Below are 57,230 nucleotides of genomic sequence, written 5' to 3'. Positions count from 1 at the left end.
GTACGCCGAGGCCGCACAGGCCCTCACCGATGCCGGTCTCGAGGTGCACACCTGGGTGGTCCTCGCGCACAACTCCCGGATGGGCGCCGAGCATCCGGGCACCTCGGTGGTCAACGCCTACGGCGACCGCTACCCGTGGGCGCCCTGCATCGCCCAGCCCGCGGTGGGCGAGTACCTGGTCGCTCTGGCGGCGGAGGCGGCGGTGCGGGACGGGGCGCGCGGCACGGAGCTGGAGTCCTGCGGCTGGTACGGCTTCGCGCATCTGCACGCCCACGACAAGATCGCGGGCGTCGGTCTCGGGGACGCGGCGCAGTACCTGATGTCGCTCTGCTTCTGCCCGGCCTGTCGGACCGGGTACGCCGAACACGGCCTGGACGGCGACGAACTGGCGGCGGCCGTACGCCGCGCGCTGGAGCCGGCCTGGTCCGGTTCCGGCTCCCCGGAGGCCGGGCGGGCGGGCATCGAGAAGCTGCTCGGCGCCGACCTCGCCGCCGCCACCCTCCAGTGGCGCGGCCGGGTCGCCCGTACGCTCCAGGAGGCCGCGGTCGCCGCCGTGCGGGCGGCGGCGGAGCCGGGCTTCCAGGTGTTGCTGCACGCCGACCCCGCCCCGTACCGCTGTGGCGCCAACGTCGGTGTCGACCCGGAGCACATCCTGTCCGTGGCGGACGGTGTGGTGCTGCCCTGCACCGGTGGCGACGCGGCGCGCGAGGCCGTACTCGGCCCGTTCGCCGGGCGCGAGGGCGTGCTCGCGGCCAACTTCACCGTGGTCACGGGGATGGGCGGCAGTCCCGCCGCGCTGGAGCGGGACGCCGCGCACGCGGCATCGCTCGGCGCGAACCAACTGCGCCTGTATCACGCCGGGTTGGCCTCCGGCCCGGACCGCGGGGCCGTCGCCGGAGCGCTGTCGCGCCTCGGCCGGTGAAAGGGCCGGGCCGGTGAAGGGACCCGGCCGGTGAGCGGACCGGGCCGGTGAAAGGGATCGGGTCGGTGAGGTGGCCGGGCTGGTGAGGGGGCCGGGCCGGTGGGGGTGTCCGTCAGCCGTCCCCGGGCTCTCGGCTCCGTTCGGGCAGGGGCGGTCCCATCCGCCGGCCCGTGACCAGCAGGACCGCGGTCAGCAGCGCCGCCGCGCCGGTCGCCGGCAGCAGCACCCGGATGTCCACGAGCGCGACCAGCCCCGCGCCGAGCGCCAGCGCCACCGCGTTCGGCGCCATCAACAGCGTGTTGGCGGTCGCGGTGGTACGACCCAGCACGGCGTCCGGGGTCTCCCGCTGCACCGCCGTCATCGCGGCGATCAGCACGCACGGCAGCCCGATCCCGATGGCCGCGCTCGCCGCCAGCGCCACCGCGTCGTACGGCAGCGCCCGCGCCCCCACCGCCACCGCGAACAGTGAGATTCCGGCCGCCGTGAACACCCGCTCGGGCAGCCGCCGCAGCAGCGGCCCGGCCAGCAGCCCGACGGCGACGGATCCGGCGCCCTGCACGGCGTACAGCACCCCCGCGTACGTGGGGGAGTGCCCGAGACCGTCATCGACGACGGCATAGACCGCGGCTCCGTTCAGTCCCGCGCACAGCATCGTCACCGAGCCCGCGAGCACGAGCGGCCGTAGCACCGGCGATCTCCACAACTGCCTCATGCCCGCGGCGAGTTCTCCCCGCTTGTCGGCCGGAGCGGCCGGTACCGGTACCGGTACCGGAGCCGGCAGCAGTGCGTAGACCCCGGCCGCCAGCGCGAACGACACCGCGTCCAGCAGTGCCACCGCGCCGCCCCCGAACCGGGCGTACAGCGCCGCGCCGACCAGCGGCGCCAGCAGCTTCATGCCCTCGTTCGCCATCATCCGCAGTCCGTTGAAATCGCCCAGCAGCCGCGCGTCGACGGCCCCGGCGACCAGCGCCGACTCGGCCGCGTCCATCAGGACGAAACTCGTTCCGTACAGGACGAGCACGGCGAAGAGGATCCAGATCCGCCCCGCCGAATCGACCACGACCAGCGAGGTCAGCAGCGCCGCCATGACGAGGTTCGACCGGACGAGGAGCGGCTTCCTGGGGATCCGGTCGGCGATCGTCCCGAGCGCGGGCCCGACCAGCACCGGCAGCCACATGGTGAAGACGGCGAGCGCCGCCAGACTGTCCGAGCCGGTGAGCGACTTGACCCAGACCCCGGCCGCGAGCCACATCGCGGACGTTCCGAAACCGGAGACGACGACCGCCGTCAGAAACAGCCCCGCCGTACGGTCCCGCAGCACCCGCACCGTCGCCGACCGTGCCATCGCACCCACCACAGCCCTCCTGACCCGTACCTGCGTCACCTGCTCAGGCTGGTCACTGAGGCCACTCGGCGGCATCGGGCGGATGCCCTACTCCGCACCCGGCCGCGCCGGCCGGCCCCACACCGGGTGTAGGGCACATGCCGGATGCCCGCGGAGTTCTTCTGCCAGAAGCGTGGACGAGACGGTCAGGCCCCTTCTGGCTTCATCGCGTCGTACTTCGCACGCCACATAGCCGTACTTCGCACGCCGCGCAGCCGTACTTCGCACGTCATGGAGGAGACCCGGTACGCGAGACGGGAGGGCCCGTCACCCATGTCCTGTGCGGCGCCCACCCCGGTTCCGGCCCGGGGCGCCCGTGCCGGACAGCGCCGTGCGACGCGCCGACGTCGCTCCTTCTCACCCCTTGAGCGCCGCCTTCATCATCTTCTGGGCGATCGGCGCCGCCAGGCCGTTGCCGCTGACTTCCGCGCGGGCCGCGCCCGAGTCCTCGACGACCACCGCCACCGCGACCTCCTTGCCGCTGGACTTGTCCTTCGCGTACGAGGTGAACCAGGCGTACGGGGACTTGCTGTTGCCCACGCCGTTCTGCGCGGTGCCCGTCTTGCCGCCCACTTCGGCGCCGGAGATCCGGGCGTTGGTGCCGGTGCCCTCTTCGACGACGGTCACCATCGCGCTGCGCAACTGCTCGGCGGTCGACTGCGAGACGACCCGCTTCGTGTGCCCGTCCGCGAAGTCCTGCAGCGTGTTGCCCTTGGAGTCCGTCACCTCGGACACCATGTGCGGTGCGGCCAGTTCGCCGCCGTTGGCGAGGGTCGCCGAGACCATGGCGATCTGCAGCGGTGTCGCGGTGACCTCGAACTGGCCGATGCCCGACATCGCCGTGTGCGGCTTGTCCATGCCGGACGGATAGACGCTCTCGGAGGCCCGCACCGGCATGTCGAGCTTCTCGGTGTTGAAGCCGAACTTCTCCGCCATCGCCCTGACCTTGTCCTGGCCGAGGTCGACGGCGACCTTCCCGAAGACGTTGTTGCAGGAGTACTGGAGCGCGGTGCGCAGCGTGGCGTTCTCGCAGGGGGCCGAGGCGCTCTCGTTCTCCAGGTTCGTGGTGGTGCCGGGCAGGGGGTACGGATTGGGGCTGTCCGTGCGCTCGTCGACGGAGCTGTACAGTCCGTCCTCCAGCGCCGCGGCCGCCACCACCAGCTTGAACGTCGAACCGGGTGCCAGCGGCTGCCGCAGCGCGCGGTTGACCAGTGGCTTTTCCTTGTCGTCGAGCAGCTTCTTCCAGGCGTCGCCGTCCGCCGTCCCGCTGATCTTCGACGGGTCGTACGAGGGGGTGGAGACCACGCCCAGGATCTGCCCGGTCTTCGGGTCGATCGCGACCGCCGCACCCTTGTCGTCGCCGAGCGCCTCGTACGCCGCCTTCTGTACATCGGGGTCGATCGTCGTCAGGACGTTGCCGGGGGCCGCCTGCTTGCCCGTCACCACGTCCATCGGGTTCTTCAGCCGGTCGTCGGTGCCGTCCAGCACATGACTGTAGATCCCTTCGAGCTGCGTGGCACCGTACGCCTGCGAGCTGTAGCCGGTGACGGCCGCGTAGAGCTCGCCCTGCGTATAGGTGCGCTTGTACGCGAGGTCGCCGCCCGTCGTCCTCTTCGATCCGGTGACCGGGTTCCCGGCCACGATGATGTCCCCGAGCGGCTGCGCGTACTGCGCGATGGTGTTCCGCCGGTTGTGTTCGTCGTCTGCGAGCGCCTGTGCCTGGTACGCCTGCAGCCAGGTCGCCCGCACCAGCAGGGCGAGGACCAGCAGCAGACAGAAGACCGAGGTGTGCCTGATCGTTTTGTTCATCCCACGGGAGGGACGAGCGGGGCGCGGCGCGGTGTTCCCAGATGTGCCGCTTCTCACCGATTCCTCATGTGCGGCCGGGCGCGGCCGTGGGGGGACGCCCCCGGGTCACCCCGGCAGGGTGAACAGCAGCTCGTCGGTGTCCTCGCCCCGGGCGTGCGAGAACCCGTGGTCCTTGCCGGTGACGGCGAACCCGCACTTCTCCAGCACCCGGCGCGAACCGGCGTTGTCGGCCGCGGCCCGCGCGTGCAGCGGGCGTTCCGGTACGACGTCGAGCAGCGCGCGCAGCGCGGCCGTGGCGAGCCCGCGGCCCCAGTGCGCCCGGTCGATCCAATAGGTGACCTGGCGGCCGCCCGGCGGCCCGTACGCCCCGGTGTTGCCGACCACCACGCCGTCCACGACCACCGTCCGCATCACGATGGACCCGTCGGCCAGGATCCGTCGCCAGTGGGCGTCGAACGCATGCCGGTCGGTGGGGTCCTCGCTGGTGAAGGCGGCCGTCCTGACCGACTCCGGGTCGGACATGAACGCGAAGAACAGGGACAGGTCGCTGTCGCGCACCTCTCGCAGGGAGACCCGCATGTCAGAGCCTCCGGGTGGCCAGCGTGAGGCGGTCGCGCGCGTCGAACAGCGCGTCCTTCACCATCTGCTCGTGCGCGGGCGTGAGCCGGGCGACCGGCACCGAGCAGCTGATGGCGTCGCGCGCGGGGGTGCGGTACGGGACGGCGACCCCGAAGCAGCGCAGCCCTAGGGTGTTCTCCTCGCGGTCCACCGCGTACCCCTGCTCGCGGATGAGGTGCAGCTCCTCGATGAGCTTCTCGCGGTCGGTGATGGTGTGCTCGGTCAGCGCGGGCAGCGTCTGAGGGAGCATCTTGCGGACCTGCTCGTCGCTGTGGGTGGCCAGCAACGCCTTGCCGAGCGAGGTGGAGTGGGCGGGCAGCCGGCGGCCTACGCGGGTGAAGGGGCGCAGATAGTGCTGGGACTGCCGGGTGGCCAGGTACACCACGTTCGTCCCGTCGAGGCGGGCCAGGTGGATGGTCTCCGTCGTGTCGTCGGAGAGCCGGTCCAGGGTCGGACGGGCGGCCGCGACGACCTCGTCGCCGTCGATGTACGAGGTGCCGACCAGCAGGGCCCGTACGCCGATCCCGTACCGCGTGCCCGTCGCGTCGGTCTCCACCCAGCCCAGCTCCACCAGCGTGCGCAGCAGCATGTAGAGGCTGGACTTGGGATAGCCGACGGCCTCCTGCACCGCCGCGAGCGAGTGCATGCCGGGCCGCCCGGCGAAGTATTCGAGCAGTTCCACCGTCCGCACAGCGGACTTGACCTGTGCCCCACCAGACTCGGCAGCCGACATCGTCCTACGCCCCTTCCAACCCACCTGCGAAATCCTGCGGCCCCTTGGAATCGGCGACTCCTTGCCAACACCGAACGCCCGGAAATAGAGTCGCCACATATTCACGTTCAGGAACTCTGTTCAGAATACCGAACAACTTCTGATGTGTGGCAGCGGAGCGGAAGGAATCACGGTGGCAGCAGCACCAGTCTGGAGCGTCGACCCCCGTACCGGGAACCCGCGTGAGCAGGTTGCGGTGGAGGCTACAGCCGAGGAGGTCGACCGTACGGTCCGGGCCGCCCACGCGGTGCGCGCATCGCTCACCGACCGCACCGTGCGCGCCGCGTTCCTGCGTACGGCCGCCGAGCTGCTCACCGAGGCCGGGGAGCACATCATCGAGGCGGCCGACGCGGAGACCGCACTCGGCCCGGCCCGGCTCACCGGTGAACTCGCCCGTACGGCAGCCCAGTTGAGGGCCTTCGCGGAGGTCGTCGACGAGGGCGCCTTCCTCGACATCCACATCGACCACGAGGACGCCACCAGGACCCCGCCCTGGCCCGACCTGCGCCGCTACAAGATCCCGCTCGGCGTCGTCGCCGTCTACGCGGCCAGCAACTTCCCGCTCGCCTTCTCCGTCCCCGGTGGCGACACCGCCAGCGCACTGGCCGCCGGCTGCCCGGTCGTCGTCAAGGCGCACCCCGACCACCCCGCCACCTCCGAACTGTGCGCCTCCGTACTGCGCCGGGCGGCGGCCCGGGTGGGCCTGCCGGAGGACGTGCTGATCCTGGTGCACGGCTTCGACGCGGGCATCGAGCTGATCAAGCATCCGCTCGTCGCCGCCGCCGGCTTCACCGGCTCCGTACGCGGCGGCCGCGCCCTGTTCGACGCGGCGGCAGCCCGCCCCGTGCCCATCCCCTTCCACGGCGAACTGGGCTCCCTGAACCCCGTCGTCGTCACCGAGGCGGCCGCCGCGGAGCGCGGCGAGCAGATCGGCGCGGGGCTCGCGGGCTCCATGACGATGGGATCGGGCCAGTTCTGCACCAAACCCGGCCTCGTCCTGGCCCCGGCCGGCGAGAAGGGCGACCGGCTGCTGAAGTCCCTGACCGACGCGGTCAGCGACACCGAGGCCGGAGTCCTGCTCGACCACCGCATGCGCGACGCCTTCGTCGCGGGTGTACGCGAACGGGCCGGACTCCCCGATGTGGAGGCCCCGGTCACCCCCGGCGCGGGCGGCGACCACACCGTCGCGGCCGGCTTCCTCACCGTACCGGCGCACCTCCTCACCACCGAGGGCCCGCACGACGCGCTCCTGGAGGAGTGCTTCGGGCCGGTCACCGTCGTCGCCCGCTACGCCTCCGAGGACGAGATCACCGCCGTCCTCTCCCGGCTCCCCGGCAACCTCACCGCCACCCTCCAGATCGCCACGGACGGCGCCGACGCCGACGCCCCCGGACTCCTCGCGGCCCTCACCCCGCTGGCCGGCCGGGTCCTCGTCAACGGCTGGCCGACCGGCGTCGCCGTCGCCCCCGCCCAGCACCACGGCGGCCCCTACCCGGCCACCACCTCCACCTCCACCTCGGTCGGCGCCACCGCGATCGAACGCTGGCTGCGCCCGGTCACCTACCAGACGACCCCCGAGGCCCTGCTCCCCCCGGAACTCCGCGAGGACAACCCCCTGAACCTGCCCCGCCGCGTGGACGGCCGACGCGCATGACCCCGCACCTTCCCGAACTCCCCTTTGCGCTGCACCCGTTCGGCCCCGAGGCCGAGTGGACGTACGAGAGCGGCGTACTGACCGGCCGGGCGGGCGCCCGCCAGGACCGCTTCGTACCACCGGGCGGCGAAGCCCTCGACTCCGCGAGCGACGCACCCCGCCTCCTCGGTCCCGCGCCCCGGGGCGACTTCCAGCTGATCGCCCGGGTCCGGGTCGGCTTCGCCGCCGCCTTCGACGCCGGAGTGCTCTACCTCCACGTCGGCGAACGGGAGTGGGCCAAGATCTGCCTGGAACTCTCCCCGGACCTCCCCACCGTCTGCACGGTCGTCACCCGGGGCCACTCCGACGACGTCAACTCCTTCGTCGTGGACGGCGACAGCTGCTGGCTCCGCCTCAGCCGCGCGGGCAACGCGTTCGCCTTCCACGCCTCACCCGACGGCGAGAAGTGGACCTTCGTCCGCGTCTTCGCCCTCGGCGAACCGGAACGGGCGGCCGAGGCGTCGATCGGCTTCCTGGTCCAGTCGCCGACGGGCGAGGGCTGCGAGGCGGCCTTCGACCGGATCGCGTTCCGTACGACGGGAGTCGCCGACCTGCGCGACGGCAGCTGAACCCGGGCGGCACGGTCGGGCCGTGAGACGCGGACCAGCGCCCGGCGCCATGCGGTCGGCGCCGGGCGACCGGTCGTTCAGGCCCCGGCCGCGTACTGGACGAAGCGCGTCCAGCCGGTGGGGCCGAGCGTCAGGTGGGGGAGGGACGCGTCTTTTGAGTCGCGGACGAGGATCGCCTGCTCGGTGATGGATACCTCGACGCACTCGCCGCCCTCGTTGGAGCTGTAGCTGCTCTTGATCCACGAGCTGTCTGCCGGGCTCTGAACGCGGACGTCGGGCTTCATTGGTCTTTCAGCAACCTTTCGATCAGAGCCGAGGACTTGCGTGGGGTGAGTGCCTGGGACCGGATGCATCCATATTGTGCAGCCAGGATACGGACCTCCTCCGGGTCGGTGATCAACCGGCTGATGTTCTGTACCTCAAGGTATCCGACCTGGGGTTTGCGCGTCGGCGTGAGGAGGATGAACGGGCCGCCCAGACCTGCGTGTTCAGAGTTGTCCAAGGGCATGACCTGGAGCTCTACGTTACGCAGTCCACCGAGCCTGATCAGCTCGTTGAGCTGTTCCTTGTGAACGTCCCATTCGCCGATCGGGCGTCGCAGAACGGCTTCCTCGATGACGCAGTTCACCATCGGAGCCGGTCGGTTCGTCAACACCGCCTGCCTTGCCAGGCGCGCCGCCACGCGTTGCTCGATCAGTTCGTCGTCCAGCAATGGCTTGCGCATGGCATACAGGGCGCGAGCATGTGCCTCGGTCTGGAACAGGCCGGGTACCGTGTGGTTGCTGTAGTAGGAAAGCTCGACGGCGTCCGCTTCCAACTTCGCATAGTCCTTGAACCACGCCGGATGCTTCACCCGGGCCCGTGCCTTCGCCCGCGCCACGTCCTCCTTCGTCGCCCGCAGCAGTCCGCCCGCCTCCAGCAGGTCGTCCGCCGCGTCCAGGAAGTCCGGCTGCGGTGTCCTGCGTCCGCGTTCCAGCGAACGGACCAAGTCCTCGCTGTAGCCGAGCCGGTCGCCCAGCTCCCGCTGGGTGAGGCCGGCGCGCTCCCGCAGCAGCCGGGCCTGGCGGCCGATCACCCGGAACAGGTCGGCGGCCTCCTCCGAGTCGTCGTCGCCACCGATCGCACCGTCCAGCTCCATTGCTGCCCGCTTTCGTTCCATGGGCCGACCGCGCGCGCCGTCACGTCACGGCGGACAACCGGTACCGGTCGCCGTACGTATCGGTACGCGCACGCTACGTACCGCTGTCGTTGCTGGTCAGCGTACGGTCACTTGGCCACGCTGAGTGGCGTGACGAGTGAATCCGTAGAGATCGAAACTCCCCAACAGTCGCTTTCCGCACACCAGTTCACACAGCTGTTCAGCGCGACCCGCCGTGGAGCCCGCCTCGCCCGGCTGCTTGCCGTGGAGCAGCTGGTGGCATGGGGCTGGCCGCGCGGCGCCGAGCGCACCGACGCCGCCGCGCTCGTCGTCGCCGAACTGGCGGCGAACGCGGTGACGCACGGGCGGCTGGAGGGGCGGGGCTTCCGGCTCGGGCTGGTCCCCCTTCCGACCGCACGGCTGCGGATCGAGGTCACGGACCCGCGCGGGGAACGCCTCCTGCCCGCCGTGTTGAGAGAGGCCGTCGAGGGAGGCCGGGGGCTGATCATCGTCGATGCTCTCGCGGCGGACTGGGGTGTGCGTCCGTACCCGCCGTCCGGCAAGACGGTCTGGGCAGAGGTCTCCGCGACACCCACGGGCGCCGGGAAGATCTGAGGACGCCGATGATCTGAGGACACCGGGGTGCGCGCGGCCCGTTGCAGGGCGGTGCGTGCCCCGGCGACTTCGCCGGTGTTCGTCGATCAACTCCCGTACGTGTCCTATGTCCGTGTCAGGGCGTACGCTTCGTACACGTCCGGTTTTCGCCAGTGCCGACGGACATCCACGGCCCGCCGATGGGCGTCAGGAGCACGGCTGTTCCGTTGATGATCCGACGATTTTCGGCCTCGGCGACGTGGTGATGGAACGTGGCGGCGGACCGGGGCCGTCGGGCAGGCCGTGGTTTCCAGGAAGGTGACCCGCGAGGCCGCCGCGCGGCCCGTGTACTGCCCATCCGGGGCCGCTCGCCGATCAGTTCCGGCGGAGTGGCGACCGGGTCGGTCGGCTCGGCCACCATGATCTGATACCAGGCATACCAGGCCAACAGTACCGGCATTCAGCGAGATTTTTTTGGCGCACGATGTGCCATCGCGCGACACCGTGTACTACTAGATTGTTGGCCGCACCACGAGACCGACCATGACCTGCCCCTTTTCGTTCACCGGCTGGAAAATTGGCAGCCAGTCCGTACGCATGGAATTCACTGGTGAACGCCGAGTCCGGGCAGGCTGTTCGGTCCCGCACCACCGCGTCCGGCCGGGCTGGCAGTGCTGGACGGTCGCGGCGTTCGCAGTACTTCCTGAACCGATCCGGTTGTCGCGGGACACCCATGAGGCCGGCCGAGAGTATGAGGCACGTTCTGTGAAGGTTCGTACGAGGCGGTCGAGTGCCCTGTTCGCAGGGGGATTGGCAATGGTGCTGCTGGCGGGTTGCGGCTCCGAGGACGAGATCTGGCCGTTCGAGTCCAAGGACAGAATGGTCGTCGGGATGTCCGACGGCATTCTGGCGACGGATCCGGCCGCGGGGTACGACCCGGGGTCCTGGCTGCTGTTCAACAACGTCTTCCAGTCCCTGCTGAGCTTCCCGCCCGGAAGTTCCATCCCGGTGCCGGAGGCCGCCGAGGAGTGCAGTTTCTCGGACGGCGGCAAGACCTACACCTGCACCCTGCGTGGCGGGTTGAAGTTCAGCAATGGCAACAGCCTCACATCGGCGGACGTCAAGTACTCCTTCGACCGGGCTATCAAGATCAACGATCCGGCGGGCCCGGCACCGCTGCTCGCCACCATCTCGTCGATCAAGACTCCGGACGACAAGACCGTCGTCTTCCACCTCAAGGTGCCGGACGCGATATTTCCCAGCAAGATCGCATCGGGCGCCGGTTCCATCGTGGACCGTCACGTCTACCCCGAGGACAGCCTGCTGGAGGGCGGCAAGACGGTCGGCTCCGGCCCCTACAAGCTGGACTCCATCGACAAGTCGAAGGCCGACTTCTCGGTCTACTCCGGCTACCGCGGAAACGCCGAGGTGAAGAACTCCGGCGTGACGCTGCAGCTCTTCCACGGCGACCAGCAGGCCCTCAGGACGTCCCTGGAGAAGGGCAAGGTCGACATCGCCTACCGTGGCCTCACCGCCAAGGCGATAGCCGCCCTGGACGCCTCGCCCACGGCCCAGAAGGACGGCATCGAGGTGGTCCAGGGGAACAGCGCCGAAGTCCAGCACATGGTCTTCAACGTTGCCGACCCCGTGGTCGGCAAGCTCGCCGTGCGCAAGGCCATCGCCTATCTCGTAGACCGCAACTCCCTGGTCAGCCACGTCTACCAGTCCACGGCGGCACCCCTCTACTCGATCGTCCCGGTCGGTATCACCGGCCACGGCACCTCCTTCTTCGACACGTACGGCGACAGCCCGCAGCCGCAACGGGCGAAGGCCGCCCTGCGGGACTCCGGCATCACCGACAAGGTGAAGCTCACCCTCTGGTCCACCCCGAGCCGCTACGGACCCGCCACCGACGACGAACTCCAGACCATCGCCGATCAGTTGAACAAGAGTGGACTCTTCGACGCCAGGATGAAGTCCGTCCCGTTCGACCAGTACGAGAAGGACATCGCCGACGGCAAGTACGGCGTCTACGTCAAGGGCTGGGTGCCGGACTATCCGGACCCCGACAACTTCACCCAGCCGTTCTTCGGCAAGGGCAACGTCCTGTCGAACAACTTCGAGAACAAAGAGATAATCAACCGGATCATCCCGAAGACCTCGTCCATGACCGACCGCGCGGACACCCGGCAGGACTTCATGAAGCTGCAGGACATCGTGGCGAGTCAGCTGCCGCTCCTGCCTCTCTGGCAGGGCAAGCAGTACGCGGTCGCCCACGAGAACGTCCGGGGCCTGCAGAACTGCCTGGACACATCGACCGTCTTCCGGTTCTGGGAACTCAGCACCGCGGAATAGCCGAGCCCGGCGCCGGCCGGCCAGGGACCGGCGCCTCCCCGGCCCGGACACCGTAGACGCCGCGCACCACCCCGCTGCCTTCCGGGCGCGGAGCCTCCTTCGCCTGCACCCGCGCGTGGGCGGTGCGGCACCTCGGCGAACCGCCGCCCCCCACCGACCCCGCCCGCAACGCGGGTGTCTCCGTACAGATGCTCTCGCGGCGCTTCCACGCCGAGACCGGGCTCAGCCCCGTCGAGACCGTCATGGCGCGAACCGGGGCCGCCAGGGCCCAGGGTCCGAACCGGGGCCGCCAGGGTCCCCACCGGGGAATGAGAGAGTCCGCTCGCGCGTTGTGTACGGGAGCGGAGGGTGGCTCCGCGTCGCCTGAGCCGTACATACGGGAACACGGAGAGAAGAAGAGACATGCGCGTCGAGATCTGGAGCGACATCGCCTGCCCCTGGTGCTACATAGGGAAGGCCCGCTTCGAGAAGGGCCTGGCGGGATTCGCCCACCGCGACGAGGTCGAGGTCGTGCACCGGTCCTTCGAGCTCGACCCCGCGTACCCCAAGGGGGACACCGCGCAGGTGATCGACATGCTGGCGCAGAAGTACGGGCGCACCCGTGAAGAGGCGCAGGCCATGGAGGCGAACGTCGCGGCCAACGCGCAGTCCGAAGGGCTCGGCTACCTCGCCGAGGGCCGTGACCACGGCAACACCTTCGACATCCACCGGCTGCTCCACCTGGCCAAGGCCCGCGGCCGCCAGGACGAGCTGCTGAGCCTCGCCTACCGGGCGAACTTCGCCGAGGAGCGCTCCGTCTTCGACGGTGACGTGCTGGTCGAGCTGGCCGTCGAGGCCGGGCTCGACGCCGAAGAGGCGCGCGCCGTCGTCGCCGACCCGGAGGCGTACGCCGACGAGGTGCGGGCCGACGAGCGGGAGGCGTCCGAGCTGGGGGCCAACGCCGTGCCGTTCTTCGTGCTCGACCGGCGGTACGGGATCTCCGGCGGCCAGCCCGCCGAGGTGTTCGCCCAGGCACTCGAACAGGCGTGGAAGGACCGGCCGCTCACCGCGATCGGCGGGGACGCCGCGGCGTGCGACGCCGACGGTGCCTGCGAGGTCCCGCAGAACGGAAGCAACGCCTGAGCCGGCCGGACGGACGCCGCGCCCCCGCGGGGCGACCGTGAAGGCCGAGCCCGCGGCACCGCCGGGCTGTCCCCCTTGACTCTGCGCATGGTTGATTGACCTCGGGTCAAGGGCACCGCAGGCTGGACGCATGGAGACCACTTCGCTCAGCCGTTCGGTGGACGACGAGTTCGCGCCCGAGACCACCTACCTCAACACCTCCACCTGCGGGCTGCTGCCCCGCCGCTCCGTGGAGGCGGTGAAGTCGCTCGTCGAGGCGCTGGCCGCGGGCCGCAGGGCCGGTTCCGGTGACTTCGAAGCGGTGGAAGCGGCCCGGACCGGCTTCGCCCGTCTCGTCGGGATCGACGCCGACCGGGTCGCCACCGGCAGTTCGGTCTCCGTGCACGTCGGACTGATCGCGGCCTCGCTGCCGCCCGGGGCCGAAGTCGTGGCGCCCGAGGGGGAGTTCAGCTCCGTCGTGAGCCCGTTCGCGGTCCGTGGCGATCTCAAGGTGCGCTATGTCCCGCTGGACGGACTGGCCGACGCGGTGCGGCCCGGCACCACGCTCGTCGCCTTCTCGGCCGTGCAGTCCGCCGACGGCCGGGTCGCCGATCTCGACGCGGTACGCGCGGCGGCGTCCGCTCATGGGGCCCGGACGCTGCTCGACGCCTCCCAGGCGGCCGGCTGGCTTCCGCTGGACGCCGGGGCGTACGACTACACCGTCACCGGCGGCTTCAAATTCCTGCTCTGTCCCCGGGGTACGTCGTTCCTCACCGTCACCGAGGAGGCGCAGCGCACCCTTCCGCCCGTCTTCGCGGCGTGGATCGCCTCCGACGACCCCAGCAGCAGTACGTACGGCCCGGTCGAGCGGCTCTCCCCGACCGCCCGCCGCTACGACGAACCGCCCGCCTTCCTCCCGTACCACGGCGCCGAGCACTCCCTCGCGCTGCTGGGCGAGGTCGGTATCGACGCCGTCCACGCCCACGCCACCGGGCTCGCGGCCCGGATGAGGGCGGGGCTGGCCGGGCTGGGGCACGAGGCGGTGCCGGGGGAGTCGGCGATCGTCGCCGTCCCCGGACTCGGCGAGCGGGAGCCGGAGTTGGCGCGGGCCGGGGTGGTGGTCGGGAACCGGGCGGGAAGCCTGCGCGCGACCTTCCACCTGTACAACACGGAGGCCGACGTGGACCGGGTCCTGGACGTGCTCTCCGGCTGAACCCGCGCGGATGCCGGGGGAGAAGGAAGAAGGCCGGGGAAGAAGGCCGGGGAGAAGGAAATGGCTGGGAAGGAAGGCCGGGGGAGGAGGAAGAAAGCCGGGGAAAAGGCCGGGGAAGGTAGAGGGATCAGCGGCGCTCGGGGCAGTCCTCGGTCTCCCGGCTGAGGTTCTCCTCGACCTTGGCGAGCAGCCGGGCCAGCTCCTGACGTTCGGCCGCGTCCAGTCCGGCGAGGGTGTGCTCCTCCAGATTCGTCCAGGCACGCTCGACGTCCGAGTGCAGGGCGCAGCTGTCGTCGGTGGCCTCGACCAGGACGGCCCGGCGGTCGTCGGGGTCGGGGCAGCGGCGGACGTGCCCGGTCTGTTCGAGGCGCTGGAGCATCTTGGTGACGGTGGAGGGATCGAGGTCCATGGCCTTGATCAGCTCGGACTGGCGCACCGCCCCCGTGTCCCAGAGGCACATCATCAGGAACTCCTGGCCGGGGTAGAGCCCGAGCCCCTTGAGCAGCTTGCCCGCCGCGATCCGGTGCAGCCGGGCGATCCGCGAGACGGCGTGGCTGACGGGGCCGCCGCGTGCGGCGCTCGGCAGTCGGGTACAGGCGGGGTCGGCGGTGGGATCGGCCGATCCGGCGACGCCGGTCGATTCGGCGGGACCGGCGGGACTGGCGGGACCGGATGAACCGGACGGGCCGGACGGACCGGCGGGGTCGGCGGGTCCGGCCGGTTCGGTGGAATCGGCTCGTTCGGCCTTCATCGGGTCTCCGTAACGTGTTGATCGGCAGCGCCCCGGCCGGCTGCTCCGACGCCGGCTCCGGCCGCCTTCCGTGAACTTTACCTTGGTCGGCCAAGTAATGGGCTACAGTGAGCGAGTCGCAGATACTTGGTCGACCACATAATTCTCTGGGGGCTTCCATGACCACCGCATTCGACCCGATCGACCTGTCCGGTACCCAGCTCGCCAACCGCATCGCGATGGCTCCGATGACCCGCAGCCGGGCCGGTGAGGGCGGCACCGCCACCGATCTCGTCGTCGAGTACTACGCCCAGCGTGCCTCGGCGGGCCTCATCATCACGGAGGGCATCCAGCCCTCGGTGGTGGGCCAGGGCTACCCCGGCACCCCGGGACTGCACAGCGCGGAGCAGGTCGCGTCCTGGCGCAGGGTCACGGACGCCGTGCACGCGGCGGGCGGCCGGATCTTCGCCCAGCTCATGCACGCGGGCCGGATCGGCCACCCGGTCCTGCTGCCGGACGGGCTCACCCCGGTCAGTGCCTCCCCGGTCAAGCCCGCCGGCCGGCTGTACACCGGCGCGGGACTGGAGGACTTCACCACACCGCGCGAGCTGACCGGCGACGAGGTCCGGCAGACCGTGGCCGACTTCGCGGCGGCCGCCCGCAACGCGGTCGACGCCGGCTTCGACGGGGTCGAGCTGCACGGTGCCAACGGCTACCTCATCCACCAGTTCCTCGCGCCCAACACCAACCTCCGCACGGACGAGTGGGGCGGCTCCGACGAGGGCCGTATCCGGTTCGCCGTCGAGGTGGTCAAGGCCGTCGCCGCCGAGATCGGCGCGGAGCGGACGGGGCTGCGCATTTCTCCGGGAAACGCGTACAACGACATCGCCGAGCCCGCGCCGGAAGCCGTCTACACCGCGCTGGTGCGGGAGATCGAGCCGATCGGCCTCGCCTACCTGCACGTCCTGGAGGCGGTGGAGATCCGCGAACTGACCCTCGCCCTGCGCAAGCAGTTCTCCGGCACCTTCGTCGTCAACGTGCTGACGGACGGGCCGACCGGGCCGGCCGACCACTCGGTGATCGATGACGGGATCGCCGACATCATCTCCTACGGCGCGCTGTTCATCGCCAACCCGGACCTGCCCGCCCGGCTGAAGGCCGGCGGCCCGTTCAACACCCCGGACCCGTCGACCTTCTTCGGCGGGGACGCGAAGGGGTACGTCGACTACCCGGCACTGGACACCGTTTCGTCCTGAAGATCCTGAGGGTCCTGAAGGCCCTGAGGGTCCTGAAGATCCTGAGGGCCGTGAGGGCCGTGAGGGCCGTGAAGACGGTAAGGGCCGTGAGGGCCGTGAAGACGGTAAGGGCCGTGAGGGCCGTGAAGACGGTAAGGACCGCCGGGGTGCGCGACCGGCGGCCGGGCACGACGGCGCTTGCACCGAACGGCGGCACACCGGTTCGGCGGGGAGGACCGACACGGCCGGGCCCTCCCCGCCGGTCCGGGCCGTCCGCACCCGTGCCGCCGTGGCGCCGATCCGGTCCCGCAACCGCCGGATCGGCGTCGGCGCGGTCGCGTGCTCCCGTCCCGAGTGGGCCCCGACCGCACGCACATGCGACCCCACGGTGTTACAAAGGGCACTGTGGTCAATCGTTTCGGCCGATTCCGGAGCGCACAGATTCGGTCACTCGCGGGTAAGTATCCCCGGAGTCTCGCAGGCCAGGTCTTCGCCCTGCAGGTGGCTGTGGTCGCGCTCCTCGTGGCCGCTGCGGTGCTGGCGCTCGTAGTGCAGTCCCGGCGCGACAGCAGCGCGGACGCGAAGGACCGCTCCGTCGCCGTCGCGCAGACCTTCGCGCACTCACCGGGCCTCCTGGCCGCGCTGAAGGCACCTGACCCCTCCAAGGTGCTCCAGCCGCTGACCGAGGCGGGGCGGAAGGCGGCCGGTGTCGACTTCATCGTGGTGACGGACACGAAAGGGGTCCGCTACACGCATCCCCGGCCGGAACTGATCGGGAAGAGGCTCGTCGGCACCATCGCGCCGGCGCTGGCGGGCCGCGTGTACACCGAGAGCGTCAAGGGCCCGCTCGGCGAAGAGGTGCAGGCGATAGTCCCCGTCCATGATCACGCGCACAAGGTCGTGGCCCTGGTGGCCGCAGGCATGAAGGTCAAGCACGTGGCCGGCGTGGTGGCACGGCAGATCCCGATCATCCTCGGCGCGGGAGTGGCCGCGCTCGCCGTGGCCACGGGCGGGACGGCGCTGGTGGCCAGGCGGCTGCAGCGGCAGACCCATCGTCTGGGCCCTGCCGAGATGACCCGTATGTACGAGCATCACGACGCCGTGCTGCACGCGGTGCGCGAAGGCGTGCTCATCGTCGGCGAGGACGGCCGGCTGCTGCTGGCCAACGACGAGGCCCGGCGGCTGCTGGATCTGCCGCTCGACGCCGAGGGGCGCCGCATCCCGGACTTGTCCGGCCTTGATCCCGGCATGGTGGAACTGCTGGCCTCGGGACGCCCGGCCACGGACGAAGTGCACCTCGCGGGGAGCCGGCTGCTCGCGGTGAACCAGCGGCCCACGGACAGCCAGGGTGGCCCCCAGGGGACGGTCACGACCCTGCGTGACTCCACCGAGCTGCGGGCGCTGTCCGGCAGGGCGGAGAGCGCCCGCGAGCGGCTGCGCCTGCTGTACGACGCCGGTCTCGGCATCGGGACCACCCTCGACGTGATGGGCACGGCCGAGGAACTGGCCAAGGTCGCGGTCCCCCGGCTCGCCGACTTCGTCACCGTCGATCTGGCCGACCCGGTCCTCCACGGGGACGAGCCGACCAGTGCGGACACGGACATGCGGCGCGCCGCCGTACACGGCATCCGGGACGACCACCCCTTCTACGAAGCCGGTCAGCTGATCGACTTTCTCCCCTCCACGCCGCAGGCACGGGCCTTCGCCACCGGTAAGCCGGTGCTGGTGCCCGACCTGTCCACCGCATCCGGATGGCTCGCCCAGGACCCGGAGCGGACCCGGATGATCATCGATTGCGGCATCCACTCGCTCATCACCGTGCCCCTCCAGGCACGGGGCGTCATCCTGGGCATGGCCAACTTCTGGCGCTCCGAGAAGCCCCAGCCGTTCGAGGAGGACGACCAGTCCCTGGCCGAAGAACTGGTCGCCCGGGCGGCCGTCAGCATCGACAACGCCCGCCGCTACACCCGTGAGCACGCCGTGGCCGCGACCCTGCAGCGCAGCCTGCTCCCGCGTGCGCTGCCCGAACAGAGCGCGCTGGAGGTGGCCCATCGCTACCTGCCCGCACTCTCCGGGGTGAGCGGCGACTGGTTCGACGTGATCCCGCTCCCGGGCAGCCGGGTGGCGCTGGTTGTCGGGGATGTCGTCGGACACGGCCTGCACGCGGCCGCGACGATGGGACGGCTGCGCACGGCCGTGCACAACTTCTCCACGCTCGACCTGCCGCCCGACGAGATCCTCCGCCACCTCGACGACCTGGTCGGGCGCATCGACCAGGAGGAAGCGGAGTCCACCGCCGACGCGGGGATCATAGGAGCCACCTGCCTGTACGTGATCTACGACCCCGTCTCCCGCCACTGCGCCATGGCGCGGGCCGGGCATCCGCTGCCCGCACTGGTCCGGCCCGACGGCAGTGTGTCGTTCCCCGACCTGCCGGCCGGCCCGCCCCTGGGCCTGGGCGGTATGCCGTTCGAGACGGCGGAACTGGAGGTGTCGGAGGGCACGCAGTTCGTCCTCTACACCGATGGGCTCATCGAGGACCGCACCCGGGACATCGACGTGGGGATCGAGTTGCTGCGGCAGGCCCTGGCGTGCCACCCCGACCGGTCGCCGGAGGAGAGCTGCCAGGCGGTGCTCGACGCGCTCCTGCCCAGTCGGCCGAAGGACGACGTGGCGCTGCTCATCGCCCGGACACAGGCGATCCCGCCCGACCGGGTCGCCGACTGGGACGTACCGTTCGATCCCGCCGCCGTGGCGGGGATGCGCGCCGCCGTGGTCGAGAAGGTCGACGACTGGGGTCTGTCCGAGCTTGCGTTCGCCATGGAACTGCTGCTCAGCGAGTTGATCACCAATGCCCTCCGCTACGGCTCCGCGCCGGTCACCGTACGTCTCCTGTACGACCGCACCCTGACCTGCGAGGTGGCCGACAGCAGCAGCACCTCGCCCCATCTGCGCGATGCCGCCGCGATGGACGAAGGGGGCCGCGGCCTGTTCCTCGTCGCACGACTGGCCGAGCGCTGGGGCACCCGCTACACCCCCCAGGGAAAGGTCATCTGGGCGGAGATGACGCTGCCCCGGCCCGACGGGAGCGAGGAAGGCGCGATGTGGGCGGACTTCCTCGACGCGGAGCTCTGACCGCCGGATCGGCAGGCCCCCGAGAAGAGCACTTCCCCGGCCGTCCCGGCACGGTGGCCGGGACAGCAGCGCCTTGGGACAGCGGTCCGGGCGGGCCTCCCGTTACCCCTGACCGGCCTCGTCCAGCGGCGCACTGTGCCACTTCCACGACGTGACCCGCGGCCGGCCGGGCAGCTCGACGCGGCCGGTGGCCCAGAGCAGGACGGTCCACCGGTCGGCGTCCTTCGGGGCGTCCGGGAACAGCCTGGCCAGCACCCGGTCGCAGAGTCCGGCGGGCGGCGTCCAGGGGACGTCCAGGCTCGCGGCGAGGTCGTGCGTGTGCACCAGGGTCTCCACGATGCCCATGGCGGCGAAGCCCTCCGGGTCGGACACCCCGTAGGAGTGGTACGAGCGGACCTCGGGCGAGGTGGTCCGCACCATCGCCGCGAGCAGCGCGCCGTTCGCCTCCAGCGTGTGGAGGAGCCCCGCCGGACCGGCCGCCGGGTCCGCGGACAGGGCGTTCGCCGGACCGCCCTCGCGGTCGGCGCCGAAGCGGTACGGGACGTACGCGTCCAGCGGCGGCCGCCGCGGGCCCAGTTGGACCGCGTAGGAGAAGAGATCGTCGCTCAGGTGCTCCGCGGTCTCCCAGCAGTTCCACTCCAGCGCACCGGCCGGGACCTGCCAGTCGTCCGCCGGGGACTCACGGAGCGCGTCGACCGCGAGGCGGACCGCGGTGGTCACGTCGTCCGCGGTGACCGGGAGCCGGGTCCCGGTCAGTGCGGCCCGTTCGGCCGCGCTGCACTCGACACAGAACTCGTTGCCCTCCGGGTCTCCCAACACTCAGAACTAGACGTTCTGGAGTGTCGTCATGGTGGCATCGGCCCTGGTCAAGCCCGGTAGCGGGAATTCGCTGGTCCCTACAGGGTCCATGCAAGAGACCACACGCAGAAACCCCCTCGCGGGCACGGTCTACGAAACGCGGACCCTCCGGGGTGTGCGGTGCGTGCGCCTGTCCGTCCTGACCGACGAGACCACCAGCCCCGAACGGCAGCGCGAGGCCGACGACAAGGTTGCGGCAGAGCTCAACATCGACTTTGGGTCCGGTGACGCGGTACGCGAGGCCGTAGACCTGGACGTGTCGGCAAGCAAGATTGCCCCGTTCGACCGTCCCGCCCTCGGGCAGTGGCTCGCCCGCCCCGAGCTGTACGACGTACTTGTCTGGTGGCGCTTTGACCGTGCCATCCGGTCCATGAGTGACATGCACGACCTTGCCAAGTGGGCGAAGCAGCACCGGAAGATGTTGGTCTTTGCCGAGGGCATCGGCGGGGGCAAGCTCGTCTTTGATTTCCGCGACCCCATGGACCCCATGGCGGAATTCCAAATGATGATGCTTGCCTTTGCCGCTCAGGTGGAAGCGCAGAGCATCAAGGACCGCGTTACCGGCGCTATGGCAGCCATCCGGAAAATGCCGCTTCGGTGGCGCGGCGGTGGCCGTCCGCCTTACGGCTACATGCCCGCCCCCATGCCCAAGGAACATGGCGGTATCGGCTGGACGCTCGTACCGGACCCCGACGCGGTGACGATCATTGAACGGATCGTCCGAGAGCTGTTGGAGGGGGCGACCGTTTCGGCGGTGGCTGCCGGTCTCAACGTGGACGGTAAGGCGAGCCCGCGTGATCACTGGGCAGTGAAGATGGAGCGCAAGAAGGGCGGGAAGACCGGCGGGGCCAAGGGATCGCACGTCGTGCGCGACGTGTTCAAGTGGACCCCCGCTGTCATTTCCCGGATGCTCCGCAATCCGACGTTGCTCGGTTGGAAGATGCACAAGGGCCGCCCCGTGCGCGACGCCGAGGGCGACCCGATCATGAGCACGGAAACGCCGGTCATGACGCGCGAGGAGTTCGACCGCATCGGCGCGTTGCTCGACTCCCGCAGCATCGACAACGGAGAGCGTAAGGACACGGACGCGTTGCTGTTGCGCGTGATCCACTGCGATTCGTGCGGGGGGCGCATGTACCTGTCTAAGCCGACCAAGAACGGTGCGAGCGTGAACCCGTTCTACAAGTGCAACAGCCACGCTCGGGGCGACCTGTGCGAACTGCCCGCGAACATCCGGGCATCGTGGGTGGACGAGTACGTTGAAGCCGAGTTCCTGCGGGTGGTCGGTCCGGTCCAGGCGACACGCGTTGTCGAGATTCCCGGGTATGACCCCGAGCCCGAACTACTCTCCACGCTTGCGGAGTTCGTAGAGCACCAGGAACAGCATGGACGCCAGAAGTCCAAGCACGCTGCGGCCGAGTGGCAGCGACGGGCGGACGCGCTCGACAACCGCATAGCCATGCTGGAAGCAGCCGAAAAGGTCGAACCACAACGCATCGTCACCCCGACCGGCCGGACGTTCGCGGACGAGTGGGCCGAGAAGGACACGGCGGGACGAAGGGCCATGCTCGTTGAAGCGGGTGTTCGGCTCGACGTGCGACGCGGTGTCCGTGGAGGGTGGCGCAAGCTCGACACTCGGCGCGTGGACTTCACCATGTCCGGTGAGCTGGACCCCGCAGCGGAAGCCCTCGCGGACGTCGTGTCGGCGCTGGATTCGGATGTACGCGGAGACGGGCCGACCCGGGGCGCGAGCGTGCGCCTGGTCGAGACCGTCACGCATGACGAGCCCGCGCGCCCCCCGGTGGTCGCGTAAGCCCCTTACGGCTCCGCGTTAGCCCCCGGTGCCCTCGCGGACCGCCGGGGCTTTCTGCTGCCCGCACACGGGCGCGTGGGCCCCTCGCCGGCTCACCCTCGGATGGGGTCGCTCAACGGCGGGAGGCGAAAAGGTGTTGAGGTGTCGAACTTCGACAGTGTTTGAGGTAGCTAGAGAAAACCTAGAGAGAAAGGAGATCGGGGGTCATCTCGTCATCTCAGCACCAGCGCTGTCCGTCCGCCGAGGGGCGTACAGCAGGCCGAATCATCCGCGTTGAAATGTTGCCTGCATCACACTTGCTGGTCAATTAGTCAGACTTGACGTGTTAGTCCGGTATGGCGGGACACCACTGGTCCCTACTACTCGCGGACCAGGAAGCGGCACACGCTCGCGGACCGCCGACGCCGGGAGCGCGGGAACCCGCCGCTCTCCCGCCACAACCGAGAGAGCCTGTACGGCGCTCTCCCTGCCCCAGTGAGGAACGATGGACACCACACGACACGTAGAGGTCTGCGCGCTGCTGCGACGCGCTGAGAGCGCCGCACAGGACGCCGTGAACGGCGACCAGGCCGCCGCACGCACAACGCTTGCTCTCGTCGCCGACGCACGGCAGCGCGCCGAGGACACAGGTTCCGGCATCTGCGCACACCCGGACTGCTCGAACGAGCTGCACTACGTCGGGCGGGGCCGCCGTCCGCTGTACTGCTCGGCGGAATGCCGCACGGACATCTACCAGGCAACGCAGATGGCCGCGCGTGCGCTGATCAGGCCCCCGAGGAAGACCACCGCGTAACGCGCCCCTCGCTCACAACTTCACTCGCGAACCCCTGACGTGGCATACGCAGGGGCTTTTTGATGCCCGCACACAGAAAAAAGGAAGCGACTATGAACGAATATCTCAACCGCGCCGAATTCCTGGACGGAAAGCGAGACAAGGGCCAGAACCGGGCCGACGTATTCAAGTGGGACGAGCGCATGGAAAACCTCGCCGCACTGCGCGACTCGCGCCCCGAAGTATTCGAGACGATGGGAACTTTCGTACGGATGAGCCTTGGCTACTACGAGAACGACAAGAAGATTGCAGCCGAGCACGGCCGCGACGTGACGAAGGACGGTAACTGATTATGACGACCGACATTCAGAAGGCAGCCGAGCGAGTCGCAAAGCTGCGGGCACAGGCAGAGAAGGCATCCGCCCCCCTTGTGGACGCCGAAGCACAGTTGCGGGCAGCCCAGGAAGCGGAATCGGCACGGCGTGCGGAACGCGCCGCAGAGTACAACCGTGAGGTTGTCGAGACGTGGCGCGAACGCGCCGACGATGTCAACAACTCCGGTGACACCGCGCGGGAAACCTTCCTCGCTGCCCTTTCCGCAGAGCCCTGGTTCGCGGCATACGTCGAATACCGGGCAGCCCGCCACAAGCGCGGGCACGTACTGACTGAGGCACAGCGCGCGCAGACCGCATTGGGTGAGGTGCAGACCGTTCCCGAACAGCGCTGGTATGACGCGATGCTGTTGGAAGACATGGTGTCGCACGCAGACCGAAAGGCTGCCGAACTCGGTGCCGAGTTCGACCAGGAACTGACCGACAAGCGCGACACCTATATTTCGGGGACGGACTGATCATGGCGACTGACGCTCTCGACCCCGGACCGAATGGGGATTATCCGTACTTCCCGCGCGACGCTGACGGACACCCCGTGTGGTCCGATACGCCGACCGGAAACGATGACGGCGGGACCTGGATGCCGCACGGGATTCAGCCGATGCGCGGCGCGGGGGAACGTGGCCGGCCCACGCTGGTGGATCTCACACCCCGCCATCCAGACGGAACCCCCATTGATCCGCCGGTACGTCCGCCGGACCCGCCCACGGCCGGATAGCTGGTCATCCGTGCGGGGCTTGCCCTCCCTATAGGTTCGGCAAGTCCCGCGCCTTGGTGTGACTGGTGCTTGGGCGACTTCCCCGCGAACGGGGTGGACGTGGACCACGTGCGGCCCCTCGCCCTCGGTGGCGAGGACATAGACGGCAACGTTCAAGTGCTGTGCCACGGCTGCCATGGGCTGAAGACGCGTACCGAGTTCGGGGGTTCCGTGCGTACGGGCCCTTGACGCACCGCCGCCCCGGCACAGTGGTGGTGCACTGTGCCGGGGCGGGCTGCGGCACGAGGGAGGAAGCCAAATCGCTTCTGCGAGGCCGTATGAAGCGGGCAAGCTGCCGCTGCGGGCTTGCCTTATTGCTTAATCCAAAGCTGATGGTCGTCGCCGGAACACGACTCATTTTTGATGGTCCAGCCGAAGACGATACTACGGTCCGAGGTGAGGCACTTCCCGGAAGCAACGGATCGAATTTTGAGAAACTCGTAATTCAGCTTCACCTTTTCAATAGTGAACTTAGCGGCATCTCGATCGTTGCAGTCAACAAAGCCGAAGCCGCTAGTGATGCACTTCCTGTTTGCGTCCCAGTAGATGCGCACTTTCCCCTGTCCTGCATCCTGGAATTGCCACTGCTGAAAACGGCCACTGTTACACGGGTACAGAAAGTAGTCAGCATTGCCGTCAAGGCATTCGTTGGCCGACTTGTTTTTGAGACGGAAGGTCTCTTCCGGTGCCACATTGGTTGCGGCATGGGTGGTCGTAGTGCGCACTGCTGTCGTTGCGGCATCGGCCACATTGAGGGGGTCGGCCAGTGGGACAGTCGCGGCGATACCTACCGCTGCGATAGCGAGTGCCGATTTACGGAACATGCATCCTCCCGGGTGTAAGGTCTTAGAATTTCTAGTCGAAACTTATCTCGTCTGAAATCTGCGGGCGATGATGACTATGGATTCGCCACTCGAATAGCCCATGGAGAAACGATCCCCCTCACTCATTAGAGGTACCCCCGGGTGTCCCGAGCCTGGACATGGCTCCGCCCCGGCGCAGTGTCGGAAGGCTGTACCGGAGCGGGGGCCGCACGTCTATGCCTTAGCTGTCGTCCGAGTCTTCGAACGACGCCTGGACGTTCTGCTCTGCATCCTCCGCGCGCTGACGCAAGTTCTGGCCTCGCTCCTGAGCCTCGTCCTGCCCGCCCTGCAACGTATCCCTGGCCTGCTGAGCCTTGGCCCGCATTTCGTCCTTGATGCCCATGGGGTAACTCCGATCGGCTAAACGATTTCGGTCCCGGTCAGATTGGCATGGGCGCGTGTGTACCGCGCACTCAGCGCCCCTAATGAGTTAATCCAGTACCCCCAACGAGGTAATCCCCCATGCCCCGCAGACCCTGCCCCCCGTGCTCTGTCCCCGGGTGCCCCGAGCTGACCCCCCGTGGTGGTCGCTGTCCGAAGCACACCAGGGAAGCGAACGCGAACCGAGCGTCGCGTGGCGGTGCCGTTTACTCGACGTGGTGGCAGCGCATCCGGCGCGCGTATCTGTACGCGAACCCGTGGTGCGTGCTCTGCGGGCAGTCGGCGAACGTTGCCGACCATTTCCCGTTGTCGCGGCGCGAGTTGATCGCACGGGGCGAGGCGAACCCTGACGCTGCGAAGCATCTGCGTCCGTTGTGCATCGGATGTCACAACCGAGAGACCGCGCGCAATCAGCCGGGCGGATTCGCTGCGGAAGCACGGTCACGGCGCGAGGCGAACGAACGTCCGCCGTTCTGACCAGGGGGGTACTCCCCTCTCCTCCCGATCCTGAGCGGCAGGGAGCACAAAAACTCGGATGGCTAGTTGCAGCGTTTGTGCGGAGACTCGGCGTTCCCGTTACGTGTGTGAATAGCGGTACAGCCTGTTGATTCGGCCCTGTAGGGATCGACGATAAACCCGGCCTCCCACCCCTTGCCCGGTATCTTTCGCCTACTGCGAGAGGTACCGGGCCTTTCGTCGTTCTGCGCTCTGCCGAATGCCGGAATTCAACGGGGCATTAGTTGCGGAGGGGTCACTAGCCGTGCCCGCTCGAAGAGGTCTCGGGCCGCATGGTTTTTGAGGTATGGCCTAATCCGGCTGTGCATAGTCTTGACGCGCTCGTCTGCGCGACCGGATTGCAGGCTCGGGTAATCGTCCAGCGCGAGAGTCCATGTCTGGCAGGCTGCCTCAAGGTGTCCGAGGTCGAGTTGCCTTTCGGCTAGTGTGCAACGATGTCGGACACGCGCACGGCGATAGACGCTCTGGCGGATTTGATCCGACTGCTGCATTGCCGAAATCGATCCCGCCACATCCCCCAATTCAAATTTCACTTGGCTCGTGTGGTATAGCAGTGATGACGGGTCGTAAGAGCCAAAGGCTTTGGACTGTGATTCGGCCTTTTCCATGGCGTCTTCGGCTTCTTTCAAATAGGAATGCGCGGAAACCCGGTCCCCGGTTTGAGCCGCCGCATGGGCCTGTTGGCCGGCCAGGAATGCCCGCATTCGCGGGCCCGCCTTCGGTGAGGCGGCGGCAGCGGCGTCCGCAAGTCGCACTGCTTCTGCCCCGTGCCCCAAATCGACTGCCTGAACACTCATCCCCCGAAGTGTTGTGCAGAAAGTCAAGTGATCTTCGGAGGCTCCAGCGAGTTCCAATGCCTTGAGGTAGTAGCGCTGGGCCAATCCGTGTAGACCCTCATCTACCGCCATGTAGCCAGTGAGGTAACAGAGGTCCGAAACGGCGCCCATCATTGCTTTGCGTACGCTGCCCGGCGCCTCTGCGCGCAGGTATGGGGTCGCAGTGTTCACTAGGAATGCGGCAGCCATAGGGCGAGCTGTTCGCCCGCCGAACTGGTCGTCTAGATCGGAAATTCGCTCAGTCATTGCGGCGACGGTCTGAACGTCTGTCATTCCTATGCGCTGAACATGGCCCTTTTGAACAGCTTCCATTCGACCCACCACATCGGGCCAGTTGGGAACAGTCAGTGCGACAGCGAATAGGCCAACCCCGAGAATGCTTCGGCGTGATGGGTCCATATCTTTCTTCCCCAGGTCGAGCAGCCCTTCAACCGTACTGGGGTGGTTGGCTTCCTGGTCTCCGAGAACCTGCGGAAAGCCTGCCTCACTGTGCGTGATGGGCCGAAGCAATCTCCGGGCGAGCGCTTCCAGAATCAAAGGCCGGACGGACTCCTTCGGCAGATGACCACTCAACCACTGGTGAACAGAAGGCTGTTGGTACTTCAGGGGGGTTCCGCGTTCGGTCCCGATCCGGTTGACCTCTTGGGCGAACTGTCGCAAGGTCCACCCGCTTTCGCGGTACAGCCGCTCAAGTCCGGTGTTCGGCTGTCGTGTCGTCACTGGCCCCAACTCCTGTGCTGCGACTGCTTAACGCTCTTAACTCTTGCTCTCTTCCACACGGTACCGCCGAGTGTGACCGGCCGGTTGCCTAGAGCGAGTAGGGATCGCTGGAGCGGAAGGCACGCCATGCACCAGGAAGCACAGCAGGTCAGTACCACGGCGGGGAGAGAACTGGTTCCCCGCCGGATCGCGTTGCCTTTGGCCGACCAGGCCACCCGGAGCCGTGAGCGCTGGGAGAACACCCCGGACGAGTCGTGGTTCTCCAAGTGGACGCCCTTACCCCCAGGCGTGCACCGAGGGCCGTACGTGAGACCCACCCGTGGCGTTCTCACCGCCGTGCAAGCCGCGTTGCAGAGGCGGCTGGACCGGTGAACGCACAGGCGAGAGACTTGGCTGTTCCGATGACAGGGCTTGAGACCGTGCCCGTTGAAGGGTGCCGTATCTGTGCCGCTGCGAGTAACGCTCGTGAGGCTGCGCGGGGCCGGGGTGACGCGTGGAGTGTCCGCAGGTTCGGGGAAATGATCGCGGAGCATCCGCACCGCCGCAGTACGGACGGGAAGCCGGTACGGCCGTGGTGACCCCCGGCGACGACTACCCGAACGGGGGCAATCCTCCGATCCGCTCGGTCTTCAACTGGCCCCGTTGTACGTGCTGTTCGCCCCTGTGTCCGGACGTGACGGAAGGGGCCAAGGCGGCCGGCGAACGGGTCGATGACCGGTCCCAGAGTCAGACGATCCGGCGCCTGCGACCCATGGTCGAGTCCGAGAACAAGCGCAGTCGTTGGGGGTTGGGGTGACCGCCGCAAGGGCGAGGCCGCCCCGTTCCGCAGGTGTGGCGAACATACCGAGAGAGTCCCGACAGCGCATCGCGCAGCTTCCCGTACCGGGGCGCCTGTTCGGGTCTCCAAAGCAAATCAAGGCCGGGCAGATCGTTTTCGACAGGGTTAAGAACATGCCGTGCACGGTGGTCTCTGTGCGTGGCGGGGTAGTGCGGGTGGTACGTCCTGCTGGTGAGCCGTGGGACGTCCACTACCGGCGGTTGCTGCCCGGTACGGCCTACCACTGCCGACAGCTCGATGCCCTGGCCGAACTCCACGCCACCCGGCAGCGCGGCAGACAACAACCGGCATCCCCTGAGAGGCAGGCTCCGCCGTGGACTACTTCCCCGTAGACACCTCCCACTTCGACAACCCCGACCACGACGAAGCCAAAGAGGTGGCGGCAGCGTTCGTGAACGCCTTACGGCGGGTCCGGGTCGATTTCCCCAGCATCGACATCGACCAGCCGTGCGATACCTGCCAACAGGACAAGCACCGCATCGCGCTGGGCTGGATCACCCTGGAAGAGGCCCGCCGGATGGCCGCCACGGTCAACGCCGCATTGGATGAGCTGGAGCGGTACCGCAAGGCCGGGCGTAGCCCGCGCCTCCCCTGAACGCACGTCCCTGCCGGACGTAGCCGCATCCGAGGTCTCCCCACCCAACGCGGAATCCCGGCAGGGACGTGCCCCATCCCGACTGTTCCCAGAGCGGGGCCTACTCGCTGTCCTGGCCGCCCTCGGTGGACCGGACGAAAGTTCCCATGTTCGGGACAGTGGTGATCGTCCCGGACTCGCGCAGGGCTTTCGTTGCTTTGCGCATCGTGTCCCTGTTCACGCCGAACTCGGACGCCAACCGGACCTCCGAGAGTTGATGGGCTGCCGGATATTCCCCGCTCGCAATGCGACGGGTGATCTCTTCGGCGATCTGCTGCCACTTCGGGCGCATGGGGTCGAATTCCACCAACCAAACGGTACCTGTCATCCAATCGGGGTGAACTTGCATCCCTAGCCACCCAACGGGGTGGACAGGGGTGGACTGGTTGTTTAACGTCGGGCATGAAAACGCCCCGGAAGACCGCTGGAATCGGTCCGCCGGGGCTCCATCGAACAGCCTTACAGGAGCTGAACGACATGCGCGATCTTATCGCCCGCACCCTCGCATGGATGCTCTCCATCCTCATTCCTCGCCGGCCCGGACGTCACTCCGTCGCATACCTCTCCGCACCGACCGAACCCGCCCCCGCATCACCTTGGTCCCGTCCGTGGACCGCCCCATCATCCGAGGAAGTCCGGGCGATCTTCGGGGACGAGCGCACGCGAGAGCTTCCCGAGCTACAGCGAGAGCGGGTCTACGCTGCCGCATTCGCGCGGCTCGGCGTGGACTACGACTTTCCGACCATGCCGCTCGGGAGTCTCGTGCAGCGTGAGCGGACAGCTGCATGACCGCCGACGAGCTGTTCCCGGTTGTGCTCGTGGGTCACGTCGCGTTCTGCATCGAGTGTCAGACCGTCACGCGAGCCCCGATTCCCGTCCGCTACATCGAGAGCAGCAGCGGCCCCGGAACGACCCTCTACGCCTGCCCCGACCACGCGGTGAAGCTCGGTGCGGGCCCGACCCCCGACGACGCACTACGCGCCCCCTAGCGCCCCACGCTGACAACAGGACGCCCCGTTCGGCCAAGTGCCGGGCGGGGCTTCTGCGTGCTCCGTCCGGGTGATCAACGCTGTATCGCTGCATCAAACGCAGGGAACGCGGAAAGTCACGGAGCGTAGCGATCAACGGACACAGATAGGGGTACGCATGAAGATCGTCGGTAGGGCACTGGTGGCCGCTGGTGCCGCGATGGTGCTCGTTGCCGGGTTCCCGCTCAGCGCACAGGCAGCGAGCGGGACTTTCATCTACCACACACAGCCGGGGGACATCCCGCGTTTCTTGAACAGCCCCGAGGATGGGCGGTGCTACACGGTGGGGACTTCTGCTGACGGGGAGGTGCAGAACAACACCACCGCTCAGGCTCAGCTGTTCGTCGGCGGGCGCTGTAGGGGTGATGCTGTCTGGACGCTTCCCCCTGGCGAATCGGCTTCGGAAATTGAGTTCGCCTCGGTCATGTTCGAGCGCTGAATTCAGCCTGACCCCGCAGCGCACGCCTCGACTGACTAGACAGTAGGCAGCCCCGTTCGGCCAAGTGCCGGGCGGGGCTCTGTCGTTGGGGTTGACGTGCGGGTATCCTCAGAACTGGTAGTCACAGGTGTTGGGATCGGCGAGTGTCGCCCAGCCCCGTCCGTTCGGCTTGCGGTGGTCGGCCACGAGGGTGGCGCCCAGGCCGAGCAGGCGCTCGACCTCCTCGTCCCGGGTGCGGTCCTGCGGCTGGAGGTCCAGGTGCAGACGGTTCTTGGTGCTCTTCGGCTCGGGCACCGAGATGAACAGCAGCGCGGCACCGGGGGCCGCGACGAGTGCCTCGGGGTCTCCGGGGGCGTCGTCGTCGGAGAGCGGCGCTTCGAGCACCCCGGACCAGAAGCCGGCGAGTTCGTAGGCGTCGGCGCAGTCGATCGTGATGTGACGTACGAGTGAAGTCATGGGCACCACTGTTGCCGCAGGTGGCCGTCCCGGTCCACCGACTTCGGGCCGGGGGACGGGGCAGGGGACAGGATGGGGGGAACGGCATCCGTCCCGCCACCCCGTCCCCCGGGCCCGCCGGTAGGTCACCTCACCGGTGTGAAGTCCCGCGCCCCGATGAACTCCGGACGCCGGGCCGGTGCCGCGAACGGCTCCTCGGCGGTGTTCTCCACGCTGTTGAAGACGATGAAGACGTTGCTGCGCGGGTACGGGGTGATGTTGTCCCCCGAGCCGTGCATGCAGTTGCAGTCGAACCAGGTCGCCGAACCCGCCCGGCCCGTGAAGAGCTTGATGCCGTGCCGGTCGGCCAGCTTCGTCAGCGCCTCGTCGGACGGCGTGCCGGCGTCCTGCATCTTCAGGGACTTCTTGTAGTTGTCCTTCGGCGTCTCGCCCGCGCAGCCGAGGAACGACTTGTGCGAACCGGGCATGATCATCAGCCCGCCGTTGGTGTCGTGGTTCTCGGTCAGCGCGATCGACACGGACACCGCCCGCATGTTCGGCAGCCCGTCCTCGGCGTGCCAGGTCTCGAAGTCCGAGTGCCAGTAGAACCCCGAAGCGCCGAAGCCCGGCTTGACGTTGATCCTGGACTGGTGGACGTACACGTCCGACCCCAGGATCTGGCGGGCCCGGCCCACCACGCGCTCGTCGGCGACCAGCCGGGCGAAGACCTCGCTGATCCGGTGGACCTCGAAGACCGACCGCACCTTCTGCGACGTCGGCTCGATGATCGAGCGCTCGTCGGCCCGCACCGCCGGATCGGCGATCAGCCGGTCCAGTTCGGCGTGGTAGACGGCGACTTCGTCCGGTGCGATCAGCTGGTCGACGGTGAGGAAGCCGTCGCGCTCGAAGCCCTGGAGATCCTTCACGGCGACCGGTCCCGGCGCACCGGGTGCCGACCAGATGACCGGGTCCTGGCGGGGAGTGATCAACTCGGCCGCGCCGCGGGTGGGGTACAGATCGGTGCGTACATCGGTGGCCATGGCTCAGCCCTCCTCGGTCAGCAGTGGATAGACACCGTTCTCGTCGTGCTCCTCCCGTCCGGTGACCGGAGGGTTGAAGACGCAGACGCAGCGGAAGTCGGTCTTCGGCCGCATGGTGTGGTGCTCGTGGCCGTTCAGCAGGTACATCGTGCCGGGGGTGATCCAGTGCTTCTCGCCGGTCTCGTCGTTGGTGAGCTCGGCCTCGCCCTCGACGCACAGGACGGCCTCGATGTGGTTCGCGTACCACATCGACGTCTCGGTACCCGCGTACATGGTGGTCTCGTGGAGCGAGAAACCCACCTTCTCCTGGGCGAGCACGATGCGCTTGCTCTCCCAGGTTCCGGAAGCGGCCTTCACATGCCGGTCGGTGTTCTCGATGTCACTGAACGAACGGACGATCACGGTGGGTCGGTGCCTTTCTCTCTGCGGTGGTGTTTCGGTACGTGTCCGACCGGGACGGGACGGCCCCGGACGGACGGACGGGCGGCCGGCCGGTCAGGCGGTTTCGCGGACCGCGCGGGCCAGCGTCCGCAGGCCCTCGTCCAGCTCCTCGGGGGTGGCGGTCAGCGGCGGCAGCAGCTTCACGACCTCGCTGCGCGGACCGGAGGTCTCGACGAGGAGACCCAGCTCGAAGGCGCGGGCGCAGATCGCGGCGGCGCGCGCCTTGTCGGTGAACTCCACGCCCCAGACCAGGCCACGGCCCCGGAACCGCGCACCGAGCCGGGCGTGTTCGTCGCAGATCGAGAGCAGCGCCTGCTCGATCTGCTCGCCCCGGGCCAGGGTCTGCTTCTCCATCTGGCCGTCCGCCCAGTAGGCGTCCAGCGCGGCCGCCGCCGTGACGAACGCCGGGTTGTTGCCGCGGAAGGTGCCGTTGTGCTCGCCCGGTCCCCAGATGTCCAGATCCGGTGTGAACAGGCAGAGCGACATGGGCAGTCCGTAGCCGCTGATGGACTTGGACAGGGTCACGATGTCGGGGGTGATGCCCGCCTCCTCGAACGAGAAGAACGCCCCCGTGCGTCCGCAGCCCATCTGGATGTCGTCGACGATCAGGAGCATGTCGCGGCGGCGGCACAGATCGGACAGGGCCCGCAGCCACTCGGGGCGCGCCACATTGATGCCGCCCTCACCCTGCACCGTCTCGACGATCACGGCGGCGGGCTTGTTGAGGCCGGAGCCCTGGTCCTCCAGGAGCCGCTCGAACCAGAGGAAGTCGGGTACCCGGCCGTCGAGGTAGTTGTCGAACGGCATCGGGGTGCCGTGCACCAGCGGGATGCCGGCCCCGGCCCGCTTGAAGGCGTTGCCGGTGACGGCGAGCGAGCCCAGCGACATGCCGTGGAAGGCGTTGGTGAAGGAGACGATCGATTCCCGCCCCTTCACCTTGCGGGCCAGCTTCAGCGCCGCCTCGACCGCGTTGGTGCCGGTCGGGCCGGGGAACATCACCTTGTACGGGAGGTCGCGCGGGCGCAGCACGTTGTTCTGGAAGGACTCCAGGAAGGCCCGTTTCGCGGTGGTGGCCATGTCGAGGCCGTGGGTGATGCCGTCGCGCTCGATGTAGTCGATCAGCGCGCGCTTCAGCACCGGGTTGTTGTGGCCGTAGTTGAGCGATCCGGCGCCGGCGAAGAAGTCGAGGTAGCTGTGGCCGTCCTCGTCGGTGAGACGGGCGCCCTGCGCACGGTCGAACACGGCGGGCCAGCCGCGGCAGTAGCTCCGTACCTCCGACTCCAGGGTCTCGAAGACACTCAGCGCGGGCGGGGTGATGGTCACAGGGATTCTCCTGCTTGAGGGGGGTGTGTGACGGGCGGCGGTGCGGGTGTGCTCGGGAGCGGAACGGGCCGGGCCGCTCGGGCGCGGCAGCAGCCGACAGGCTCTCAGCGGGTCGGCCGGGGCGCTCAGGCGTGGAACGGGCCGATGCGGTACAGCACTTCGGGCTGATGCGTTCCCTCGGGGAACAGCCCGCCGTCGAAGAGGACCTCGCGCTCCAGGGCAACGTCATGGCGCCGCGCGTAGGAGGTGAACAGCCGGTCCGACGCGGTGTTGTCCGGGGTGATGGTCGTCTCGACCCGGGCCAGGCCCTGTCCGGCGGCGACCCGTGAGGTCAGCGCGTCCAGGAGCTTTCCCGCGAGGCCGGTCCCGCGGTGGCCCCGGTCGACGGCCACCTGCCAGACGACGAGCGTGTCGGGACGGTCGGGCCGGAGGTACCCCGTCACGAAGGCGACGGGCGCGCCGGTCTCGTCGCGGGCGACCACGGACGTGGCCGCGAAGTCACGGCACCACAGCAGGTAGCTGTACGAGGAGTTGAGGTCCAGGACCTCGGAGTCGCGGGCGATGCGCCAGATCGCGGCTCCGTCCTCCACTCGCGGGATGTCGATGGTGAGGAATTCGCTTCGGGCACGTGCAAAATCTGCTGGTGCGGCGGTCATGCAAATTGAATTTACCTAGCAAATTTCGAAATTGCATCGACGCAAGGGGTTGGGTGGCGCGGTCCGCTGTGTTATCACGCAGGCGCGTGCCCCGGCGCGATCCGGTCGCGCTTTCTTCCGTTTTGGGTGCTATTTATCCGGCATTACGGGCGTGGTGTGGAGTCGGTCACAAGGTCGTAACTCTCGGGTGACGCAACGGAATTGTGTGGATCGGGGTCGCGTCGAGGTCCTGGAAACTCGGGTGTTTAGGGTTCGGGAAAGCGGGCAGAAGAATGCGGGGAGCTGCTCGGAATTGAGCAGCTCCCCGCATTTATGGAATATTGGCGTGCCGGCCCGGACCTATTCGTTCGGCCAGGTTTCCGAAACGGCTTTGCGGGCAGTTTCGAAGTCGACCTGCCGGCCCGCATCGGCCAGCGCCGCCCCCAGAGCCGCGAGCGAGGACTGCACCGCGCCCCGCGTCGCATCCACACCGTAGTGATTGACCCGGATCATCTCCTTGGACAGCGCACCCCCGCCCGCGATCAGCGGCAGCGACGGGTCGGCCGCGAGCGCCCGCGCGACCAGCTCCGCCGCGTCCACGCCCGCCGGGGCGCGCAGCGTCGTCGCGACCGGCGCCGCCTCCCTCGCCTCGTGCACATACGGGGTGAGGCCCCCGCAGAGCGCCACGGCGCCCGCACGCGTCGCCGCGGCCGCCGAGGCGTGCCGGGCCATCAGCGCGTCCAGGCCCTCGGCCTCGATCCGCTCCACGCAGGCCTCCAGCGCCAGCATCTCCAGCTGGGCGGGGGCGTGCAGCAGCGCCTTGCGGCCGCCGTCGATCCAGCGCTCCTTCCAGTCCAGGAGCGAGAGGTACGAGCGGCGCGGAGCCTGGGGGTTGGCCGCGATCCGCTCCCAGGCCCGCTCGCTCACCGACACCGCCGACACCCCGGCCGGGCCGCCCATCGCCTTCTGCGCGCCGATCACGCAGAGGTCGACGCCCCACACGTCCGGCAGCAACGGTTCCGCGCCCACGGAGGCGACGGCGTCCAGCATGAACAGCGCCCCGTGCGAACGGACCACCTCACCGATCTCGGCGACCGGATTGGTGTTGCCCGTCGCCGCCTCCGCGTGCACCAGGGAGACGAAGTCGATCTCCGGGTGCTCGGCCAGCGCCCGTGCCACCTGGTCGGCGGTGACCGCCGTGTGGAACGGAACCGCCAGGTCGACGACGTTGGCGCCGCAGTCCCGCAGCCAGTTGCCGAAGGTCTGCCCGTACGGCCCGGTGACGACGTTCAGCGCGGTCGAACCGGGCCGGGCGCCGCCCCGGATGCAGCCTTCGAGGGGGAGCAGCGCCTCGCCCTGCATGATGACCACGTCCTGCTCGGTGGCGAGGAGGCGGGCCACCCGCTTCTCGACGGCCGCGAAATGCGCGGCGGTGAGCGGGGCGAGGTCGAGGAAGGGGTGCGTCACGGTGGTGCTCTCTTCGGATCGGATCGGGTCGGTGTGCTGTGGTGCCGCGTACGGACGGTGCTTCCGTCGAAGCGTACCCAGGGCGCCGAGCGGTGCCTCGTACAGTGCTGTTCATGACTGATCGCAGGGCACCGCAGGTGCTGCATGTGAAGGGGCGGGTGCTCGTCGGACCCGAGGACGTCCGGGACGAGCTCTGGGTCGTCGACGGGCGGATCTCGTACGGGAGGCCGGCCGGCGCGGACGGGGCGGTGACCGTCACCGGCTGGGTGCTGCCGGGGCTGGTCGACGCCCACTGCCACGTCGGGCTCGACCTCCACGGCGCCGTCGACGAGGCGACCAGTGAGAAGCAGGCCCTCGCCGACCGTGAGGCGGGTGCGCTGCTGCTGCGGGACGCCGGTTCGCCGGCCGACACGCGGTGGATCGACGACCGCGAGGACCTCCCGAAGGTCATCAGGGCCGGCCGTCACATCGCCAGGCCCCGCAGGTACACCCGGAACTACGCCCACGAGATCGAGCCGGACGAACTGGTCGCGTACGTCGCCCAGGAGGCGCGGCGCGGCGACGGCTGGGTGAAGCTGGTCGGCGACTGGATCGACCGGGAGGTGGGCGATCTGACCGCCTGCTGGCCGCGCGAGGCGGTCGAGGCGGCCATCGCCGAGGCGCACCGGCTCGGCGCCCGGGTCACCGCGCACTGCTTCGCCGAGGACTCGCTGCGCGATCTCGTCGAGGCCGGGATCGACTGCATCGAGCACGCCACCGGGCTCACCGAGGACACCGTTCCGCTCTTCGCCGAGCGCGGTGTGGCGATCGTCCCCACGCTGGTCAACATCGCCACCTTCCCCTCGCTCGCGGCGGGCGGCGACGCCAAGTTCCCCCGTTGGTCGGCCCATATGCGACGGCTGCACGAACGGCGTTACGACACCGTGCGCGCCGCGTACGACGCCGGGGTTCCGGTCTTCGTCGGTACCGACGCGGGCGGGGTGCTCGCCCACGGGCTGGTGGCGGACGAGGTCGCCGAGCTGGTGAAGGCGGGCATCCCGGCCCTGGACGCACTGTCCGCGACCACCTGGGGTGCGCGTCGGTGGCTCGGGCGGCCGGTGCTGGAGGAGGGCGCCCCGGCGGACCTGGTGGTGTACGACGAGGACCCGCGGGCGGACGTGCGGGTGCTGGCGGCGCCGCGACGGGTGGTGCTGAACGGGCGGGTGATCGGCTGAGCGCGGCGCACGGGGCGGCTTCCCGGCCGGGGTGTGCCGTGTTGACAGGCAGTTACTGCGGCGCTGCCGTGTCGTTGAATCACCTTTGCGTGCACCCCGGCGCAGTCGGCCCACGTGCCGTCCGCGCTCGGCGGATCGGGTGACTCCGAGGAACGAACGTACCGAGATATTCGAATACAGGCGCGGAAACCCCCCTTTGGGGTGAACTCACGTCAGGTGTCTGCCGGTTCACCCTCTGTGCGTAAAGCTTTCGGGGTCGAGGTCACCGGCGCTCGCGATGTCCCCCATTGGACGGCGCCGGTGGCTCCATGTCTCTTGTGGGGGTTCCACCATCTTGAACAGCAACACCTTCCGCCTGGCCGCCCTGGCGGCCGCCGTCGCTCCTGTCGCCCTGCTGGCCGCCGTCCCGGCGCACGCCACCACCGCGACCACCACGACCACCGGCGACGGGAAGGCGAGCGCGGTCGTGCTCCGTACCGCACTCGACGTCTCGCTCCTGAACAAGACGATCGAGCTGCCGCTCAAGGCCACGCTCAATGAAGTGCAGGCACCCGCCAGCGCCGACAGGACGGCGCTGAGTGTGCGGCTCGACGGGGTGGACAACGGACAGCCGTTCAGCGTGCTGAGCGCCGATGTGGCCACCGCCAGGGCGACCGTCGCCAAGCAGAAGGCCGAGGGGTACAGCAATCTGGCGAAGGTCCGGGTCCATGTGCCCGGACTGCCGATGCTCCCCCTGATCGAGGTCGAGAAGGTCACCTCCAGGGCGGTCTGCGAGGTGGGCCGGAAGCCGGTCGCCGAGTCGAACCTGCTGGGGCACGTGTCGGTCCTCGGCAAGCGGATCACCCTCACCGCGGGCGGCACCACACAGGTGAAGGTGCCGGGTGTCGGCGAGGTGACCCTCGACCTGTCGAAGACGCACACCACCTCGCGCACCGCGGCGGCGGCCGCACTGCAGCTGAAGGTCTCCGTCAACCCGCTCAAGCTGAACGTCGCCGATGTACGGGGCGAGGTCACGCTCGCCGAGGCGACCTGCGAGACGCCGAAGCCGACCGGGCCGGGCGGCGACAGCGGCGGTACGAGCAACGGCGGTTCGGACAACGGAGGTGCGAGCAGCGGCGGTTCGGACAACGGAGGCTCCGGCAACGGCGGGGCGACCGGCGGCAGCACGTCCGGCAGTACGGCGGGCAGTACGTCCGGCAGCACCTCGGGTGCCACCGGTGGCGGTGACAGCGGCGGTGTGAAGCCCCAGACCGGCACCGGCCACGCCCCGGCCGCCGACTCCAGCCTCGCGGAGACGGGCGGCAGTTCCGCGACGCCGTACATCGCGGGCGGTGCGGCCCTGCTGCTGGCGGTGGGCGCCGGGGCTACGGTCGTGGCCAGGCGTCGCGCCCAGAACTGACGGAGGCGCGGGGAGCGGCGTTCGCGTGCCGGAACGCCGCTCCCCGCGAGCCGCCCGTCAGCGTGTGACCGCGGTCAGCGTCTGCAGCGCCTGGTCGAGTGCCTGAAGGAGGCGGTTGGTCGTCGCGCGGTCGCGTACCGCCAGCCGCAGCCACTGCGGGCCCAGCCCCGGAAACGTATCGCCACGCCGCGTCGCGAACCCCAGCGCCCGCAACCGCTCCCGGACCTCGGCGGCCCCCTCCAGCCGCACCAGGACGAAGGAACCCTCGGCCGGCTCCGCCACCCGCACCTCGGTGAACTCCCGCAGTCCCGCGACCAGATGGGCCCGGTCCACCGCGATCCGCTCCGCCGCGGCGGCCGCCTCGGCGAGGGCCCGCGGCTCCATGCACGCCTCGGCCGCCGCCAGGGCCGGGGACGACACCGGCCACAGCGGCTGCGCCTCCTCCAGCGCGTGGATCGTCTCCGGGCCGGCCAGCACATAACCGACGCGCAGCCCCGCGAGCCCCCAGGTCTTGGTGAGGCTGCGCAGCACCACGAGCCCCGGCACGTCCACGCGAGCGCACAGTGCCTCGCGCTCGCCCGGCACCGCGTCCATGAACGCCTCGTCGACCACCAACGTCCGTCCCGGACGCGCCAGCTTCTCCAGCACGGCCGCGGGATGCAGGACCGACGTGGGGTTGGTCGGATTGCCGACCACCACCAGATCCGCGTCCTCGGGCACGGCCGCCGGGTCCAGCCGGAAACCGTCCTCGGCGCGCAGCAGCACCCGGCGCACCTCGTGCCCCGCCGCGCGCAGCGCCGACTCCGGTTCGGTGAACTGCGGATGGACCACGACCGGACGGCGGGCCGGCAGCGCCCGTGCGACGAGCACGAACGCCTCCGCCGCACCCGCCGTCAGCAGCACGCGCTCCACCGGCAGCCCGTGCCGGGCCGCGACCGCCGCCCGCGCCGGACGGCCGTCCGGGTAGGCGGCGAGCGCGCCCAGCGACGCGGAGATACGCGCCCGCAGCCAGGCCGGGGGCGTATCGGCCCGTACGTTGACGGCGAGATCGGTCAGATCCCGTCCCCGTCCCCGTACCTCCGCGTCACCGTGGTGGCGCAGATCGTGCGTGCCCGCGCCTGTCGCGTCGGGACTTTCAGTGGGAGTGTGCATGACCGCCGTGGGGGTGGTGGTGATGGTGGCCGTCGTCGTCGGGGTGGAAGTGCGGCTGCTGCGGCAGCCCCACCTTGTCCTCGAAGCCCGGCAGCGCGATTCGGTACACGCATGAGTCGCAGTTCATCCGCAGATCGCCCTCGACGGCCTCCCGATAGCGCTCCATGACCAGATCGAACAGTTCCTCGGCCCCACCGATGACCTCGGCCGGGCGGACGTCCGACTCCGGGTGGGCGCCGGCCCATTCCTCGGTCTGACGACGCACCCGGTCCGGCAGGATGCCGGTGAAGAGGAAGTACGGCAGAACGACTATGCGCCCGGCACCCAGCTTCACGCAACGGTCGAGACCGGACGGTACGTCGGGCGCCGCGAGCGACACGAACGCCGTCTCCACCCCCGCGTAACCGCGGCCCTCCCAGAACAGCCGCGCCGCCTTGTACACCTCGGCGTTGGCATCCGGGTCGGTCGAACCGCGCCCCACCAGCAGCACCGTCACCTCGGACCGGTCGGTGTCGCCCAGCACCTCGTCGACCCGGCGCTCCAGCACCCGCAGCAGTGCCGGGTGCGGGCCGAGCGGGCGGCCGTAGGTGTACGAGATGCCGGGGTGGCGCTCCTTCTCACGGGCCAGCGCCGCCGGAATGTCCCCCTTGGCGTGCCCGGCCGACACCAGCATCAGCGGCACGGCGGCGAAACGCCGCGCACCGCGCCCGACGAGCTCGGTCACGGCGTCGCCGAGCGGCGGCGGGGACAGCTCGATGAAGCCGCCCGCCACCGGCAGTCCGGGGTGGCGCTCGCCCAGTTCCGTCACGAAGTCACGGAACGCCGCGGCCCCGCCCTCGTCCCTGGTGCCGTGGCCGGCGACGAGCAGTGCGGGCTGGTTGGACGGGGTGGCAGGGGCGGTCACAGGTTCTCCTCGGTGTCGGTGGGGGGTACGGGGTGGTACAGCAGGGCGTTCAGCGCGGCCGCGGCCACGGCCGAGCCGCCCTTCTCGGACACATTGCTCACGGCGGGCAGACCGCTCTCGCGCAGCGCCGCCTTCGACTCGGTCGCGCCGACGAAACCGACCGGCAGCCCGATGACGAGGGCGGGCGCGGCATCGAGGACGAGCAGTTCCTCCAGCGCGGTCGGCGCGTTGCCGATCACCCAGATCGCGCCCGGCCCGACCTGCTCGTACGCGAGCCGGACCGCGTGTGCCGAACGGGTCAGTCCGGGACCGGACCTGGCCTCCTTCAGGCGGCACACGGTCTCGCGGCGGGTGATGCCCGCCGCGACCATCTCCACATCGGTGACGACCGGGGCACCGGCGTGCAGCGCCGCGTGCGCGACGACGAGCGACGCCTCGTCGCAGACCAGATCGGTCGCGTACGCCAGATCCGCCGCGGAGTGGATGACCCGCTCCACGACCGCCCGGGTCAGCGGGGCGAAGTGCGAGGTGTCCAGGCGGGCGCGGAGCCGCCGGAACGACTCCTGCTCGATGGGGTGGACGGTTCTCTCCCAGGGCCGGCTCACTTCTCTCCTCCCTGCGCCGCGGTGGCCGACTGCCAGCGGTAGCCGCGCGGTGTCACCATGCGGCCCGCGATCTCCCGGGTGGCGGTGTTGCCGACCGTCACGACCGTCATCATGTCCACCGTCGCCGGGTCCAGGGCGGCGAGCGAGGTCACCCGGCTGCTCTCGTCCGGGCGCGAGGCGTTGCGTACGACCCCGACCGGGGTCGCCGGCTCCCGGTGCTCGGACAGGATCGACAGGGCCTTCGGGAGCTGCCAGTCGCGGCCCCGGCTGCGCGGGTTGTAGAACGTCACGATGATGTCGGCCTCGGCCGCGGCCCGGACCCGGCGCTCGATGACCTCCCACGGCGTGTGCAGATCGGAGAGGCTGATCGACACGTGGTCGTGACCCAGCGGGGCGCCCAGGATCGCGGCAGCCGCCAGCGCGGCCGTCACACCCGGCACACCCACCACATCGATGTCGGCACCGGCCTCGGCGAGCGCGGGCGACGCCATCGCGTACACGCCCGCGTCACCACTGCCGATCAGCGCCACCGCATGCCCCTTGCGTGCCTCGGCGACCGCGGTGCGGGCCCGCTCCTCCTCGGCGCCGAGCCCCGACTCCAGGATCGTGGTGCCGGGTCGCAGCAGATCCCTGATCTGGTCGACGTACTGATCGAGCCCGACCAGCACCGAGGCCCGCCGCAGCTCCTCGCGGGCCCGCGGGGTCAGCAGATCACGCGCGCCCGGTCCGAGACCGACGACGGCCAGCCGTCCGCGCGGGCCGCGGCGCACCACCGCGCAGGTGGCCATCGCGGCCCGTCCCGCAGGGTTCGACTTCCGCTTCGGCACGAGGAGTTCGCCCCCCGCGGCGAGCGCCGCGGCCTCCGCGACGGACGGCGTTCCGACGGCGGCGAGCGGCGCGGCCGACGGATGGGGCACCTCGATACGGGCCAGCTCGTCGGCGGTGTACGTGCGCAGCGGTACGCCGAACCGTGCGGCGGCCTCGACGATCCCCGGCTCGTCCGCCTTCGCGTCGACCGTCACCAGCTCCGCGACGCTCAGCGGCGAGAGCCCGGCCTCGCCCAGGGCTTCCCGGATCAGCCCGACGACCTCCTCGACCGGCGCGTTCCTCGACGCACCGACCCCGACGGCGAGCGACGCGGGCCGCAACACGGCCGCCCGCGCGCCGAGTTCCACGATGCGGTCGGTGACATGCAGCACCGCCGGCCCCTCGGCACCCGGGGACACCTGCGGCGGCAGCGGCGGCAACGGCCACACCGCGTCCGCCCGCAGCTCCACCGGAGCTCCGTCGAGCACCGCGCGCGACACCCCCGCCACATCGCCCTCCACCGGGAGGCCCAGCATGTCCAGCCCCGGCACTCCCGTCGCGTCGGTCGCCGTCGTCACGACCGGCGCCGCGCCCAGCACCTCACCGACCGCCTCGGCCAGGGCGTTCGCCCCGCCACCGTGCCCGCCGAGCAGCGCCACCGCATGGCGGCCCGCCTCGTCGACGCAGACGACACCCGGGTCCGAGGACTTGTCCGACAGCAGCGGCGCGAGCAGCCGCACCACGGCCCCCGTCGCCAGGAAGCACACCAGCTGCTCGCACTCGGCGAACGCTCGTTGCACGGCCTCGCGCACCGGTCCCTCGTAGAGCGCGGTGCGGCCGGGCCAGGCCGCGGCCAGCCGGTCGCGGGCGACGGTGCCCGCCGCCGTGGCGGAGATCAGGCCGATCACTGGGTTGCTCCTTCACTTGCACGAACCGCGGGGCGGGTGCCCCACAGCAGAAAGACCGGGTTGGTCGCGGCGAGCCGTGTCACCTCACCGGGCAGCGGCGCCAGCCGGGAGGACTGCAGCAGCACCCCCTCGGGCACGAGCCCGGCACCGGCCAGCGCCGCACGCACCTCGGGCACCCGGTCCAGCGCCGCCAGCGCCACCACCACCGAGCGCCGCGCACGCCGGGCACACGCCGTCACGATGGCGGGCAGCTCACGCCCACCGCCCCCGATGAACACCGCGTCCGGCTCGTCCAGACCGTCGAGCACGGCGGGCGCGGAGCCGTGCACCGCGTGCACGTACACGCCGTGCGCCGCCGCGTTCGCCCTGATCCGGCCGACCCCGTCCGGGGTCTTCTCCACCGCGACGGCGGCCGCGCCGAGCCGCGCGCACTCCACCGCCACGGAACCCGAACCCGCACCGATGTCCCACACCAGGTCACCGGTGCGCGGCCCCAGCCGGGCCAGCGCCAGTGCCCGGACCTCGAACTTGGTGATCATCGAGTCGCGGTGCTCGAACTCCGTCTCGTCCAGCGCCCACCGGCCGGGCCCGGCCGCCGCTCCCGCGACGGTCCGCACCGGGGAGAGCACCCGGGACTCGTCCAGGCACAGCACCACACTCACCGGATCCGGCCAGTCACGGGCCAGCGCCTCGGCGGGAGTCAGCCGCTCGACGCGCTCCCGCTCCGGATCGCCGAGCGCCGTCGCGACGACCAGGGTGCGCCCCTCGGTTCCGTGCGCCAGCCCGGCGGCCAGCTCGGCGGGCCCGGCACCGGGCCCGGTCAGGACGGCCACCTTCGGGTGCGCCAGGCACACGTTCACCGCGGTCCTCGGGTCGCGGCCGTGCGCGCTGACCACGACCGCGTCGTCCCACGCCAGCCCGAGCCGGGCGAAGGCGACCGCGACGGACGGCGCGCCCGGCCGCACATCGAGCGCGGCCGCCCCGAAACGTTCCGCCAGCGCCCGTACGATCCCGAAGAATCCGGGGTCGCCGGAGGCCAGCACGACCACCCGGGCCCCGTCCCCGGGCGCGTGTTCCGCGATCCGGTCGAGCGCGGGTGCCAGCGGACCGAGGACGACGTGCTCGGCCCGCCCGGTCCGCTCCTCCCGCCCCGCGGCTTCCAGGTGACGCCGGGCGCCGACCACCAGCGTGGCCGCGGCCAGCGCCCGACGGGCCTCGTGACCGAGCGGCTCGCCCGTCCCCGTACCGAAGACCAGGACCGGCGCGGCGGTCCCGGTACCGGAGGTTCCGGTCACGAGCCGGACCGCTGGGCGCGCAACTGGGCCCGCGCCGCCTTGTCGGCCTTGCGGAAACCGTGGAAGTGCCCCGGGTGGTAGAGGTGCGAACGCGTCCCCGACGCCGACAGCGCCGGACCGACGAGGAAGAGGGTGTGCTTCCAGAGCTTGTGCTCCTTGACCGTCTCCTCCAGCGTCTCGATCGTGCAGTGCAGGACCAGCTCCTCCGGCCAGGTCGCCTGGTACGCGATCACGACCGGCGTCGAGGTCGGATAGCCGCCCTCCAGGAGCTCCTGAGTGAGCTGCCCGGAGCGGGCCGCCGAGAGGAACAGCGCCATCGTCGTGCCGTGACGTGCGAACTCCCGTACCTCCTCGCCCGGCGGCATCGGCGTCTTGCCGCCGCCGAGACGGGTGAGGATCACGGACTGCGCGACCTCCGGAATCGTCAGCTCCCGCTGCGCGATCGCCGCGACCGCCGAGAACGACGACACCCCCGGCACGATCTCGACCGCCACCCCCAACCCGGCACACCGGTCGACCTGTTCCTGCGTGCCGCCCCACAGCGCCGGGTCGCCGGAGTGGATGCGGGCCACCTTCAGCCCCTCGGCGGCCGCGCGTTCGTACACGGCGACGACCTGCTCCAGCGACATCTGCGCCGAGTCGAGGATCTGCGCGCCCTCCCGGGCGTGCTCCAGGACCTCCGCCTGCACCAGGCTCGCCGCCCAGATGACGATGTCGGCATCCGCGATGGCCCGCGCCGCCCGGAAGGTCAGCAGATCGGCGGCGCCGGGGCCGGCACCGACGAACGTCACTTTGCCGTGGGTGGGCGGGGCGGCCGCGCCGGCTGCGTCGACTGCTTCGGACATGGGACGGGGTCCTTTCGGAAAACGGGACAGGGGGACGGAACGGTGGGACGGGTGGCGGTGCGCGCAGAGATGCGCGCACCCGGGTCAATCGGCTAGCAAGAGCGCATGGCGGTGTTCGTCGCGCTCGGCGCGTTCCTGATGACCCTGGCCGGCGGCTGGGTCGCCCAACGCGTCACCGACCGCCGCCATCTGGTGCTCGGCTTCGCCGGCGGACTGATGCTCGGCGTGGCCGGCCTGGACCTGCTGCCGGAGGCGGTCGGCGCCGCGGGCGAGCCCGTCTTCGGCGTCCCCGCCGCCCTGCTGCTGTTCGTGGGCGGCTTCCTCGTCGCCCATCTGGTGGAGCGCCTGCTCGCGGTGCGCCAGGCGGCACACGGCGCGGGCGAGGAGCGGGTGCCGCAGGTCGGACTCACGGCGGCGGCGGCGATGGTCGGCCACAGCCTGATGGACGGCGTCGCGCTCGGCGCGGCCTTCCAGGTGGGCGCGGGCATGGGAGCCGCCGTCGCCCTCGCCGTCATCACGCACGACTTCGCCGACGGCTTCAACACCTACACGATCACCAGCCTGTACGGGAACGCCCGCCGCAAGGCCCTGCTCATGCTGTTCGCCGACGCCCTGGCACCGGTCGTGGGCGCCGCGACGACGCTGCTGTTCACCCTTCCGGAGGAACCGCTCGGCTGCTATCTCGGCTTCTTCGGCGGCGTACTGCTCTACCTCGCCGCCGCCGAGATCCTCCCCGAGGCACACCACGAACACCCGGCCCGCTCCACGCTGCTGTGCACGGTGGCCGGGGTGGGTTTCATCTGGCTGGTCGTGGGCATCGCGGACTGACCACCGCGCCGCACCCGGGCACCTCACAATTTCCCGCCCCGCCCGCCGTCGCGCGGCGCGGGCGCGATCAGCGTCGACAGATACGGCAACGGTCCCTCGGCGAGCTCCGCCGCCGGCCGGATCGACTCCTCGGGCAGTCCGAGCGCGGAACCCCAGACCGCGTCCTCGGTACGCCCCGTCTCCCGCAGCGCCGCGGCCACCTCCGCCGCCAGCCGGCCGAACTTGTACGCGACGACCGTCCCGGGACCTTCGAGGGCCTCCTTCAGCGCCGCGGCCCCCGCCGTCACCGGCACCAGCGTCAGCGGCTCCGTGCCCTCCGTCAGCACCGCACCGCTGCGGGCGGCCAGATCCTGCATGGCCGTGATCCCGGGCACGGTCTCCACGGCCGTCCCCGGCAGCAGCTCGCCTATCGTCTGCGCGAGATAGGTGAACGTCGAGTACACATTGGGGTCGCCGATCGTCGCGAACGCCACCGAACCATGGGTACGCAGCAACGCGGCGACCCGCTCGCCCGCCGCGTCCCACGCCGCCTCCCGGCGTGCCCGGTCCGTCCGCTCATTGAGCGCGAACACCACCCGCACGACCTTGTCGGCCGCCACGTAGTGCAGCACGGTCGCCTCCGCCCGCCCCCGCTCACCGGTGTCCATCACCGGCACGACGACGACCGCGGCATCGCGCAGCGCGTTCACGCCCTTGACGGTCACCAGCTCCGGGTCACCGGGGCCCACGCCGACGCCGACCAGCCTGCTCGTACCGTGACCGTGGTTCATCCCTTGCACCTCTCAACGAATCGGCGGACCATACCGGGCGCCGAAGCCCCATGCGTATGCAGATAACTCGCGTGCACGCCCCGCTGCACGAACCCCTCCACGCGCCGCTCCGGCTGATGCAGGCCCCACGCCGGTGCGGCCCCGGCGCCCGGCTCCAGCACGGTCCGGTGGAACTCGTGCCCGCGCACCCGCGTCCCGGGCGCCGCCAGCACACTGTCGGAGACCGCCACGGCCTCCCGGTAGCCCAGTGTCAGCCGTTCGGACATCCGTGCCTCGGCGCCGAGGACCCCGCACATCGGCAGCCCGTCGAGCGAACGCGCCAGATACAGCAGCCCCGCACACTCGGCGGCCACCGGAGCCCCCGAGGCCGCCAGCTCCGCAACGGCCTTGCGCAACGGCTCGTTGGCGGACAACTCGGGGGCGTACACCTCGGGAAACCCGCCCCCGACGACCAGCCCGCGCGTGCCCTCGGGCAGCGCCTCGTCCCGCAACGGATCGAACGGCACGACCTCGGCCCCGGCGGCGGCGAGCAGCTCGGTGTGCTCGGCGTAGGAGAACGTGAACGCGGCCCCGGCCGCGACGGCGACCCGTTGGAGCCGGGGAGCGGCCCCGTCCCGGGCGCCGCCCACCGCCTCCACCGCGTCCCACACCGCGCCCGGCACCGCGGGCGCCGACCGCGCCAACGCCATGAGCGCGTCCAGGTCGCATCCCGCCCGCACCCGGTCCGCCATCGCCGCGACAGCGTCCACCGCGTCGCCCCGCCGCTCGGCCACCGGCACCAGGCCCAGATGCCGTGACGGCACGGCCACCCGCTCCGTCCGCCGCAGCACCCCCAGCACCGGCACACCCGACTCGTCCAGCGCCTCCCGCAGCAGCGCCTCGTGCCGCTGCGAGCCGACCTTGTTCAGGATCACCCCGCCGATCCGCACCTGGGGATCCCACGAGGCGAACCCGTGCACCAGCGCGGCCACGGACCGCGACTGCGACGACGCGTCGACGACCAGCACCACAGGCGCCCGCAGCAACTTCGCGATCTGGGCGGTCGACGCCAGCTCACCGTGGCCCGCCGCCCCGTCGTACAGCCCCATCACACCCTCGACGACCGCCAGATCGCAGCCGAGCGCACCGTGCGCGAACAGCGGAGCGACCAGCTCCGGACCGCACATGTACGCGTCGAGATTGCGGCCCGGCCGCCCCGTGGCCAGCGTGTGGTACCCCGGATCGATGTAGTCGGGCCCGACCTTGTGCGCGGACACGGCGAGACCCCGCCCCGCGAAGGCCGCCATCAGCCCCGTGGCCACGGTGGTCTTGCCGCTCCCCGACGAGGGCGCGGCGATCACCAGACGCGGAACGTTCACCGCGGGCCCCTCACCATTCGATGCCCCGCTGACCCTTCTGACCGGCGTCCATCGGGTGCTTGACCTTCGACATGTCGGTCACCAGATCGGCGGCCTCCACCAGCTCCGCGGGCGCGTTGCGCCCGGTGATGACCACATGCTGCGTACCGGGACGGTTCCGCAGCACCTCGATCACCTCGTCGGTGTCGACCCAGCCCCAGTGCATCGGGTACGCGAACTCGTCGAGGACGTACAGCCGGTACGTCTCGGCGGCCAGGTCGCGCTTGACCTGCTCCCAGCCCTCGCGCGCCGCCTCCTCGTTGTTCAGCTGCTTGTCGCGCTGCACCCACGACCAGCCCTCGCCCATCTTGTGCCAGGCGACGGAGCCCCCCTCGCCGCTCGCCCCGAGGACCTTCAGCGCGTTCTCCTCGCCGACCTTCCACTTCGCCGACTTGACGAACTGGAAGACGCCGATCGGCCACCCCTGATTCCAGGCGCGCAGCGCGAGCCCGAAGGCCGCCGTCGACTTCCCCTTCCCGATGCCGGTGTGCACCACCAGCAGCGGACGGTTGCGGCGCTGACGGGTGGTGAGCCCGTCGTCCGGCACGGTGGTCGGCTGTCCCTGCGGCATTACGCGGCCCTCCTGCTGGTCGACTGAACATCCTTGACGAGCCCGGCGATCGAGTCCGCCCGCAGCTCGTCGAGCGTCACGGCGGTGCCGCCGAGATCACGTGCGAGGGCGCCCGCGAGCCCGAGCCGTACGGGCCCCGACTCGCAGTCCACGACGACGGACGCGATGCCCTCCGCCTCGTGCAGCCGCGCCGCCCGCGACGCCAGCGCCACCGGCTCGGGCCCCCCGGTCGCCCGCCCGTCGGTCACCACGACCAGCAACGGCCGCCGCGACGGATCACGCAGCCGCTCCACCCGCAGCACCTCATGGGCCTTCAACAGCCCGGCCGCGACAGGCGTACGCCCGCCGGTCGGCAGCGCCTCCAGCCGGGCCGCCGCCGCGTCCACCGACGACGTCGGCGGCAGCACCACCTCGGCGTCCTTGCCCCGGAAGGTGACCAGCCCGACCTTGTCCCGCCGCTGGTAGGCGTCCAGCAGCAGCGAAAGGACCGCCCCCTTCACGGCACTCATCCGCTGCCGGGCGGCCATCGATCCGGAGGCGTCCACGACGAACAGCACGAGGTTCCCCTCGCGCCCCTCCCGGGTCGCCTGCCGCAGATCGTCCCGCCGGACCACCAGCCCCCGTCCCGACCGCCCCCGCGCCCGCTGATGGGGGGCGGCGGCCTGCACGGTCGCCGCCAGATGCAGCTTGGTCAGGGCGCCCCGCGGACGCCGCGCACCGGTCGTACGCCCGTGCTCGGTGCGCGCCCGGGACCGCCGCCCCGCCGCGCCCTCGCCCAGGCCGGGCACGCTCAGCGTCCTCGTACGGAACGGCTCGGCAGCACGTACGGGCTGCTGCTCACCGCCCCCGGAGGACTGCTGCCCCGGCCCCTGCTCGGGCACGGACCGCGCGGGCGTGTCACCGGCCTCGCCCTCGGGCTGCGGCGGCGTGCCGGGCCCGTCGCCCTGCGGGGGCCGGCCGCCGCCACCGGGGCCGTCCGGGTCCGGGTCGTCGTCCTCGCCGCTGTTCTGCTCCAGCGTGTCGTCGAGCTTGTCCTCGTCCAGGCCCGGCGCGTCGAAGGGGTTGCGCCGACGCCGGTGGGGGAGCGCGAGCAGGGCGGCCTGCCGTACGTCCTCGGCAAGCACATCCGTACGCCCCGCCCAGGCGGCCAGCGCGGTCGCCGTCCGCGCCATCACGATGTCCGCGCGCATCCCGTCGACCTCGAAGGCCGCGCAGGTGGCCGCGATCTGCCGCAACGCCCCGTCCCCGAGGCGCACTTCGGGAAGCAGCGCACGCGCGGCGACGATCCTCGCCCGCAACGCGCCTTCCTCGGCGGCCCACTCGGCGGCGAAACCGGCGGGATCGTCGTCGTACGCGAGGCGCCTGCGCACGACCTCGACCCGCTGGTCGGTCTCGCGGGACGCGGCGACCTCGACGGTCAGCCCGAACCGGTCCAGAAGCTGGGGCCGCAGCTCCCCCTCTTCGGGGTTCATGGTCCCGACCAGCAGGAAACGCGCCGCGTGCCGTACGGAGACGCCTTCGCGCTCCACGTACGAAGCACCCATGGCGGCCGCGTCCAGCAGCAGGTCCACGAGGTGGTCGTGGAGCAGGTTGACCTCGTCGACGTACAGGATGCCGCGATGGGCGTCGGCGAGCAGCCCGGGTTCGAAGGCCTTCACGCCCTCGGCGAGCGCCCGCTCGATGTCGAGCGCCCCGACGAGCCGGTCCTCGGACGCGCCGACCGGAAGCTCCACCATGCGCGCATCCCGCGACACGCCGGCCCCGGCCTCGTGGGGGCCGTCGGGACACGCCGGATCGGGCGACGCCGGGTCGCACGAGAACCGGCACCCGGCGACGACGGGAACCTCCGGCAGGAGCGCGGCGAGCGCCCGCACGGCGGTGGACTTCGCGGTGCCCTTCTCGCCGCGCACCAGCACACCGCCGACGGCGGGCGAGACGGCGTTCAGCAGCAGCCCGAGCCGGAGATCGTCCTGCCCGACGACGGCGGTGAAGGGGTACGGCGTACTCACGGTGCCTCCATGGGTGAACGGTGTGATGTCGGCCCCTGCGGCGTTCGCGGAGCGGGGTTCCGGGGGCGGATCCCCCGGTCGGCGGGTGCGCGCAGCCCGCTCACCCGTCCCCCTCCAGATCGCCTTCGAGCTCCAGATACGTGGCCCGCAACCGCTCCAGCGTCTCCGCGTCCGGCTCCGCCCACAGCCCCCGCTCGGCCGCCTCCAGCAGCCGCTCCGAAATCCCGCGCAGCGCCCAGGGGTTGGACTTCTGCATGAACTCCCGGTTCTCCGGGTCGAAGACGTACTCCGCCGACAACTTCTCGTACATCCAGTCGTCGACGACACCCGCCGTCGCGTCGTACCCGAACAGGTAGTCCACGGTCGCGGCCATCTCGAAAGCGCCCTTGTACCCGTGCCGCCGCATCGCCGCCATCCACCGCGGGTTCACCACCCGCGCCCGGAACACCCGGTGCGTCTCCTCGCCCAGCGTCCGCGTCTTCACCTGGTCCGGCGTGGCGCTGTCGCCGACGTACGCCTCGGGCGACTCGCCGGTCAGATGCCGCACCATGGCGACCATGCCGCCGTGGTACTGGAAGTAGTCGTCCGCGTCCACCAGGTCGTGCTCGCGCGTGTCGACGTTCTTCGCCGCCACTGCGATCCGCCGGAACGCGGTCTCCATGTCGCCGCGCGCCGCCCGCCCGTCGAGCCCGCGCCCGTACGCGTAACCGCCCCAGACCGCGTACACCTCGGCCAGATCCGCGTCCGACCGCCAGTTCCGGGCGTCGATCAGCGGCAGCAGCCCCGCCCCGTACGCCCCCGGCTTGGACCCGAAGATGCGTGCCGTGGCCCGCCGCCGGTCGCCGTGGTCCGCCGTGTCCTCATCGGCGTGCGCCCGCACGTAGTTGGCGTCGGCCGGCTCGTCCAGCTCCGCCACCGTCCGTACCGCGTCGTCGATCAGCCCCACCACATGCGGGAACGCGTCGCGGAAGAATCCGGAGATCCGTACGGTCACATCGATGCGCGGCCGGCCCAGCTCGCCCACCGGTACGACCTCGAAGCCGGTCACCCGGCGCGATGCGTCGTCCCACACCGGCCGGCAGCCGAGCAGGGCCAGGATCTCCGCGATGTCGTCACCCTGTGTGCGCATGGCCGAGGTGCCCCACACGGTCAGACCGACCGACTTCGGATAGTCGCCCGTGTCCGCGAGGTACCGGGCGATCAGGGAGTCCGCGAGCGACTGCCCGACCTCCCACGACAGCCGGGACGGAATCGCCTTCGGGTCGACCGAGTAGAAGTTGCGGCCGGTCGGCAGCACATTGACGAGCCCGCGCGTGGGCGAGCCCGAGGGGCCGGCCGGTACGAAGCCGCCGTCCAGCGCCCGGAGGATGTGGTCGATCTCGTCCGTCGTCCGGGCCAGCCGCGGCACGACCTCCTCGCACGCGAAGCCCAACACGGCTACGGCGGCCGGGAGTTCGAAGCCCAGGACGTCCCGCACCAGTCCCGCAGCGGCCGCGAGGTCCCAGCCGCGCTCCTCCATGCCCTCCGCGAGCCGGCGGCACAGCCGCTCCAGCAGGTCGATCGCGTCCGCACCGGTGCGCGCCGGGCCGTCGACCAGTCCGGTCAGCTCGGCCGGCACCTTCACCGCGGCGCCCGGCTCGGCCAGCAACTCCTTCTCGCTGAGCCCGAAGTGCTCGGCGACCGACGCCCGCAGCCCCGGCAGCGCGTTCGCCGTTCCGCCCCACACCTGGGAGGCGCGCAGCACGGCCAGCACCAGGTTGACCCGTGCCTCGTCGACGGGGCCGCCGCCGAGGATGTGCAGGCCGTCCCGGATCTGGACGTCCTTGATCTCGCAGAGGTAGCCGTCGATGTGCATGACGAACGAGTCGAAGTCGTCCTCGCCCGGCTGTTCGTCGACATGGAGGTCGTGGTGCAGCTCGGCGGCCTTCACCAGCGTCCAGATCTGGGCCCGGACCGCCGGGGCCTTCGTCGGGTCGAGATCGCTGACCAGCGCGTACTCGTCGAGCAGCTGCTCCAGCTTGGCCAGGTCGCCATAGGTGTCGGCACGTGCCATCGGCGGCACCAGATGGTCCACCACCGTGGCGTGCCCACGCCGCTTGGCCTGGGTGCCCTCGCCCGGGTCGTTGACGATGAACGGGTAGATCAGCGGCAGTTCGCCGAGGACGGCGTCGGGGCCGCACCCGGCGGACAGGCCGAGGCCCTTGCCCGGCAGCCACTCCATCGTGCCGTGCTTGCCCATGTGGACGACGGCGTCGGCGCCGAACGAGTTCTCCAGCCAGCGGTATGTCGCCATGTAGTGGTGCGACGGCGGCATGTCCGGGTCGTGGTAGATCGCGATCGGGTTCTCGCCGAAGCCGCGCGGCGGCTGGATCAGCACCACCACATTCCCGAACTGCAGCGAGGCGAGGACGATCTCGTCCCCGTCCACGTACAGCGAGCCCGGCGGCTCGCCCCAGTGCTCCAGCATCGAGTCGCGCAGCTCCGGCTCCAGCGTGTCGAACCAGGCCCGGTAGTCGGCGAGCGGGACGCGCGCGGGGGCGGCCGCGAGCTGCTCCTCGGTCAGCCACTCGACGTCGTGGCCACCGGCGTTGATGAGGCGGTGGATCAGCTCGTCGCCGTTGTCGGGGTGCCCGTCGACCCCGTAGCCGGCGTCGCGCAGGGCGTCCAGGACCCGTACCGCGGACGCGGGCGTGTCCAGGCCGACGGCGTTGCCGACGCGGGAGTGCTTGGTCGGGTAGGCGGTGAAGACGAGGGCGAGCTTCTTCTCGGCGTTCGCCTTGTGCTTGAGGACGGCGTGGCGCACCGCGATTCCGGCGACGCGCGCGGCGCGCTCGGGGTCGGCGCGGTACACCGGCACGTCGTCCGGGCCCTGCTCCTTGAAGGAGAACGGGACGGTGATCAGCCGGCCGTCGAACTCCGGGATCGCGACCTGCATCGCGGCGTCCATGGGGGAGAGGGCGGCGTCCGACGCCTCCCACGCGGCGCGCGACGAGGTCAGGCACAGGCCCTGGAGCACGGGGACGTCCAGATCGGCCAGCGCGCCGATGTCCCAGGCCTCGTCGTCGCCCCCGGCGGAGGCGTCCGACGCGCGGGTGCCGCCCGCCGCGAGGACCGTGGCGACCAGGGTGTCCGCCCTGCCGAGCAGCTCGTAGAGACCGGCGTCCGCGCCGCGCAGCGAACCGCAGTACACCGGCAGGGCGTTGGCACCGCGGGCCTCGACCGCGTCGCAGAGGACGTCCACGAACGAGGTGTTCCCGGACAGCTGGTGCGCCCGGTAGAAGAGCACCCCGACGGTCGGGCGGCCCTCGACGGACGCACGGTCGCCGTGCAGGCCCCACTCGGGCATCTTCTGCGGCTCGGCGAAGCCGTGGCCGGTCAGCAGGACGGTGTCGGAGAGGAAGCGGGCCAGCTCCACGAGGTTTCCGGGGCCGCCCTCCACGAGGTAGCGCAGCGCCTCGGCGACCACACCGGCCGGTACGGACGACTCGGCCATCAGCTCCGCGTCCGGGACGGCCTCGCCGCCCAGCAGCACGGTCGGGACGCCGGACGCCTTGAGGACGGCCAGCCCGTCCTCCCAGGCGCGCTTGCCGCCGAGGAGACGGACGACGGCGACGGAGGAGCCCTCGATCAGCGCGGGGAGTTCCTCGTGGGCGTCGATGCGGGTGGGGTTGCCGATGCGGTACGGCGCGCCGGAGGCGCGGGCGGCGAGGAGGTCCGTGTCGGCGGTCGACAACAACAGCACGGTGCTCATAGGGGCGTTCATGCGCGTGCTCCAGGTGCTCCGGGGGCGATGAAGGGAAGTTCTGCCGGCGCGCCCGACTCGATGAGCCGCAGCAGCGCGTCGGTGTCCGCGTGTTCTTCGATGAGGTCGCCGAGGCGGTCGAGCTGTTCCTCGCGCAGCGCGGCGAAGCAGGTGTCGGGGGCGGGGACGAAGCGACGGCCGGCGGTCCGCGCGATCTCGGTCAGGAAGCGGCGGCGGAACGCGTCGCTCTCCAGCGAACCGTGCCAGTGGGTGCCCCACACGGCACCGGCCCGGCATCCGTCGAGGAACGCCTCCCCGCCGCGTACGTCGGCGACGCCGTGGTGGATCTCGTACCCCTCGACAGGGGCGCCGAGCGCCTCGCCGACGGGGCGGGCGAGGGTCTTCTCGCGGTCGAAGCGGACGCGTACGGGCAGCAGGCCGAGGCCGTCGACGTGCCCGGCTCCCGACTCGACCTCGTCCTCGATGTGTTCGCCGAGGATCTGGAAGCCGCCGCAGATCCCGAGGACCGGCCGGTCCTCGGCGGCGCGCCGCACCAGGGCGTCGGCGAGGCCGCGCTCGCGCAGCCAGGACAGCGCCTTCACGGTGCCGCGGGTGCCCGGCACGATGACGAGGTCCGCGTCGGCCAGCTCCTCGGCGCGGTCCACGAACCGGACGACGACGCCCGGTTCGGCGGCCAGCGCGTCCACATCGGTGAAGTTCGACATCAGGGGCACGGCGCACACCGCGACCCGCAGCACCTCGTCGCCGTACGGCGGCGCGACGACCGATTCGCGTACGGCTCCGCGCAGCGAGACCCGCAGCCCGTCCTCCTCGTCGATGCCGAGGCCGTGGGCGAAGGGCAGCACCCCGTACGTCTGCCGTCCGGTGATCCCGCGCAGCATCTCCAGGCCCGGCTCCAGCAGGGACACGTCGCCCCGGAACTTGTTGACGAGGTACCCCGCGATCAGCGACTGGTCCTCGGCGTCGAGCAGCGCCGTCGTACCGAAGAACGAGGCGAAGACGCCGCCGCGGTCGATGTCGCCGACGACCACCACGGGAAAGCGCGCCGCCCGGGCGATGCCCATGTTCACGATGTCCGTGCGCCGCAGATTGATCTCGGCCGGACTGCCCGCCCCCTCGCAGATCACCGCGTCGTACGTGCCCCGAAGCTGCTCCAGGCAGTCCACGACCGTGGAGAGCAGCGCTTCCTGCCGGCCCCCGTGGTAGCCGCGGGCGCTCATCTCGCCCACCGGCCTGCCCATCAGGACGACCTGGCTGGAGCGGTCGCCGCCGGGCTTGAGCAGGACCGGGTTCATCAGTGCGGTCGGCTCCACCCGGGCGGCCTGCGCCTGCATGGCCTGGGCGCGGCCGATCTCGGCGCCCTCGCGGGTGACGAACGAGTTCAGCGACATGTTCTGCGCCTTGAAGGGCGCCACCTTCACGCCCCGGCGCACGAGCCAGCGGCAGATGCCCGCGGTGACGACGCTCTTGCCCGCGTCCGAGGTGGTTCCGGCGACCAGCAGCCCGCCGCTCATGTCCGTCTCCGTCCTGTGATGCGCGTTCCCGGCATACGGGTTCCCGCGGTCCGGTGTCCGGCGATCCGCCGTGCGGCGAGGCCCGCGCCCAGTCGTCCCGCCACGCACACGCCGAGGGCCAGCGCGCCCACCCGGCGCGACAGCCGTACCGCGCGTTCGATGTCCTCGGTCTCCACGGTCCGGCCCGTCTCCCCGTTGAGGACCGGACGGTGCTCGACCCGGCCGCCGTACGCGAGCGTCCCGCCGAGCCGTACGCCGAGCGCACCCGCGAACGAGGCTTCCACCGGGCCCGCGTTGGGGCTCGGGTGCTGGGCCGCGTCGGCCCGCCAGGCCCGTACCGCTGCACGTGGCCGCCCGCCCGCGGCCACGGCGAGCAGGGCCGTGAGCCGGGCACCCGGCCAGCCCGCGAGGTCGTCGAGCCGGGCCGAGGCCCAGCCGTAGCGGCGGTGGCGGGGCGACTTGTGGCCGACCATGGCGTCGAGGGTGTTGGCGGCCCGGAAGCCGACGAGGCCGGGCACCCCGGCCAGCGCACCCCACACCAGGGCGCCGACCACGGCGTCCGAGGTGTTCTCGGCCACGGACTCCACCACGGCACGGGCGATCTGCGGTCCGTCGAGGGAGTACGGGTCCCGCCCGCACAGATGCGGCAGCCGCTCGCGGGCACGCCCGATGTCATCGGCGGCCAGGGCGGCGCCGATGATCCGGGCCTCACGCCCCAGGGACGTACCGCCGACGACGGACCAGGTGGCTGCGGCGGTCAGCGCGACGGAGGCGGCGGGGCGGCTGCGTACGGCACGGGTGACCAGCGCGGCCCCACCCGCGGCGCCTCCGGCGCAGACGAGGGTGTGCAGCGCGCCCCACCCGCGGTGGTCGCGCCACAGCCGGCGCTCGACGCCCGCCGCGGCCCGTCCGAAGGCAGCGACGGGATGCCCCCTGCGGGGGTCACCGAGCAGCAGATCGCCGATCAGGCCGACTGTGGCGCCGTACGCGAAGATGCGGTCGGCACGCACGGCTCAACCGGCCGTCACGCCTCGGAGGAGCTTCGTACAGGTGGCTCTCGTCGAGAGCGCCACGGCATCGGACGCACGGCAGCCAGGCATGGCGATATGTCCTCACTCAGGGTCCGCGCCCTGGTTCGACGTGACCGGCGACGAGAGTCTCCTGGCTCCCGGATCCGCAGTTCCCCGGCCTTCCAGCCCGCTCGCGCGTGCCGTGACTTCCGGTGTGGGGGACTGCTCCCCGGTGACAGTGGCGGGACCGCGCCGGATTCGCACCGGCTTCCTCTGCTGTCGCCGTAATTGGCTCCGGCAGTCCACCACGCTGTGCAAACGCCCGTCAACTTGCCGTTGACCTGCGGCGGCGCAGTGTGCTGAGGCCCACACCGGGCCGGGGCACACCACAGCGGGCCGGACACACGAGGGGTGTCCGGCCCGACGGGGGACGAGCGGAGGAGTGCTCAGGCGACGATCAGATAGATCCCGTACGTGACCGCCGCCGCGCACAGCGCGAAGCAGACGTACGCGCCGGCGCGGGCCAGCAGCAGTGAGCCGCCGGAGCCGCCCTGCGCCGCCGGTTCGGGCTGCTTCGAGAGGCCGACGATGCCCAGGGTGAAGAGGCCCACCAGCGCGACGGTGACGACGAGGGAGACACCGAAGACGGAGCCGAGGGCTGCCCAGTCGATTTTCATGCTGAATCCTTAGAGGTCGTCTCATTTGGTGAGTCGGCGGTAGCAGATGAGGGTGCAGGCGATGCTGGTGAAGGCCAGGAAGTGTTCGGCCTTGCGTTCATAGCGG

At 70.5% G+C, this 57,230-nt stretch carries 49 protein-coding genes, 3 pseudogenes and 1 riboswitch (1 of these 53 running past the window's edge); of the genes and pseudogenes, 20 read left to right on the top strand and 32 right to left on the bottom strand.

Features of this window, described 5'->3' with window-relative positions; genetic code table 11:
- Positions 1-922, top strand: the 3' portion of a protein-coding gene (locus ACIOMQ_RS19245) for a hypothetical protein (protein ID WP_401986895.1). 257 nt of this gene lie to the left of the window's left edge; the window shows 922 of its 1,179 coding nt (coding positions 258-1,179); its start codon lies off the left edge, out of view; it ends in the stop codon at positions 920-922.
- Between the two features lie 112 nt (positions 923-1,034).
- Here ACIOMQ_RS19245 and ACIOMQ_RS19240 read toward each other — a convergent pair whose 3' ends face one another.
- From ACIOMQ_RS19240 to ACIOMQ_RS19225, 4 genes are all read right to left on the bottom strand, one after another.
- The gene (locus ACIOMQ_RS19240; protein WP_401756826.1) at positions 1,035-2,267 is read right to left on the bottom strand and encodes an MFS transporter; all 1,233 of its coding nucleotides are present in this window, start codon (positions 2,265-2,267) and stop codon (positions 1,035-1,037) included.
- A 396-nt stretch (positions 2,268-2,663) separates the two neighbouring features.
- On the bottom strand, positions 2,664-4,115 hold the full coding sequence (locus tag ACIOMQ_RS19235) for a penicillin-binding transpeptidase domain-containing protein (RefSeq protein WP_401264464.1): 1,452 nt from the start codon (positions 4,113-4,115) through the stop codon (positions 2,664-2,666).
- Between the two features lie 105 nt (positions 4,116-4,220).
- Positions 4,221-4,694: a GNAT family N-acetyltransferase gene (locus ACIOMQ_RS19230; protein ID WP_362206076.1), complete on the bottom strand. Its 474-nt coding sequence runs from the start codon at positions 4,692-4,694 to the stop codon at positions 4,221-4,223.
- Between the two features lies 1 nt (position 4,695).
- The gene (locus ACIOMQ_RS19225; protein WP_362206073.1) at positions 4,696-5,466 is read right to left on the bottom strand and encodes an IclR family transcriptional regulator; all 771 of its coding nucleotides are present in this window, start codon (positions 5,464-5,466) and stop codon (positions 4,696-4,698) included.
- A gap of 172 nt (positions 5,467-5,638) precedes the next feature.
- Between ACIOMQ_RS19225 and ACIOMQ_RS19220 the strand changes: the two genes are divergently transcribed.
- Together ACIOMQ_RS19220 and ACIOMQ_RS19215 are read left to right on the top strand one after the other, a co-directional pair.
- Positions 5,639-7,159 (top strand): aldehyde dehydrogenase (NADP(+)), encoded by a 1,521-nt coding sequence (locus ACIOMQ_RS19220; RefSeq protein WP_362206070.1) that lies wholly within the window; start codon positions 5,639-5,641, stop codon positions 7,157-7,159.
- Positions 7,156-7,767, top strand: a complete 612-nt coding sequence (locus ACIOMQ_RS19215) for a DUF1349 domain-containing protein (protein WP_362206067.1) — start codon at positions 7,156-7,158, stop codon at positions 7,765-7,767. The genes ACIOMQ_RS19220 and ACIOMQ_RS19215 overlap by 4 nt, the downstream gene beginning before the upstream one ends.
- A 77-nt stretch (positions 7,768-7,844) precedes the next feature.
- Here ACIOMQ_RS19215 and ACIOMQ_RS19210 read toward each other — a convergent pair whose 3' ends face one another.
- On the bottom strand, positions 7,845-8,051 hold the full coding sequence (locus ACIOMQ_RS19210; protein ID WP_362206064.1) for a DUF397 domain-containing protein: 207 nt from the start codon (positions 8,049-8,051) through the stop codon (positions 7,845-7,847).
- On the bottom strand, positions 8,048-8,905 hold the full coding sequence (locus tag ACIOMQ_RS19205; protein ID WP_402189648.1) for a helix-turn-helix domain-containing protein: 858 nt from the start codon (positions 8,903-8,905) through the stop codon (positions 8,048-8,050). The genes ACIOMQ_RS19210 and ACIOMQ_RS19205 overlap by 4 nt, the downstream gene beginning before the upstream one ends.
- 150 nt (positions 8,906-9,055) lie before the next feature.
- Between ACIOMQ_RS19205 and ACIOMQ_RS19200 the strand changes: the two genes are divergently transcribed.
- From ACIOMQ_RS19200 to ACIOMQ_RS19185, 4 genes are all read left to right on the top strand, one after another.
- Positions 9,056-9,520 (top strand): ATP-binding protein, encoded by a 465-nt coding sequence (locus ACIOMQ_RS19200; RefSeq protein WP_401986897.1) that lies wholly within the window; start codon positions 9,056-9,058, stop codon positions 9,518-9,520.
- A gap of 744 nt (positions 9,521-10,264) precedes the next feature.
- On the top strand, positions 10,265-11,854 hold the full coding sequence (locus ACIOMQ_RS19195) for an ABC transporter substrate-binding protein (RefSeq protein ID WP_362206055.1): 1,590 nt from the start codon (positions 10,265-10,267) through the stop codon (positions 11,852-11,854).
- Positions 11,855-12,256: 402 nt separating this feature from the next.
- Complete coding sequence (locus ACIOMQ_RS19190; RefSeq protein ID WP_362206052.1) at positions 12,257-12,976, top strand: DsbA family oxidoreductase; 720 nt, start codon at positions 12,257-12,259, stop codon at positions 12,974-12,976.
- Positions 12,977-13,106: 130 nt separating this feature from the next.
- Positions 13,107-14,168, top strand: coding sequence for an aminotransferase class V-fold PLP-dependent enzyme (locus tag ACIOMQ_RS19185; protein WP_401986898.1), 1,062 nt, complete (start codon positions 13,107-13,109; stop codon positions 14,166-14,168).
- 127 nt (positions 14,169-14,295) lie between these two features.
- Here the strand turns inward: ACIOMQ_RS19185 and ACIOMQ_RS19180 are convergent, their stop codons facing one another.
- Positions 14,296-14,919, bottom strand: coding sequence for a MarR family winged helix-turn-helix transcriptional regulator (locus ACIOMQ_RS19180; protein WP_401264452.1), 624 nt, complete (start codon positions 14,917-14,919; stop codon positions 14,296-14,298).
- 158 nt (positions 14,920-15,077) lie between these two features.
- Here ACIOMQ_RS19180 and ACIOMQ_RS19175 point away from each other — a divergent pair, with 158 nt between their 5' ends.
- Positions 15,078-16,154, top strand: a complete 1,077-nt coding sequence (locus ACIOMQ_RS19175; protein ID WP_362206043.1) for an alkene reductase — start codon at positions 15,078-15,080, stop codon at positions 16,152-16,154.
- Between the two features lie 480 nt (positions 16,155-16,634).
- On the top strand, positions 16,635-19,268 hold the full coding sequence (locus ACIOMQ_RS19170; RefSeq protein WP_401264449.1) for a SpoIIE family protein phosphatase: 2,634 nt from the start codon (positions 16,635-16,637) through the stop codon (positions 19,266-19,268).
- A 102-nt stretch (positions 19,269-19,370) separates the two neighbouring features.
- Here the strand turns inward: ACIOMQ_RS19170 and ACIOMQ_RS19165 are convergent.
- A pseudogene (locus ACIOMQ_RS19165) lies at positions 19,371-20,084 on the bottom strand (VOC family protein); the annotation flags it as partial.
- A 91-nt stretch (positions 20,085-20,175) separates the two neighbouring features.
- On the opposite strand from ACIOMQ_RS19165, the gene ACIOMQ_RS19160 reads away from it, so the two are divergent.
- From ACIOMQ_RS19160 to ACIOMQ_RS19140, 5 genes are all read left to right on the top strand, one after another.
- Positions 20,176-21,939, top strand: a complete 1,764-nt coding sequence (locus tag ACIOMQ_RS19160) for a recombinase family protein (RefSeq protein WP_402189646.1) — start codon at positions 20,176-20,178, stop codon at positions 21,937-21,939.
- Positions 21,940-22,423: 484 nt separating this feature from the next.
- A complete protein-coding gene (locus ACIOMQ_RS19155; RefSeq protein WP_402189643.1) occupies positions 22,424-22,732 on the top strand; it encodes a hypothetical protein in 309 nt (102 codons plus the stop codon).
- Positions 22,733-22,824: 92 nt separating this feature from the next.
- Positions 22,825-23,061 (top strand): hypothetical protein, encoded by a 237-nt coding sequence (locus ACIOMQ_RS19150; protein WP_402189641.1) that lies wholly within the window; start codon positions 22,825-22,827, stop codon positions 23,059-23,061.
- A gap of 2 nt (positions 23,062-23,063) precedes the next feature.
- Entirely contained in the window at positions 23,064-23,561 is a 498-nt protein-coding gene (locus ACIOMQ_RS19145; RefSeq protein WP_402189639.1) for a hypothetical protein, read from the top strand.
- A gap of 329 nt (positions 23,562-23,890) precedes the next feature.
- Positions 23,891-24,049 (top strand): HNH endonuclease, encoded by a 159-nt coding sequence (locus tag ACIOMQ_RS19140; protein ID WP_402189637.1) that lies wholly within the window; start codon positions 23,891-23,893, stop codon positions 24,047-24,049.
- Positions 24,050-24,171: 122 nt separating this feature from the next.
- On the opposite strand, the gene ACIOMQ_RS19135 is transcribed toward ACIOMQ_RS19140, so the two are convergent.
- The 3 genes from ACIOMQ_RS19135 to ACIOMQ_RS19125 form a co-directional block, all read right to left on the bottom strand.
- The gene (locus ACIOMQ_RS19135) at positions 24,172-24,684 is read right to left on the bottom strand and encodes an RICIN domain-containing protein (RefSeq protein ID WP_402189634.1); all 513 of its coding nucleotides are present in this window, start codon (positions 24,682-24,684) and stop codon (positions 24,172-24,174) included.
- 220 nt (positions 24,685-24,904) lie between these two features.
- A complete protein-coding gene (locus ACIOMQ_RS19130; protein ID WP_402189632.1) occupies positions 24,905-25,066 on the bottom strand; it encodes a hypothetical protein in 162 nt (53 codons plus the stop codon).
- 763 nt (positions 25,067-25,829) lie between these two features.
- Complete coding sequence (locus tag ACIOMQ_RS19125; protein WP_402189629.1) at positions 25,830-27,176, bottom strand: tetratricopeptide repeat protein; 1,347 nt, start codon at positions 27,174-27,176, stop codon at positions 25,830-25,832.
- 1,151 nt (positions 27,177-28,327) lie between these two features.
- Here ACIOMQ_RS19125 and ACIOMQ_RS19120 point away from each other — a divergent pair.
- Complete coding sequence (locus tag ACIOMQ_RS19120) at positions 28,328-28,609, top strand: hypothetical protein (RefSeq protein WP_402189626.1); 282 nt, start codon at positions 28,328-28,330, stop codon at positions 28,607-28,609.
- 100 nt (positions 28,610-28,709) lie between these two features.
- Here ACIOMQ_RS19120 and ACIOMQ_RS19115 read toward each other — a convergent pair whose 3' ends face one another.
- Positions 28,710-28,955, bottom strand: coding sequence for a GntR family transcriptional regulator (locus tag ACIOMQ_RS19115; protein WP_402189623.1), 246 nt, complete (start codon positions 28,953-28,955; stop codon positions 28,710-28,712).
- 478 nt (positions 28,956-29,433) lie between these two features.
- Between ACIOMQ_RS19115 and ACIOMQ_RS19110 the strand changes: the two genes are divergently transcribed.
- Together ACIOMQ_RS19110 and ACIOMQ_RS19105 are read left to right on the top strand one after the other, a co-directional pair.
- On the top strand, positions 29,434-29,637 hold the full coding sequence (locus ACIOMQ_RS19110; RefSeq protein WP_402189619.1) for a hypothetical protein: 204 nt from the start codon (positions 29,434-29,436) through the stop codon (positions 29,635-29,637).
- A gap of 157 nt (positions 29,638-29,794) precedes the next feature.
- A complete protein-coding gene (locus tag ACIOMQ_RS19105) occupies positions 29,795-30,115 on the top strand; it encodes a hypothetical protein (protein ID WP_402189616.1) in 321 nt (106 codons plus the stop codon).
- A gap of 132 nt (positions 30,116-30,247) precedes the next feature.
- Here ACIOMQ_RS19105 and ACIOMQ_RS19100 read toward each other — a convergent pair.
- The 6 genes and pseudogenes from ACIOMQ_RS19100 to ACIOMQ_RS19075 all read right to left on the bottom strand — a co-directional run.
- Positions 30,248-30,571, bottom strand: a pseudogene (locus ACIOMQ_RS19100) (VOC family protein); the annotation flags it as partial.
- Between the two features lie 125 nt (positions 30,572-30,696).
- Entirely contained in the window at positions 30,697-31,590 is an 894-nt protein-coding gene (gene thpD / locus ACIOMQ_RS19095) for an ectoine hydroxylase (RefSeq protein ID WP_362206028.1), read from the bottom strand.
- A 3-nt stretch (positions 31,591-31,593) separates the two neighbouring features.
- Positions 31,594-31,992 carry an ectoine synthase gene (locus ACIOMQ_RS19090; protein ID WP_093539722.1) on the bottom strand — a complete coding sequence of 133 codons (399 nt, stop codon included), beginning with the start codon at positions 31,990-31,992 and terminating at the stop codon, positions 31,594-31,596.
- A gap of 93 nt (positions 31,993-32,085) precedes the next feature.
- Entirely contained in the window at positions 32,086-33,354 is a 1,269-nt protein-coding gene (gene ectB, locus ACIOMQ_RS19085; RefSeq protein WP_362206025.1) for a diaminobutyrate--2-oxoglutarate transaminase, read from the bottom strand.
- 125 nt (positions 33,355-33,479) lie between these two features.
- On the bottom strand, positions 33,480-33,944 hold the full coding sequence (gene ectA / locus ACIOMQ_RS19080) for a diaminobutyrate acetyltransferase (RefSeq protein WP_401264862.1): 465 nt from the start codon (positions 33,942-33,944) through the stop codon (positions 33,480-33,482).
- A 405-nt stretch (positions 33,945-34,349) separates the two neighbouring features.
- Positions 34,350-35,456: an aminotransferase class V-fold PLP-dependent enzyme gene (locus ACIOMQ_RS19075; RefSeq protein WP_362206019.1), complete on the bottom strand. Its 1,107-nt coding sequence runs from the start codon at positions 35,454-35,456 to the stop codon at positions 34,350-34,352.
- A 113-nt stretch (positions 35,457-35,569) separates the two neighbouring features.
- Here ACIOMQ_RS19075 and ACIOMQ_RS19070 point away from each other — a divergent pair, with 113 nt between their 5' ends.
- Entirely contained in the window at positions 35,570-36,670 is a 1,101-nt protein-coding gene (locus tag ACIOMQ_RS19070) for an amidohydrolase family protein (protein WP_362206016.1), read from the top strand.
- Positions 36,671-37,004: 334 nt separating this feature from the next.
- On the top strand, positions 37,005-38,069 hold the full coding sequence (locus tag ACIOMQ_RS19065; RefSeq protein WP_362206013.1) for an SCO1860 family LAETG-anchored protein: 1,065 nt from the start codon (positions 37,005-37,007) through the stop codon (positions 38,067-38,069).
- A gap of 57 nt (positions 38,070-38,126) precedes the next feature.
- Here ACIOMQ_RS19065 and cobC read toward each other — a convergent pair.
- The 6 genes and pseudogenes from cobC to cobM form a co-directional block, all read right to left on the bottom strand.
- Positions 38,127-39,275: pseudogene (gene cobC / locus ACIOMQ_RS19060) on the bottom strand (Rv2231c family pyridoxal phosphate-dependent protein CobC); the annotation flags it as partial.
- A complete protein-coding gene (locus ACIOMQ_RS19055; RefSeq protein ID WP_401264439.1) occupies positions 39,205-40,125 on the bottom strand; it encodes a sirohydrochlorin chelatase in 921 nt (306 codons plus the stop codon). The pseudogene cobC and the gene ACIOMQ_RS19055, both read right to left, overlap by 71 nt.
- The gene (locus ACIOMQ_RS19050) at positions 40,122-40,730 is read right to left on the bottom strand and encodes a precorrin-8X methylmutase (RefSeq protein WP_362206007.1); all 609 of its coding nucleotides are present in this window, start codon (positions 40,728-40,730) and stop codon (positions 40,122-40,124) included. The genes ACIOMQ_RS19055 and ACIOMQ_RS19050 overlap by 4 nt, the downstream gene beginning before the upstream one ends.
- Positions 40,727-42,445: a precorrin-3B C(17)-methyltransferase gene (cobJ, locus tag ACIOMQ_RS19045; RefSeq protein ID WP_402189614.1), complete on the bottom strand. Its 1,719-nt coding sequence runs from the start codon at positions 42,443-42,445 to the stop codon at positions 40,727-40,729. Before cobJ ends, ACIOMQ_RS19050 begins: the two co-directional genes overlap by 4 nt.
- Positions 42,442-43,740, bottom strand: coding sequence for a precorrin-6y C5,15-methyltransferase (decarboxylating) subunit CbiE (gene cbiE, locus ACIOMQ_RS19040; RefSeq protein WP_401756783.1), 1,299 nt, complete (start codon positions 43,738-43,740; stop codon positions 42,442-42,444). The genes cobJ and cbiE overlap by 4 nt, the downstream gene beginning before the upstream one ends.
- Positions 43,737-44,585 (bottom strand): precorrin-4 C(11)-methyltransferase, encoded by an 849-nt coding sequence (gene cobM / locus ACIOMQ_RS19035; protein ID WP_362206001.1) that lies wholly within the window; start codon positions 44,583-44,585, stop codon positions 43,737-43,739. Before cobM ends, cbiE begins: the two co-directional genes overlap by 4 nt.
- A 105-nt stretch (positions 44,586-44,690) precedes the next feature.
- Here cobM and ACIOMQ_RS19030 point away from each other — a divergent pair, with 105 nt between their 5' ends.
- Entirely contained in the window at positions 44,691-45,413 is a 723-nt protein-coding gene (locus tag ACIOMQ_RS19030) for a ZIP family metal transporter (RefSeq protein WP_362205998.1), read from the top strand.
- 23 nt (positions 45,414-45,436) lie between these two features.
- Here ACIOMQ_RS19030 and cobI read toward each other — a convergent pair whose 3' ends face one another.
- The 8 genes from cobI to ACIOMQ_RS18990 form a co-directional block, all read right to left on the bottom strand.
- Positions 45,437-46,183, bottom strand: coding sequence for a precorrin-2 C(20)-methyltransferase (gene cobI / locus ACIOMQ_RS19025; protein WP_362205995.1), 747 nt, complete (start codon positions 46,181-46,183; stop codon positions 45,437-45,439).
- Positions 46,180-47,541 (bottom strand): cobyrinate a,c-diamide synthase, encoded by a 1,362-nt coding sequence (locus tag ACIOMQ_RS19020; protein ID WP_362205992.1) that lies wholly within the window; start codon positions 47,539-47,541, stop codon positions 46,180-46,182. Before ACIOMQ_RS19020 ends, cobI begins: the two co-directional genes overlap by 4 nt.
- A gap of 10 nt (positions 47,542-47,551) precedes the next feature.
- Positions 47,552-48,151, bottom strand: coding sequence for a cob(I)yrinic acid a,c-diamide adenosyltransferase (gene cobO, locus ACIOMQ_RS19015; protein WP_362205989.1), 600 nt, complete (start codon positions 48,149-48,151; stop codon positions 47,552-47,554).
- Positions 48,151-50,160 carry a putative cobaltochelatase gene (locus tag ACIOMQ_RS19010; protein ID WP_402189610.1) on the bottom strand — a complete coding sequence of 670 codons (2,010 nt, stop codon included), beginning with the start codon at positions 50,158-50,160 and terminating at the stop codon, positions 48,151-48,153. The genes cobO and ACIOMQ_RS19010 overlap by 1 nt, the downstream gene beginning before the upstream one ends.
- Before the next feature lie 100 nt (positions 50,161-50,260).
- Positions 50,261-53,911 (bottom strand): cobaltochelatase subunit CobN, encoded by a 3,651-nt coding sequence (gene cobN / locus ACIOMQ_RS19005; protein WP_402189788.1) that lies wholly within the window; start codon positions 53,909-53,911, stop codon positions 50,261-50,263.
- Positions 53,912-53,919: 8 nt separating this feature from the next.
- Positions 53,920-55,437 (bottom strand): cobyric acid synthase, encoded by a 1,518-nt coding sequence (locus ACIOMQ_RS19000; RefSeq protein WP_389801690.1) that lies wholly within the window; start codon positions 55,435-55,437, stop codon positions 53,920-53,922.
- The gene (locus ACIOMQ_RS18995; RefSeq protein WP_401264425.1) at positions 55,434-56,447 is read right to left on the bottom strand and encodes a cobalamin biosynthesis protein; all 1,014 of its coding nucleotides are present in this window, start codon (positions 56,445-56,447) and stop codon (positions 55,434-55,436) included. The genes ACIOMQ_RS19000 and ACIOMQ_RS18995 overlap by 4 nt, the downstream gene beginning before the upstream one ends.
- A gap of 144 nt (positions 56,448-56,591) precedes the next feature.
- Positions 56,592-56,722, bottom strand: a riboswitch (cobalamin riboswitch).
- A 171-nt stretch (positions 56,723-56,893) separates the two neighbouring features.
- Positions 56,894-57,124, bottom strand: coding sequence for a hypothetical protein (locus ACIOMQ_RS18990; protein ID WP_362205977.1), 231 nt, complete (start codon positions 57,122-57,124; stop codon positions 56,894-56,896).
- Positions 57,125-57,230 lie beyond the last annotated feature (106 nt).

This window comes from Streptomyces sp. NPDC087845 (assembly GCF_044742755.1).
Classification (GTDB): domain Bacteria; phylum Actinomycetota; class Actinomycetes; order Streptomycetales; family Streptomycetaceae; genus Streptomyces.
The sequence above is the reverse complement of the archived record's forward strand: the minus strand, read 5'-3'. Positions and strand labels throughout refer to the sequence as shown.

Bases quoted from the DNA above. Each gene is read 5' to 3' on its own strand.
- ACIOMQ_RS19240 (WP_401756826.1), bottom strand. From the start codon at position 2,267: ATGGCACGGTCGGCGACGGTGCGGGTGCTGCGGGACCGTACGGCGGGG.
- ACIOMQ_RS19135 (WP_402189634.1), bottom strand. From the start codon at position 24,684: ATGTTCCGTAAATCGGCACTCGCTATCGCAGCGGTAGGTATCGCCGCG.
- ACIOMQ_RS19180 (WP_401264452.1), bottom strand. From the start codon at position 14,919: ATGAAGGCCGAACGAGCCGATTCCACCGAACCGGCCGGACCCGCCGAC.
- cobO (WP_362205989.1), bottom strand. From the start codon at position 48,151: ATGCCGCAGGGACAGCCGACCACCGTGCCGGACGACGGGCTCACCACC.
- ACIOMQ_RS19185 (WP_401986898.1), top strand. From the start codon at position 13,107: ATGGAGACCACTTCGCTCAGCCGTTCGGTGGACGACGAGTTCGCGCCC.
- cobN (WP_402189788.1), bottom strand. From the start codon at position 53,911: ATGAGCACCGTGCTGTTGTTGTCGACCGCCGACACGGACCTCCTCGCC.
- cobI (WP_362205995.1), bottom strand. From the start codon at position 46,183: ATGAACCACGGTCACGGTACGAGCAGGCTGGTCGGCGTCGGCGTGGGC.
- thpD (WP_362206028.1), bottom strand. From the start codon at position 31,590: ATGGCCACCGATGTACGCACCGATCTGTACCCCACCCGCGGCGCGGCC.
- ACIOMQ_RS19235 (WP_401264464.1), bottom strand. From the start codon at position 4,115: ATGAACAAAACGATCAGGCACACCTCGGTCTTCTGTCTGCTGCTGGTC.
- ACIOMQ_RS19145 (WP_402189639.1), top strand. From the start codon at position 23,064: ATGACGACCGACATTCAGAAGGCAGCCGAGCGAGTCGCAAAGCTGCGG.
- ACIOMQ_RS19000 (WP_389801690.1), bottom strand. From the start codon at position 55,437: ATGAGCGGCGGGCTGCTGGTCGCCGGAACCACCTCGGACGCGGGCAAG.
- cobM (WP_362206001.1), bottom strand. From the start codon at position 44,585: ATGTCCGAAGCAGTCGACGCAGCCGGCGCGGCCGCCCCGCCCACCCAC.
- ACIOMQ_RS18990 (WP_362205977.1), bottom strand. From the start codon at position 57,124: ATGAAAATCGACTGGGCAGCCCTCGGCTCCGTCTTCGGTGTCTCCCTC.
- ACIOMQ_RS19190 (WP_362206052.1), top strand. From the start codon at position 12,257: ATGCGCGTCGAGATCTGGAGCGACATCGCCTGCCCCTGGTGCTACATA.
- ACIOMQ_RS19030 (WP_362205998.1), top strand. From the start codon at position 44,691: ATGGCGGTGTTCGTCGCGCTCGGCGCGTTCCTGATGACCCTGGCCGGC.
- ACIOMQ_RS19110 (WP_402189619.1), top strand. From the start codon at position 29,434: ATGACCGCCGACGAGCTGTTCCCGGTTGTGCTCGTGGGTCACGTCGCG.
- ACIOMQ_RS19130 (WP_402189632.1), bottom strand. From the start codon at position 25,066: ATGGGCATCAAGGACGAAATGCGGGCCAAGGCTCAGCAGGCCAGGGAT.
- ACIOMQ_RS19225 (WP_362206073.1), bottom strand. From the start codon at position 5,466: ATGTCGGCTGCCGAGTCTGGTGGGGCACAGGTCAAGTCCGCTGTGCGG.
- ACIOMQ_RS19210 (WP_362206064.1), bottom strand. From the start codon at position 8,051: ATGAAGCCCGACGTCCGCGTTCAGAGCCCGGCAGACAGCTCGTGGATC.
- ACIOMQ_RS19175 (WP_362206043.1), top strand. From the start codon at position 15,078: ATGACCACCGCATTCGACCCGATCGACCTGTCCGGTACCCAGCTCGCC.
- ACIOMQ_RS19105 (WP_402189616.1), top strand. From the start codon at position 29,795: ATGAAGATCGTCGGTAGGGCACTGGTGGCCGCTGGTGCCGCGATGGTG.
- ACIOMQ_RS19155 (WP_402189643.1), top strand. From the start codon at position 22,424: ATGGACACCACACGACACGTAGAGGTCTGCGCGCTGCTGCGACGCGCT.
- ACIOMQ_RS19150 (WP_402189641.1), top strand. From the start codon at position 22,825: ATGAACGAATATCTCAACCGCGCCGAATTCCTGGACGGAAAGCGAGAC.
- ACIOMQ_RS19230 (WP_362206076.1), bottom strand. From the start codon at position 4,694: ATGCGGGTCTCCCTGCGAGAGGTGCGCGACAGCGACCTGTCCCTGTTC.
- ACIOMQ_RS19215 (WP_362206067.1), top strand. From the start codon at position 7,156: ATGACCCCGCACCTTCCCGAACTCCCCTTTGCGCTGCACCCGTTCGGC.
- ACIOMQ_RS19070 (WP_362206016.1), top strand. From the start codon at position 35,570: ATGACTGATCGCAGGGCACCGCAGGTGCTGCATGTGAAGGGGCGGGTG.
- ACIOMQ_RS19205 (WP_402189648.1), bottom strand. From the start codon at position 8,905: ATGGAGCTGGACGGTGCGATCGGTGGCGACGACGACTCGGAGGAGGCC.
- ACIOMQ_RS19160 (WP_402189646.1), top strand. From the start codon at position 20,176: ATGCAAGAGACCACACGCAGAAACCCCCTCGCGGGCACGGTCTACGAA.